Raw genomic sequence first — 57671 nt, 5'->3', positions numbered from 1 at the left:
AAATAGCCAAGGCTCGTTAAAAAATCCAAAATACTCGCAACAAATGAACTCACCTTTAATCACCTTACTCATTCTTTAATAATTTTACACTACTACTATATTCCAACCATCAGTATAAAAGGAAACTATGAACTCACTATGAACAGCTTACTTCCCTGTTGACTGCCGGTACCTTTTCCGCAGCTCATGCGTATGCAGATCTGCTAGGCGGACCGGAATCGGAAGCTTACTTTCTTTTGAAATAAAATGCATCATAAGCTGATACGACATGTCCAAATCAATATAGTTTCCGCACGACAGAAAAATAGGCTTTACCCCTTTGGCTGTCCTTACTACTCTACCATAAACTTCATCATCAATCACAATATCTTCATAAGCGCCCTCTGTATCTTCAGGCATAACGTAATCATGTCCCTTGATCTTTAAATAGCTTTTCCCAATTCCAACGGTAGGTTTATTGAGAAAAAACGAAGCATGTGTGGCTACTCCCATGTGCTCGTAGTGCAAATATCCGTTGCCATCAAATAAAAACACGTCGGGCTCTATTTGAAGTTTTTTAGCCGCTTCAAGAATTAAAGGCAGCTCTCGAAAAGCTAGGAATCCAGGAAGATAAGGAACAGTTACTTCTCCTACACTGTGCACTTTTTCTACAACGTTTTTCGTCTGATAATCAACCACTACAATGCTGCAAGCTCCGTAAGATATGCCGTTTTCTTCCCAATACGCAACATCAACACCAGCACAGTTATGTATATGCGTCATTTTGACGCCTGATGTTAAATCAATTTGTGCTTTTAGCTTTTGCTGAAGCGTCCGGCACTCCTCTTTTGTTTGCATCGTAAACGTATGTATGTACTGAATATCCATGTTCCATTCCTTTCATTGACTGACTCACCTATTATACAACTATTTTCTAAGAAATTCCTATTCTTTTTTTCACACCTTTTATTATAGCGCTGTTTCCTTAACGTTTGATTAAAATTCCTATTCGTTTACGCATTTTTTGTAAACATCACCATGAAAAAATCCCTATTTTTCTTTACGAAATGTCAACGCTTTCTACACACTTTCTCTATATCAGCATCACATTTTTTCGTTATGCTGTTTCTATACCAACGCATAGGAGAGAAACGTGATGAAAAAATATTTAGCTGTTCTAAGCGCCGTCGCCTTATTATGCTGTTCGATTGCTTCTTCTGCTTTTGCACGCACGGAAGAAAAACTCACAAATATCGCGCACCGAGGAGCCTCTGCTTACGCACCTGAAAATACAATGGCTGCTTTTCACCAAGCGCTAGAAATGAATGCGGATTACATTGAACTTGACGTGCAGCAAAGCAAAGACGGTGTACTCGTTATTATGCATGACCGTACCGTAGACCGAACGACAAACGGAAGCGGACACATTCGAGAGTTAACGTACGCGGAGCTTCAGCGCTTGGATGCAGGAAGCTGGAAAGACAATTCATTTGCGAATGAAAAAATTCCAACTCTTTCACAAGTGTTAGATGAATTTCAAGGAAAAATCGGTATATTAATAGAGTTAAAAGCGCCGGAACTTTATCCTGGAATTGAAAAAAAAGTAGCTTTTGAAATCAACAAGCGACAGCTCGATCACGTTATCATTCAGTCTTTTAACGTTTCATCCATGAAAAAAATGCATGAGCTTCTCCCAAACGTTCCTATAGGCATACTAACTTCTTCAGAGCGAGATACAAACCCAAACTCAATCCGGCAATTTGCTGACTTTGCCACTTACTTTAACCCTTCCTATGATATCCTAACGCCTGCTCTTATCCACCAAGTTCATTCTGCCGGAATGAAAATATCGCCGTGGTCTGGAACCAAGCGGCTTCCCGCTTCATTTTTGTGGAAAACAAAAAGTGACGGAGTGATTACGAATTATCCTGATGAAGTGAATTGGGTGCAAACATCAAGTACTATCGGACAACAGCTCGAAAAAGGCAGCGCCCGCCGAGTAATTACACTTGCCGTCACAATGTGGCCATAGTTCCTGTAATCTTTTACTAGTAACCTCGTCTTCCTTACTGCCTTTTTAACGCTTCAATACGTTTAATTTCATTGAAATACTGAAAGTTCCCTTTAAAACATCTCTCCATCGTTTTAAAAAACTGCTCCGCTCCTCCTAACACCATCATAAAAAAGTCTTGTTTCGGAAGCACTGCTTTTACGGGAGGAGATGTATGCAAGGTATACAGTATAAACTGTTCAGAAGCCGATTTTAAGGTTAATGCTAACGCTTGATCTGGAAAATTCATCTCTCCATACCCGGTCTCTTTTAAACTCTCCATTGCATTCAACAAATAAAGCCACATCCCATCTATAACGTCCCATGCAGATGCATCAAGAAGCGGCTCACCGTAGTATTCGAGCTTAATAGCTCCTTCAAGGCAAGTAAAATCAAGCTGATTACCGTAACGAATGAGTTCTGCTTCATTTGATATCTCGATAAAATAGGTAGATTCCTTTTCATATAGAGATGATAAATCGGTAATCAAAATATCTGGACGCTTAATGAATGTTTGAACACGAAACAACGTTATCCCTCCATGCTCTGTTTACTTTCACAGCTCAAATAAATTTTCTCCGTCCTTATTTACCCAATACTTTTCTATTTCTGGAATCAAACCTGTAAAGTCTTCATACGTTCCTTCCCAATCGCTTGGAACATATTCTTCAAATGAAGCCGGTTCAGGAAACATGGAATAGAACGCCTTTTGATCAAAATCCACTAAAAACGAAGGGCTAAAGTCTAATACGTCTTCTTCACCTTTGCTTTCTATTTTATTTTCAAACAGCTTTAAAAGAGTAGCTCCATCTGCTTTATATGACTCTATACGTTTTAAAAAAAGCTCAGCATTTTCACTGCTGAGAACCTCGATTCCTTTTCGTTCAGGTTCAATATATTCATCAACCGCTGAATCACCTTCATTTTCAAAAGCTTGTGTAAACTTTACATAATCCAGATACCATAGCTCTCGATCGGTTACATACCATTGAAACTGCTTTTTATATACCACTCCGACAATTACGTTTTCAGCATATATAGGTTCTAGCATGAGATGGACCTCCTTGCTTTTATTAGCTTTGTGACCTGTTATATACGATTTTATTAGTCTTCAAGCACTCTCTTTTGTACTTTTCCATTCAGCTTTCGCTTTAAATATTCAGCAATTTCTGTTTGTCCAAATTCCTTAGCATATCGGTACGCATCCATATCCTCGATATTCTCTCCGGTATATTGAACGGAAATATCTATACCTTGATCAACTAGATGTTCAACTACTTCTTTATGACCACCGTAAATTGCTGCGAACAATGGATTTCTTTTTGCCGAGCTTACATCTAATTCTGCTCCAGATTGGATTAAGTACTGTACTATTTCTACATGCCCCTCACCTGCTGCCACTCGTAAGGGAGAAGCATCAAATATATCCCCTTTTATATTTACATCGATTCCTTTATGCACTAGATACTCTACTATTTCCATCTGTCCTTTTTTTGCTGCTATATGCAACCAGCTACCAAATGGAGTCATGGTATGTAGAATTTCTGTATTACTACCTATTAATTCTTTGACTGAGTTAATGTCACCACGTTTAATTGCATTTCTTATTGCTTTATTGACGCTGTTTTTCTCCAAATCATATCCCCCTTAATGTAGTCGCCCATTATTGCCGTGTTTTAATATAGACATCTCCCTCAATAATTTAGCTGTTTCTACCGTTTTTGCTTTTAAATAGTTGTGATCAATTAAAATCACTGTCGTATTTGTAGTTCTTTTAACACTTTTGTTCGCAAATCATTCATTGTTTTCCTATTCGTATCATCATTTAATAAAGAAGTTAATCTTTCTATGTAACTATCCGCATTCTCTATACATCTTTCAAAACCATTTACTGTCCACCTTCTGCTTTAAATATTCAGCAATTTCTATTTGTCCTCGTTCAATCGCAAATATGTAAGCATCCATTTCTTTCATGTTTTCACCAGAGTATGTAATCGATATATTAATATGATTCTCAACTAACAGTTTAACCATCTCAAAATGACCGTTATATATGGCAGCAAACAGCGGATTTCTATCTGGTTCACTGATATCAAGTTCAATATTATGGTTAATAAGATACTTAGCAATATCTATATGTCCTTTTGCAGCCGCTCTTTCTAAGGCATTGGTAGAAAAAGTTCCTTCTTGTGCATTAACATCTATTCCAGCACGAATAAGGTACTGGACGATTTCTAAATGACCATGAGCTGTTGCTATATGTAGCCATGTGCCAAAAGGTGTGACCCATGTTAACATTTCTGGCTCTTTCTCAAGTAAGTCTCTCACCTTATTTAAGTGACCACCTTTTATAGCACCTCTAATAGCTTTTGTCATTTGAGTTATTTCCATTTTTCATTTTCCCTCTACTTTCTACCTTATAGAATTCTCTCCAAAATATATCGCCTCTCTGCTTGGTGTGACGCACTGTAGTGTGGAGAGCTTATGCTCTATAGCAAGGCTCGATTCGTGGCTCCTTTATGTACTCCTACTAGTCTTCCTTACTATGATTTTGTTTGATTTTATGTAAAAGAGCCATCACTTTTTCTTTATCATGGGCATGATCTTCCATATATACGCGGCAAATTTTGTGCAAGTAAGTTAAAAACGTTTCATAATCGACAATAACACTTTTGCCAGTGTCACCCGTACCGTCTAGAAATTCAATTCCGGTTTCAACATAACCCTCTTCCCACGGCTCTAAGTCACCTGAAAATGTACAAATGTGGTACTCATTTCCATAACCAGTTTCCTCTGAAAAATAGTGTAAGACTTTTAAAAATTTTTGATCTGATAAAGCGCTATAAAAACTTATCATGGGAGACAACGTACAATCTATATCATGAAATAATTCTACGATCTTCTTCATTCGTATCCCCTTTTTATAATTAATTGAATCAACATTTACTATTTGATCACGACTACTTCTATGAGAGCCTCAAAAAATCAACAATTATTTTCATGCCCTACTTTAGCTGCGGGTTAATGAAGCATAGCTGAAAATTCTTTGAATGTATCTGCAACAGGATACGTGGTCGGCTCAAGCTCAGCAGAATTTTCATGATCCCAGACACAAACGCTAGGATTATCTCTTGAATTTCTATAATCTAAACACACAAAATCTCCTGCAAATAACATTGCGATTGGTAATAAAGTTACTCCCAATAAATCTCCATCATCTGTAAGCCGATCCTCTAATTGAGTCCACGTTACATCAATGTCAAACGTACCAGCTTCATTGTTCTCTGGGGCTTCAAGAATACATAAAAACCTTATTAATGCATAGCTATGACTCTTCACTTTAAAAGCTTTTGTTTCTGGAGAAGCCCCGTTATTTCTTTTTATCATTTGTTTATAGTCTGGAGGTAATTTCACTCTCCAAAGCGTTTCCTTTTCAGCTAGTAAATTATCCAATGGTAAGGGATAAATGATTGAATCTTTTTTTATTTCCATTGAATGTACTCCTTCTCTGTAGTATTCTTTTATTCCCTAGGGAGTGAAATATGTATATTTAACATAATGAACTACACTATAAGCTGTTCATTTTTTATCTATCTTTTACAGCCTCGAGATACCTCTTTAGATGCTTTTCCCCTAGCTTGCTCTTTGGCAAGATACCAAGGTATTCATATTTCCATATTGTCTTCCTAGCATGGGAATCTGCGGCTGAAAGATCATCATAATTAAATTGAATAGTAAACGTTTCTTTGTGATTAAAAATTAAAGTGAAGCTGGTCCATGGCTTTTGGTTCTCATCTTGGGTAAACACTTTCCACAATTCTTGGATGCAGTCTAATAATTTGTTCCATTGTTTAACATAGTCTTCTTCATTTAAAGCAAAAATTTCAGGAATGTCATGACTGTATATAATTTCATCACTGTTATTAGGATAATAATAGAAGTACGCTGTTTGGGCACCATCAACAACTTCACCATAAAGATAAACTTTAGAACACGCTTCCGGAATGGTCTCTATTACGATATTGGCTATGTCTTGATATAGCTTATTCACTTTTTCTTCGTTCATCTAACATTCCTCCTGCTGCCTTGTTAAATTGCCTAAGAAGCCCTAGCAAAATACTAAAGCCTATTATGTTTCACCTCTTCAAACCACTCATTAGCACTATAACTAGCGGTTTTAACATCATCATTTATATAAACCAACTCGTAATTGTATTCCGCTGTAAAGTGGCCGCTCTTCACATCATAAATTAGTTTCATCTCCGTTGGCATGTCTCTGTTATTTTCTTTACACAGCGCTTCAATTTTTTCAATATCTTCATTTAAAATATCTAATACCATAAATCCTCTTTTCGGAGATACATCATATCTTTTGTCCTCATCCTCTAAGGCGTCATTCACTTGATGAGACTTTACATATTGATTGTTAATAAGATAAAAAAACTTACTAGCGATAATGTTTCCTTCACACGAAGCATAGATATACACTTTGTCGGCTCTATCGTTAATATATTCCATACAAATTGATATCATATCAGCTTGGAGTTCACTGAATCGCTCTTCAAATTCTTTCATATGATGTTGCACCTCGCTTATAAACTTTTAATTCTACGCTTGTAAAATGTTCTCCTGATGCAATTCTTTTAGGGTTAATTTAGTATCTTCATGAGATGGGAATTTAAGCACAAATACTGGATTTATGCTAAATTGGATTATTGGGATACTCATTTAAATACTTATTAATTAACGCCTTGCTTTCGCTATCATCTGGTTCTGCTTCTAAATATTTATATTCCCAAATCACTAACTGGTCATCAAAGCTGTAATCTGTGTCAAACCAATTTGTATAATCATAATGCACCTTTAATTTGCCATCGCTATTAACAGATAGTGTAAAAGAGTACCAAAGTTCTTGCTGATTATCTTTAAAAACGCTTCTTAATCTATTACTTAACTCAAATAAAGCTCGATCCTTCATTTTATAAAATTCTTTATCAATATCGTATTCATAAGGAATTTCTAAACTATATTTATAGTTACTTTCATTATCAAGGGTATTATAAAAAAAGTAAGTGCCTCCTCCAGTTTCTGATATTTGAGCATAAAAATAAAACTTTCCCCATTCTTCTGGTATCATTTTATTCACTGTTTCAGCTATTTCTTTATGTAATTGCTTCATTTCATTTTCCACTTTTAGCAACCTCCGATACATTTGACCTTAATGAAACACCAACAAAAACGGTCTCACCTGCCACTCTTTTCATGACTTCAGTTCGTTCAAATTCTATACCTACCATTCTTCCAGATTTAGCTGCTTGATATTGATATTTAGCTTCTTTTATGTATTTTAGACTTAGACCTAACTCTTTTCTCTTTTTATAATGCATCAATTAACCTAAGTTTAGTTACTAATTCATTATATTTTAAAAATATCAACCGCATCTCCTGGAGATTTATTAATAAGGAGTTCAGGAATGTTTGGATTACTCTTCTTTAATTTATATTTTTGAATGTTTGTTAATTCAGGATTGAAAGAAATAGCCTGAGATGTAAACTCTAAGTTTATGAGTTTGTTGTAAACTTCCCCTAAAAATTTTTTCCAATTTTCCAAAGGAGAATTTAAAACCTCACCAGGATCTTCTAACATACGATACCCTTCTGCATAATGAAACATCAGTAAACCTGTTCCAAAATCACAAGCTGCATTTTCTAGAATAACTGTTGGCACTTCAAATCCACTATTCCAGTTATAATTTGCAGCAGAGTAATGAAGCAATAGAGAGTTATTAGTATTCAATAAATAACTTATTATATAATCCTTATCTGTGCTATTAAGTAACTGTTGAAGAAAATGAATATCGTCCTTATCCATAAGTTCTTGCCTCCTTTTTAAAAAACTCAAATGCTATAACTTATTGATTATTGCTGTTAAAATTTTCTTCATATCTTTTCATTTTCATCATTTGTTCTTTATCTTTTTCATCCGCTAATTCTCTACTTAAATATTTGTACTCGAAAATCCCGCATCTTCACTTTGTGCTTACTGCTTCCTTTATTTGTATAGCCTTAATAATTATTTAAATAGGATTATTTGGATATTCTTTTAAATACTGATCTATTAAACTTTTAGTTTTTTCATCCGCCGGTGCTTCATCTAAATATTTATACTTCCAAATCTTTTTCTGTGCTACAAATCCGTAATCTGTATTCAACCAATCTGTATAATCAAATGATACAGAGAACTTCCCTGTTTGCTCTAACATTAGCGTAAAAGAATACCATAGTTCCTGGTTATTTTCTTTAAAGATTTCCCTGAGCTGTTCACTAAGATCAAAAAGCTTATCTTCTTCATTATTAAATTCTAGTTCCGATATGTTAAATTGTTTTGGTATATCTAGACTATACGTGTAGCTATTATCTCTAATTGATTTATAAAAAAAGTAAACTCGTCCCCCTGATTCATCAATCTGTGCATAAAAATAAAATCTTTTCCATTCTTCTGGAATCATATTATTAACCGTTTCTGCTATTTCTTGATACAATTCCTGTAACTGGCTTTCCATTTGCATAAAATTTATCCTCCTGACTGGTTTTCAAGTGTTACTATCCCTAGTTCTTCACCTTCAATTTGATACTCTATTCTAAATTTGATAGGGCGTATCGAATGCCCTCTTTAACAGGAAAATCTTTTTACCGATACTTTTTTAGAAAAGCTTCCTTCAAAGCATTTGCCCAACCTTTATCTTTCTCCATATAAACCAAATTCCATTAGAACAATTGTTATCTATTTTACCTGCACTAATGTTGTTCCTCAACACATCGCGTCTGGTTATGTATTCTTCCAAGCCATTTATGATGACAATATCGTAGATGCCTTTTTCGGCTTGCTCCAAGACTTTGAAGGATTTGGAAGATTCAATATTGATTAAAGTAAAAAACCTTGAAAGGCTTTAGCCAATCAAGGTCTAATTTACAAATGACTTTCTTTTACTTCTTCGAACCAACAATCAAAAATATCATCTGGCAATAGTTCGTCATCATTTGTATAAATTAAGTCATATCTATAGTTTGCTTTTAAACTATTTTTCTTAACATCATAAAAAAGTTTCATTTCGGTCGGCATATCCCTATCGAATTCTTCACATTTCTTATGAATAAGTTTCAAGTCATCATTACCAATTTTCAAAGCCGCCTTCTGTCTTTCTCTTGAAACGTCATAAACTAGATTGTCTTGACCATCTAATTTGGCTGTAGCCTCATTTAGTTGATGTTTATGGACTAGCTTTCCATTAATTCTAAAGAAAAAGTCAAAAACATACATTTTAGACTCATGTGAACAATAGATATAAATTTCATCTGCTTTATTTTCAACATACTCTAAACAAATAGCCACCATGTCTGTTTGTAACTCTGAAAAATAATCTTCAAATACCTTCATATAATATAACCACCTCTAATTTTCTATACTTGTAAAACTCATACGTCCCTGTATTTCATATTCTATATCAAAGCTACTTGGTCTTACATTATTACCCTCGTAATTTATTTTAACGTTAACTGAAACATGTTTTCCTTTTTCTATTGCTTTAGCCCATTTATTCTCTAACTTCTTGTATTTACTTAAATTCACATCACTTGCTTGCGATACGAGGTTATCTAGATCTGGCGAGCCTCCAAATCTATCACCAGCTAAATGTCCAGCATGGTCACCTGTTTCTTTTCCTGGCGTGTTTGATTTATGTGGTAATCTACTATCTCTCTCTGTTAATCTTAAGTCTCCTGCGTCAAACTCTTTGAGTCTTCCCGTGTTGTCTGTCTCATATAAATACTCATATTCTCCTGTTTTATACTTAACATTTGGTTTTAAAGCACCTTCCGTAGTCATATGACTTCCATCTCTAATAATACCTTCTGCAACATTAGCTGTTTTATTAGCCGTACCTTTTTGAAATTCCCGTTCACTCACACTCTCTACTTTTGCAGGCTTATCAACCCTCCGAACTGTCTCTACCTTAACCGAATCACCCAACTTCTCCACATCACGCTTGGACATAAATCTTCCGCCAGCTCCGCGATAGCGATTATGAACTGGATCATATTTCACCTTCGTTACCATCTGCATCGTCTGCTGCTTCACATTCTGCAAGGTCTCCCTCACGGTCTGCTGGGCAAGTGCTGGACCAGCCGGCACAAGATCTGGCATGAGTCTTGGCATACTGCTGTCTAGGATGTTGTTATACGTTTTATGTAGCGACTGTGTCCAAGAGGCCGGTGCATTTTTGACGCTTTGGTAGGCTTGCTTTGTGACGTTGGCAACGGCGCTTGTGCGAAGCGTGTTGCGCATGTTGTTGAGCTTTTCGGTTCCTTTGGTCGCAAGGCTTAGGCCTTTAGCTAATCAGACTAAGCTTCAATTGAAACAATTAAAAATGAAAACCCTTTGAAATTATATACCCTCAGATAAAAGAAAGCACTTGTTGCCTAAAGTAGACAATCAAGTGCTTTAAGTTCGTTTATTTTGTAGTAACGGTATGAAATCTTATATATGTTCTGACAATTTCTATGTCAACACTTACAAGTTTTTTTATTGTCATCCTTTTATTCATCGCCTAATAAATTTCATCTCTCTTAAGCTCGTGCTTTGCTTCTAGTCCTATTATCGCGCGTAATAGTCTATGATGAGACAACCAACAGGAGTTTTGAATGTCAAGTAAGTATTTTTTCATCTAGACACAAATACTTTATAAGACAACAAGAGCAAGTGTTATTTAAAACGCTATTAAGTGCTCTTTCAATACATAATAGCGTTTTCTATAATTCTAAACTGCAAACATTCTTCTCCAATTTGATAATTATCATTCTAAAAAATTCATAAAATGATAGTGTGAAAATTAACTTTGTATTTGTAATTCCTTTAAAACTTCTGTCCGCAAATCACTCGCTATATCCCTATTCTTATGGTCATCCAATAAAGAATTTATTCTCTGGATATAACTATCTGAATTCTCTATACACATTTCAAAACAATCCATAAAATGGTCTACCAATGTCTCATCAACTAAAGCGATTGGTTCTGGATAATATTTAACTCCTTCTCTTTCAAACGCTTTTCTGCTAGTATAAGCAACTGCATCAATAACACAGTTCCAAGCTATTACATCCGTTTCATTATCCGACATCTCTTGCACTATTGTTATACCGTTTTCCTCATTGTCTAATAATTCATAAAGAATATCTCCTATATTTTCTTTATTCTCTAGCCACTCCCAGCATTTATATAGAACTTCTTGAGCTAAAATTTGATCTTCTTTTTGAGAAAAGACCGACAAAGCTTTTTCTGAAAGTCCCAGAAAAAATATCACTTTACCGTCTTCTGTTAAATTATTAAATTCAGTATTAGCCATAATTAACCTCCAACTAATCAATATACTTTCCATTTTTAATCATTAGATTAAGCCTACCAGTTACTTTAATGCTTTCATTAATTTCCGATGTTACTTCGATTTTTAAATTAGGATATTTTAAACTTAATTGCTTTAACACACCCGGCGGTACTTTATCGTTTGCTAACCCTTGATAACACTTCCTACATACACCTGAAGGATTCGATTGATGTAGTTTTAATGTTCCTGCTACATCTTCTGGTTTTATACCTGCCTTTATTACTGCTGAATCTAATTCATTTAGAACTCCTTCCTCTGCATGTCTAGTGAACAATGGGTTATTTCCTGGAGCTTTAATATTTCTGTTAGGCATTATTTCATCTAAATCAGGTAACCCAGCTTCTTTGCGTACTTTCGGTGATCCGCCTTCAAAAGTTAAATTTTCTAATCCTTTTACATCCGTTTTTCCAACTGCAACTGTTTCAGTTTCTGGAACATTCCATTTTTCCCTTAGTTCATCTATATCGGTTTTACCAATATCAATCTTACTTTTATTAGCCGCACCCTTGTAAGCAACCGAAACTTTCTCAGCTTTCTGCATGACATAATTTTTTGAGTTCTGCAACGTCTCTCGAACCGTTCTTTGGCCCAAGTCTGGACCTAGAGGCGCTAATTCTGGCATGAGTCTCGGCATATTCGAATCTAGAATATTGTTATACGTTTTCTTTAAGGATTGAGTCCACGATGGAGAGCTTTTTTGAACGCTTTGGTACGCACTGCGGGCTCTGTTCGTAATAACTTCAGTACGAAGTGAATTACGCATATCACTAAGCTTCTTCGCTCCGTTTGCCACGGCATTAGCGCCTGCTTTCGCTGTTTTCCCCGCTACCTTCGTAGAAAGCGCCCCAGCTCCAGCAATTCCTAAGGCTTGCAGAAGACTTGCTTTACGCTGCTCTTCACTGATTTTATTCCCGAACATGTCGCGTCCGGTCATGTATTCTCCTAAGCCGTTTGCAGCCACAAGACCGTAGAGGCCTTTTTCGGTTTGCTCCAGGACTTTGAAGGATTTAGCGGATTTGTAGGCGTCTAAGGCGTGATCCGCTGCGCTTAGGCCTTTAGCCGTTTTGTAGATGGCTTTTCCGCCTTTTGCGGCTCTTCCTACCCAGCCGACAACCGGAATGAAGCCGGCTGCTGCCATGGCTCCTGCTGCGACGCGCTGTGAGGTAGAAAGTTTTTCACCCGTAACAGGGTCCACGCCTTCTGCTGCTCGTTTATAATCATAATATCCGCTGACCTCTCCTGTAAAGGTAGAAACCGCGTCCCACGTTTTTTCATACCACGGCTTGTTTGCTTCTTCTTCTTGCTTTTTTTCCAGCTCGTATACTTCTTCTTGCTGCTTGTTATAGTCAACATATGAAGTCGCATAGTCGTTTAGCTTTGTTTGCACTTTATACAGCTCGCTGTCGTGATAAGCTTTTTCGTCAAAGGCAAGCTGATAGACACTTCCTCCTTGACTCGTAGCAAGCTCTAAGCCGCTTACTAGCGTATCCACTACCGCATAGAAATCGTCCATTTCGCTGTATTCTTTTGACCATTCAGCGTCAAGCTGGTTCACTGCTTCAATTGTATCGGTGCGTTTTTTCTCTGCTTCTTCTATTTTATCGTTAAACTCACTCGTTGAAAACGCTGAAATAGAGACGATATCGTCAATGCCGTTTAAAATACTCTGCAGATCGTCGTGCTGCTGCGCAACCATTTCTTTAGCATTGCTGTTGGCGTTTTTTAGCTCTGTTTCTAAAAATGATTCATCTACAATCGTGCTTCCTGATAGCTTTGCTTTTTCAGCTTTAACGTGAAGCGTTGAAAAATAGCTTTGCTGCATTTTAATTAAGTTTTCCCACTGTCCGGCCGTATCAACGTGCTGCTTATAAAAAGATTTTATATTGTCAGCGCCTTTTCCTTCTAAGCTGCCTTCTAAGTCCGCTACGCCCTGCAGCGCTTTTTTCAGTTCACCCAGCTGGCTGAGTAACTCATCGTAGGCTTTTTCCCTGTCTTTTGCTATATCAAACAGTGCTTTTGCATCGTATACCTTTCCCACAGTCATCCCCCTTTGCTGCTACGAATGGATAATAGATTCGTCTTGTTCTTTTAGTAAGTCTACATTAGATTTTGTATCTTTTACGTTTTTGTTTAGTGCTTTTATATAAGTAGAAATAAGCGTTTGAATTTCTTCTTCGCGCGCTTCCCATTTCTCTGTAGTATCAAGGCTGTTTTTTCCAAGGTCAGGCATTTTGCTAATGGATAAATTTCCAATCGCTGTGCTGACTGCTTCAAGCTTTTTGATAACGTCAGCGTGATCAAGCTTAATTGTCATGAAAACAGCCCCCTTCTAATTTCACTAATCTTGTTTTCTACTGCGTCATAGGCTTCTTCACCTTTAGCTAATAAAGAATCCGCTTCTCCAATAACGGCGTTCAAGCCGCTCAAAGCTCCTTTTTCAGCTTCTAGCGCCCATATCTTTGTTTCAATTTCACGAATGTATCCATCGTAATCACCGTCTAAAATGCCTTTTATGTTGTCGTAGGCTGCCGTACGTTTTTCGTCAAAATCATCCGATAACGTACCCGTCCATTTGTCTCCCAGCTCAGGCTTTTTGATGTGTTCAATTTCTTTTAATGAAACAGCTTGTTCATGCTCAATTTTACTTTTAGCCGTTCTTAGCTTAGAAATTTTCCCTTCTACATCTGAGACTCTTCCAGATACTTCACCCAGCAGTCCGTCTAATACGCTTCCTAACCCCATATCGTTCCTCCTGTTCCGCACATTTCGAGTTTAATCCAATAATTATAAGTATAAAATTTGTCTCATTATAGCTAAATAGGAAAAAACTCTCTTTTTTATGCTTCTAGTTTCATGAATTGAGATAAAAATGAAAAATAAGAGAAAAAAGACTCATGTCTAAATACGTTATCCAACCATATACCGTTATCTAAAACAAAGAATAAGTAGAATAAAACCATTCCTTTGTACCCATACCCATTTTTTCCCACAAATTAAAGCTTTTTGCATAAAAAGACCAGCTTCACTTCGTTTTTTCACACAGCAAAAAACCTCTGCACATCCTGCAGAGGTTTTGTTTTATACTTGAACCGGCGTTGGTTCTTCAGCTGTTTGTTCGTGCTGTATAAGTCCGTAGTTTTCCCATGCTCGGCTTTTCCAGCGGAAAAACATAATAACTGCGCGCGTCCATTCATCGGCTGCGATGGCAAGCCAAATGCCAGCGAGCCCCATGTCTAAATGGAAAACGAAGAAATAACCGAGTGGCAAGCTCATCATGACCATCGACATCGCACCAATTAACACCGGATATTTGGCATCTCCCGCTGCCCGCAGCGAGTTAATCAGCACAATGTTCATCGTTCTTCCCGTTTCAAGCACAATGCTCAGAAGCAGCACCGTCGCCCCAAGCTCAATGATATGCGGATTGTCTGTAAACACGCTGATCAGCTGTGTTCTGAATGTCATCACAAGAACAACCATCATCATCGTTACGGCACTGGCCCATTTGACGCTTTTCCATACGCGATGGTACGCTTCATCTTTTTCGTTTCCGCCTACTAAACGGCCGACAATAATCGCTGTACCCATTCCAATTGCAATGGCAAATAAGTAAATGAACATTGAAATATTCATCGCGTACTGTCTCGCAGCAAGTGATTCTGCTCCTAGGTAGGTTGCATAGTATAAAAAGACAATTTGACAGCCTTGATACATCACTTGTTCAAAAGCCGACGGAATACCAATTTTTAAAATTTTACCGATATATTCTTTTGAAAGCGTAATGTAGTATTGAAATTTCACTCTATATTCCATCACTTGATACAGCAGCCAAAAGAACACAATAAGGGCAACAAATCGGCTGAACGCAGATGAAATTGCTGCTCCTTGCACGCCCATTTCCGGAAAGCCGAACTTCCCGAAGATTAAAGCATAGTTTCCTGCAATATGAAAAATGTTCATTCCAAGTGAAACAAACATTGCCTGCTTCGTAAAGCCATGTACGCGAATAATCGCTGCAAGAGAGTTAATAATCGCTTGAAGAAAAATAGCTCCTCCAACGATGGATAAATAGCTTTGTGCATACATCAGCACGTCACCTTGTAAGTTCATCGCTTCCATCATATGTCTTGAAAACAAAAGAAAACCCGCGCTAATGACTAGCCCGACTCCTAAATTTAACGTAACGGCCAAAGCAGAAATCTTTGACGCTTCTATATACCGTTTTGATCCTAAATACTGAGAGACAACAATTGCCGCCCCGTTACCAATGACCTCTAACACCAAAATCGCAATGTGAAGGTATTGATTGGCTGCTCCGACTCCTGATACGGCATCATCCGACAGCGCACTTAGCATAAAGGTATCAGCAATCCCCATTAACATAAAAAGAAACACTTCTAAAAAGATCGGCCACGTTAAGAAAAACAAATTCAGCTTTTCTTTTGGCCCTTTTTTTGTTTCGACCGCGGTCATCCCATCACCTTCTTTACCGATATCCAATTTCAAACAAGAAGTATCTTACCACACATTTCCTTTGTATACATCCCCTTTTTAGCACATTTTTTATTTTATTTGTTTAGGCATAAAAAAAGCCGCTCCCTTAGAGGAAGCAGCTTTTTTTCCGTTATTAAATTGAAATTTTCACTTCTGCGTTCATACCTGGAAGAACTTTATCTGATGCGTCATCAATTGAAATTTTCACCGGTACTTTTTGCGTTACTTTTGTATAGTTTCCTGTATTTTGAGCAGGAAGCATAGAAGACACTGAGTTTGTTGCGCGGCCGATTGCTTCAACATGGCCTTTAAAGACTTTACCTGAGTCTCCGTCCACTGTAATGTCGACGCTGTCTCCTTCTTCTAAGTCACCTAGGTCTGTTTCTTTAATGTTTGCATTGATATAGATTTTAGATAAATCAGCTGTTTGTGCTAACACATCGCCAGCTTTTACTAATTGATTTTGAGATGCGTTGTTTTTAATAATTGTTCCGTCAATCATAGACGTTACGTCTGTTGATTTTTCGCCTTCTTTTAAGCTTCCAACAGAATCACCTTGAGAAACGCTATCTCCTTCTTTTACATTCCATTCGCTTAACTGACCGTTAGCTGAAGCGATGACTTGTGAAAGCGGTGCTTCTACCTGCGCTTCATCTGTTTTAACGTAATTTGCTTTTTCGTAGAAATAATATCCACCAAAGCCTACTAGTAATAAAATCACAATGATTCCAACAATGTTAGTAACCAATAAACGACTTTTACTCATCGGAATTCCTTCTTTCTATAGTTAGTATATTATACAGAGGTTTCTTCTGTTTGAGGTGCCGGCAGCATTTTTCTTTCTTCTTGCGGCTCAGCTTCTTCTTGAACCTCTTCTTTTTGAACAAGAATTCTATTTTCACCGCTCCACGCTTTACTTAGTGAAGCAATGAGCATAATTACGCCTAAAATACCAAGCATGAAAAATAAGTTATGATACGCATGTAAAATCGACGCTTTTTTAGCGCCTGCTACAACAGCCGTCACGGCCGATGTTTTTGCGTCTGCTTGACTCATTCCCATACCCATATAGCGTTTGATCATTTCAGATAACTGCAGCTTCACCTGAGGATCTACTGAGCTAATTTGACCTCGAAAATCTTCATAATAAATCGCATTTTGTCGAACAACAAACCACCCAATCACAGGTGCTACAATCGCTCCTAATAAATTTCGAATGGAGTGCAGTGAAATGGAACGCATCGAAGCTTGATGTAAATCTCCGGCTAGTGCCGCTCCTAGCGCGCCGGATACCAGTGCCATACTAACACCCATACCAAAGAGCATAATGTGAACATATAAACTTACTAGTGATGTATCGGCTGATACGTTCACCCAGCTAAATCCTACAATGACAATAAGAAGTGATCCAATTGCTCCAAGGTAACCTGGACCAAATTTGTCATATAAGAATGTCGTTGCAAACGCTGAAATCAGTACCCCAACAAAAAAGTATAAATAAAAATAAGAAAGCGTGGTGTACGATGCATTTTGCACATTTTGCATGACGCCATTAATACCTGCAATGGCTAGAATATACGCCATATGACCGCCAATTGCCATAATTGTACCTGCAACTGGTTTTACGGCTAGCAGCGATTTTAATGGTACTAACGGATTTTCAGCCGCTAAATCAACTAAGACAAAAATGACAACTAATCCTGCTGCAGCTAGTAAGAACGGCCACACTTGAATAGAAGCAAATCCTTCGTATCTTAGTTCATACAGTGGATACACCAATAAAATCATAATAAGACTAAGAATAAAGATACTTTTCTTATCCACTGGTCGATCTTCTTGCTGAGTTGGATCATGAGCAGGTAATACCTTATATCCAATAAACAGACAGACAAGAGAAGCTATTATTCCTAAAACAAAAACCCAGCGCCAATTATCCATGCTAAGAGATACAGCACCTAAAAAGGCTCCAATCGCCGTTGAACCGAACAGTCCGCCGATTGCTAACACTAAAAAGAAGTTTCGGATTTTATTCGGAAACGAGATCAGCGCAGCTGGAATAATGGTTAAAAACAGCATTCCTGAACTTAAGCCTTGAATCAGACGACCAAGGGATAAAAACGCAACGTTTTCTGAAAAAACATTGATAATTGAACCCGCTAAAAAGACCAAAACGAACGTTAAGTATGCTTTACGCACGCCATATTTTTTCGTGAGCATCGGACCAATCGGTACCCCAAGTCCAAATGCCAAGTTAGAAATAATAGATGGCAATAGTAAGCTTTGTGTACTCGCATCAAATCGATTTTGAATCAATACTTGATTGACCGTGTAAGATAAATTCAAAAAATACTGAGGACCAATTGAAAATAGCGTTAAAATCGCCATAATCAAGTATTTAGGTACGCTTAAACCTTGTTTGTCGGAGGCTACTGCTGGATTATTCTGACTCATATTTATTCCTCCTTTTATTAAATTCTTTTCATATGACTAACAATTCCTTACATATTTTATTGTACAAGTTGTATCATGCAAGTTATAGCAGCACTACATATTATACATCTTTTAAAGAAGAAATCAACTTCTTTGTTTCAACTTAAAAAGACTATTTTTCAATAGCCTTTTTGTTCATCTATATGTATTCGCTTTAACATCCATTACTGCGCCATTTTTTAAAATCGAGATTCAAGCGGGATAAGCTTTTTTCCAGTGCTAAAATCTCTTCTTCCGACCAGTCTTCCAATACTTCAGCATAGGCTTGTTTACGCTTGTTTTGTACATGCTGCAAAATATCTTTTCCTGAATCCGTCATTTCAATTAAACTAATTCGCCCGTTTTCTGGACTTGGAAAGCGGCGAACAAACTGTTTGGTTTCAAGCGCAGATACTTGCCGGCTAGCTGTAGATAAGCTCAGCTTTAAATTTTCAGCTAATGCATTAATCCCGAGCGGACTGCGCTGATCTAGCTCGCTTAACAGTAAATATTCAGAACGGTCCAAGCTTCCAAGCTTAGGACTGTGCGTCGTTGTTAGACGAACAAGCAGCGCAATTTCGTGCTCAATGGTTTGCAGCGAGTCTCGCTTCACCTTTGTCTCCCCCTTTATCTCATGAAACATTCTGTACTTTTTAATATGTTTACTATACCGCAACCGTTCGCGTGAACCAACCTTTTTTCCGTTTTTCTTCTATTATATAGAAAGATATCATAGATAGGGTACATTTAATTCTAGCATCACAGGACAGTGGTCGCTTCCCATTACATGCGGATGAATAGCAGCTTCTTGAATAACGTCTTTCATTCTCTCCGATACGATAAAATAATCAATGCGCCACCCGATATTTCGTTCTCGCACTTTGTTCATATATGACCACCAGGTATAGGATCCTTCTTGATTCGGATATAAATAGCGAAATGTATCAAGAAATCCGCTAGCAAGAAGCGTCGTCATTTTCCCTCGCTCTTCTATTGTAAAACCAGAATTTCCTCGGTTTGGCTTCGGATTACGCAAGTCAATTTCTTCATGTGCTACATTTAGGTCTCCGCATAAAACTACCGCTTTACGGCTATTTAATTTTTTTAAGTACACGAGCAGATCATCTTCCCATTGAAGCCTTTCTTCAAGCCTTGCTAAGTCTCTTTTAGAATTTGGCGTATACACATTTACTACATAGCATTGTTCGAACTCAAGCGTGATAATACGTCCTTCGTCTTCTGATTCTTTATCCACGCCGTATGAAACGGATAAAGGCTTTTGCTTTGTAAAAACAGCCGTTCCGGAATACCCTTTTTTCACGGCATAATTCCAGTACTGATAATATCCTTCTAGGTGCAAATCAATTTGGCCTTCCTGCAGCTTCGTCTCTTGAATACAAAATACATCCGCATTCACTTCTTGAAAATAATCTAAAAATCCTTTTCGCACACACGCGCGAATGCCATTTACGTTCCACGAAATCAACTTCATAAACTCTTCACGTTCTCCTCACTCGATTTATGTATCAGTGTTTAGTGTAGACAATTTCTTGCATGAGTTCAAATAATTTAAAGCGTATACTTTTCTTTTCAAGGTATTCCTGATATTTCTTCTTATTTTATTTTCTGTATCTCAAACACTAGATACAAGAGGTGAAATATAATGTCAACAAACCACACGTATGAAAATAACGAAGAAGTTTCTGCTGTTTCTAAAAAAGAAGAGCATCCTACTAAAGAATGCGAAACACAGAATCAAACGGCGCTTACTAAAGAAGATTTTTCTTTAAATGATTCTGCCATTAAGCACTTTAGCAGGTAATTCATAAAAATAAAAACGCGTTAACTGGTAGCAAGACTCGCTGTCTCAAGCTCTTGCTATCCATTTCTTAAACATAAGGTGGTCCTATGCTAAAAACCATTCAAATGATAGAAGCCATTAAAAAACATTCTATGCCTTTTGCTGATGTCGATGACTTACTGCCCCTTATTAACACAGCAAGCCGCGCTCAATACGTACTTCTCGGAGAAGCCTCTCACGGCACATCTGAATTTTACGAAATTCGAGCAGCTATTACGAAAGAATTAATTCAGCATCATGATTTTTCCTTTATAGCAGTGGAAGGAGACTGGCCTTCGTGTTTTGAAGTTAATCGCTATATTAAAGGATATACAACTCAATACGCGAATGCCGAAGATGTCTTAAGATCTTTTAGCCGCTGGCCTTCATGGATGTGGGCCAATCAAGAAATAAATGATTTGATTGAATGGCTTCGTGATTATAACAACAACTTGCCAGCACATCAGCCAAAAGTAGGTTTTTACGGCTTAGATGTATACAGCCTGTGGGAATCGATGGAAGCTATTATTGAGTACTTAGAAAACAACCACGCGCCTGATGCAAAGAAAGCGAAAAAAGCCTTTGAATGCTTTGAACCTTTTCATCGCGAAGCACAGATGTACGGAATTTCTTCTGCCCTTTACGGAAAGAACTGCATGGTAGAAATCTTAGAGCTTTTACAAACCATTCAGCAAAAAAAAGATACCTATACTCATGAGCCTGAGGCTGCGCTTAGTATGCAGGTAAATGCGCTGGTAGCAAGCAATGCTGAAGCTTATTATCATACGATGATTACCAACGACAATGAATCGTGGAATATTCGCGATCGTCATATGGTAGAAGCTTTAAAATATATTCAAGCTTACTACAAAGATAGCGCTAAAGGAATTGTATGGGAGCATAACACTCACATCGGAGATGCAAGAGCAACGGACATGAAAAGCAGCGGCATGGTGAATGTAGGTCAGCTTACCCGTGAAGAATACGGACAGAAGCATGTTTACGCCGTCGGATTCGGAACTCATCACGGCACGGTCATTGCTTCTGATAGCTGGGGTAATCGTCATCAGGAATTAACCGTTCCTCCAGCTATAGAAGGAAGCTGGGAAGATGCCATTCACCGAGCAGGTGCTTTTGATCAATATCTCATGTTCACAGAGGAAAACCGAACATTTTTTCATTCAACGATAGGCCACCGCGCCATTGGTGTTGTCTACGACCCAGAGATTGAACAATACGGAAATTATGTTCCTTCTCGCTTGTCAAAACGATATGATGCTTTTATTTATGTAGAAAAAACACACGCCTTATCACCACTCATCCTTTAATGAAATAAGCGGACTTCCAACGAAGTCCGCTTATTTTTATTGCAAAAAGCTACGAATCGTATCTGTCACAAGTTCATGATCTTCTTCTTGCGACATGCCTGATACAGTAATGGTTCCAATTACGCCAACGTTTTTAACCGAAACCGGAAATGACCCGCCTACCGCTTCGAATTCCTGAGGATTCGCTGCATAAAACTGCGCGTAAGAACGATCTTTTAACTCGCAGTACAGCTTCATATAATACGAGCTGTGATGGTGGCGAAGAACGGTATTTGATTTTCGTTTAATCCATTCTTCATGGTCGGGAATGGCCCCTTCCATCGCATGTTGAAAGAGAGTTTGACCATTTCGTTTTATGCTTACTGTAACGGCTTTCCCCTTATTTTTTGCTTCATTAATAATTGCTGTTCCTATCTGTAACGCTTGGTCATTTGTAAATTGATGAAAGATCAGTTCTTTTTCCTGCTGAACTACTTTTTCAAGCAGTTTCTCTGCCGAATGATTACTCACTGTTTCTCGCTCCTTAGTTAAAATAAACCGCTCGTTTTTCTTTGCTGCTTTCAAATGCCGCTTCGATAACTTTAACTACGTCACGAGCTTCTTCTGCTGAAACCGGAAGCTCTTCTCCTCGAAGCAGGCTGTCGGCAATTTTTTGATAATACGTCACATAAGAACCGTGCAGTGTTTGAATTTCTTTCGTTTCGCCTTCGCCAGTTGTCAGCTTCCCGTAGTGTTCAGGGCTGTCGGCTCCCCACATATCGTCCACAGGCTTCTTACCGGCTCTTAGCATATCTTCTTGGCCGTCAATGCCGTATTTAATATAGCTTGCTTTTGTTCCGTGAACTTGAAAGCGCGGCCCGTTGCTTGGCACAATGGCACTTGAATGTAAAATAACGCGAAGAGAACCGTATCCAAGCACTACGTGGAAGTAATCATCCGTACGTGCATGATCTCGCTGACCAAATACATCAGCTTGAACAAATTCAGGCATTCCAAAAAGGTGTAAGGCTTGGTCTATTAAATGAGAGCCTAAATCGTAAAGCGCTCCTGACCCAGGTCCTTCATTTTCTCTCCAGCGGTCTCGAACAGCTGGACGATAGCGGTCAAAATGCGCTTCATACATTTTAACGTCGCCTAATTTCCCTTCTTCAATCAGCTGTTTCACCGTCAAATAATCATTATCCCATCTGCGGTTATGATAGACGCTTAGTTGAACATCTTGTTCTTTTGCTAATTGAATTAATTCATTTGCTTCTTTTTCTGATACAACCATTGGCTTTTCAACAATTACATGCTTGCCTGCGCGTAGTGCGTCTTTCACCATTTCATAGTGCATGCCGCTAGGCGTTGTAATAATAACTAAATCAATGCTGTCATCTTCTAGAAGTTCAGATAGAGTGCTCACTACTTCAACATCTTCTAAGTCACTCTTTACTTTTTCAGAATTTGAGCTCATTACTTTTGAAATATGAAATTCGTCTAACACGCTTAAAAGCGGCGTGTGAAAGACCGTTGCTGAAAATCCGTACCCTACTAATCCTACTTTTATTTTCTTCATTGTGTTTCCTCTCCTTTATCAAAATCTGTTACGATAAGCCGCACTTGATTTTGTTCTATTTTTTCTTTTACATCCGCTTCTGGCTCTTTATTTGTGATTAAGATATCAATATCGCTCATATCACATACTCGATGTAAAAATTCACGTTCAAACTTCGTATGATCCGCAAGCATAATAACTTGTCTTGCACATTGAATCATCTTTCTTTTTAAAAATGCTTCTTCTTCACTTGGAGATGTAATACCATCTGCACCAACCCCGCACGTACCTAAAAACAGCTGATCTACTTTGTATTCCTGCAACGTAGAAATCGTTCTTGGCCCGGTGACGTTACGGTTTTTCCCGTTAAACTTTCCCGGCAGCAAAAACGTATCACACGCTGTATATTGATCGAGCAAATCCACATTATCAATGGAATTCGTAATAACGGTTACATGCTTTACATCCATATACTTCGCCATTAGCGAGATGGTAGAAGACGTATCTAAAAGCACGTCATACCCCTCCGACATTAACAAAGCTGCTTCTTTAGCAATTTGTTCTTTGGCTTTGGTAGGCGTCCGTTCACTGTAATCAATGATATGACTTGACGATAGCGTCGCTCCGCCTTTAACTCTCATAACCTCGCCGTTTTCTTCAAGCTTGACTAAATCACGCCTCGCCGTATCTTTTGAAACGGTAAACATATCGCAAATTTCGTCTAACGTAATCGTACGGTGTGTATGAAGGTATTCAACAATCGCACTCATGCGCTGTTCTTGATACATTGAAATACCCTCCTTTTTTACTTTGATATGAGCTAATTGTAGCGCAAAGAAAAACTAAAAACCACTAAAAAACTTAAAAAGCTTAATTATTTTAAGTTTTTAACTTAAATTATAAAAGATTTTTTTAACAAATTCGAAAAAAATCATAAAAGTGTACAAACGCTTTCTGGAAATAACTATCTTATTTTGGATAATACTCCTTTTATATCTGATACCCTTTCACGCTTTTCACTAATCTCTTACGGTTCAGACTTCTAGCAAACGTATAGGCAAAAAAAGCGGGAATCGTAAAGATTCCCGCTTTTTCGTTACATCTTATGTTCAAGCGCCTTGAAGTTTTCTTGAAATTGCGCTAAGCGAACAAGTCCTTCTTCACGAAGGCGTTTGTTTTCTTCTTCGATTGCTTTTGTTTCCTGCATTCCTTTCATAATAATATTCCACGTTTGTTCCATCGTTTCTACTTTTACGCTAGGAGCACCGGACATTTTGGCAATTTTAACGCTTTGCTGTGAAATGTTTTCTGCATTGCGAATGAGCAGCTCATTTGTGCGTTTGTCTAATTCGTTCATAGACTCCGCTACTAAATTTTGACGTTTTGCTGCGATTGCGTTAATGAGTCCATTTTTAAAAATAGGAATCGTTGTAATAAACGCAGAATTGATTTTGCCGATCAGCTTTGTATTTCCTCGCTGCAGCATACGGATTTGAGGAGCGGATTGATAAGATACTTGTTTTGCCATTTCTAAATCATATAATCGCTGCTCCATCAGCTCAACCGCATTTTTTAAGGTTTGAAGCTCCATTGCCGCCAGCTGATTTCCACTCGACGCTCTTTCTTCAAGCACCTTTACCTCTTGTTTTAACTCTTCTACTTTCACTTCGCCCGCTACAATGTATTTTTCAAGCTCCATATAATACTGATAGTTTTGCTCGTAAAGCTGTTCAAGCGTCGTGGTTGAATGCTTCATTTCAGTTTCATATTTTGTAATCTCTACATATACTTTATCAATTTCAGAGCCCATTGTTTCATATTTTTGAAACAGCTTATCCACTATTTTTTGACCGCGTTTAAAAAGCTTAGAGAAAAACCCTTTATCTTCAACAAAATCCTTTGCATCAAATTTATCCATAATCTTTCCAAGCTGCTTTAATAATTGACTTGACTCTTCCATGCTAGACGATTTAATTGTACTAAGCACTTTTCCGGAAAACGAGGAAATTTCATTGGCTGTTTCTTTCCCATACTCAAGTAAAGCTAGCTGATTTTTATAATCAATTTGTTCTGCTAAGCGACGTACTTCCGGCTCTTCTCGCAGTTTTGCTTTTACTTCATTAGGCTTTGTTTCTAAAACTTCTTCGGCTTCGTTTACATCTAAAGACTGTAATTCGTTTGTTCCCATTTAAAAACCCTTCTTTCTTTAAAAGATTCGTTTTAACCATTTTTGAATGAGCGACGGCTCTTTGAATTCTTCATTAAAGCTAATATCTTCTAGCCAATGTATATCGAAATATTTTTCTTCGACAAACGCTTCTATATCTATTTGACCGGTCGGATTAAAAAGAACAATATCAACGCCAAATTCATTTAACAGAAGCAGTAAAGCTGCATCTTCACGCGTAAACGTTTCATGTTCATTTCCGTGATAGATAATGAGCCGAGGGACGTGCTGCGTATAATCAAATTTTTGAAGCATGCGAAGCACGTTGTTTGGAAGCTTCAAAGACTGATTAAACAAGTACATTTGATGCTGATACGCATCTTCATGATCCAACCGAAGGAGCTTTGAATGTGCACAGTATCTGGAAATAGCTGCAGCTAGCCCTTGCTGAAGCCCGATAGGCAGTTCTTTATAGCGCCACCAGTTGCTTTCAATCATTTTATCAGGACTGAGCGTCCCATCACTTCCGAGAGCGCCTTGGTAGTGAAAGTGATTATTTCCTTCTATTTTTTTAGCAAAAGGAACAGAATCAACAGTCAGAGCTAACTCATTTTCTGTTTGCATGAGCTCATGCACTTTACTCCAGTACTCTTTTCGGTTTTTTGAAATGCCAAGCACTTTTGAAAACAGAACCGGCACGTGTACATATGGCTTTGACACTTCAAAATTAGGACGAATAAACGCCCGTTCTCTCATTAATAAAAAAATCTCATCATACGTCGTTTTAAGAGTAACTGAAGTTGGAAAATACGAACGAAATTGCCACGGTTTATACAGCATAGACTCCTCTGAATGAAGCACTTGCTCAATTTCTTGAGAAGCTCGAAATGCTACCGTACCTTTTCGAACCGGCTTATCCGTTGGAAAAGGTAAAAGCGAGCTAGTAGAAGGAAACGTATAAACCGTTGTTAAATGTTGATTCTTATCTACTTCTTTTAAATGATCCTTTCCCTCTGGATGAAAGGTAAGGACGTCAAAACCTAGTAAAATCAAATAATAGAGAAAATACTGCTCGCTTTTATTCGCATCTCCATACCACATGATGCGAGGCGCGTGTTCAGGAAATGCTTGATCGACCATCCAAGACTTCACATGATTCCACTGCCACTTTATTAAATCGATTAATACGCGTTGAAAATGCCCGTCCATAAAGCCCTCTGCGTGCTGTTCTTTAAAACACGTTAAGGTTTCAATAAATTTTTCGCGTATTCTTCTATGTATAGCGGGATTTTCTGACTTCACGATCAGCTTTTTTCCTTCTAAAAAAGCAAACAGTCGATTGACAGAAAGGCCGCGTTCTTCTTGATTAATTTTAAGAATCGTTTGTACTTCTTTTAATCTATCATTTGAAATGGACTTATCAAGCTTATCGTGCAGGACAAGGATCGATGATGATGAATGCGCAAGTTCATAAAGAAAAGATGCGTACTCGTCCGCATCAAGATGGGTGCCTACATATCTTCCCGCCACTTGTTTGTAGGAAATTTGCTGCTCATTTTGTATAAAGTCACCTCGCAGAGAAACATCTTGAGAAAAAAGAGAAGTTCCATTTTGCTCGTTAAGATTAATGATATGAGGATCAATTAGTTTACTCACGCCTTACAGCTCCTTTCTTTTCAGACATATACATGCTAAAAAGAAAGGGTACTCGTTAAAGCACCCTTTCTTTTTCATTTATTCCGTGCCTTTTTTATACGGATAATCCGTAGTTGCGGCAAAGGTCGGCCAAGCCACCGGAAAATCCGCTGCCAATGGCATTAAACTTCCAGTCGTTTCCGTGCTTGTATAGCTCGCATACAACGACAGCTGTTTCGATTGAAAAATCTTCACCTAAATCATATCGCAGTACTTCTTCATTTGTTTCAGCATCAATCAGACGAACAAACGCGTTGGATACTTGTCCAAAGTTTTGTCCGCGAGCATCTGCGTCGTGAATCGTGACGCTAATTCCGATTTTTTCAACGTGGTCAGGAAGAAGGGAAAAATCAACGGCTATTTGCTCATCGTCTCCATCTCCTGCACCCGTACGGTTGTCACCGTTATGCTCCACAGCGCCATTTGGACTTTTTAAATTGTTGTAAAAAACAAACTCCTCGTCATTTACAACCTGACTTGATTTATTGGCTAAAAATGCACATGCATCTAAATCGAAATCCTGAGATCCGGCATATTTGTTTGTATCCCATCCAAGGCCTACTATTACTTTTGTTAATCCTGGGTTGGTTTTCGTTAGGTCAATGCGCTGACCTTTTGATAAAGAAATTGACATAAAAACATCCTCCGTACGTTTTCTTACTTTAATGATTAGGCGTTTAAACCAAAGTCGTTTACAAGTGCCGCTAGGCCGCCTTGATAACCGCTGCCAATAGCATTAAACTTCCATTCTCCGCCGTGTCGGTACAGCTCTCCTACTACAACGGCTGTTTCGATCGAGAAGTCTTCACCTAAATCATAGCGAATTAACTCTTCGTCATTTGTTGCATTTAAAATACGAACGTAGGCATTGCTTACTTGGCCAAAGTTTTGACCGCGCGCTTCCGCTTCATGAATCGTAATGGTGAACGCGATACGTTCAATAGATTGAGGCACATTTTTCAAATCTACTTGAACCTGCTCATCGTCTCCTTCACCTACGCCTGTACGGTTATCTCCTGTATGCTCAACCGCTCCGTTTGCACCCGTCGTATTGTTGTAAAAAATAAAATCAGATTCTGAAGCGCATTTTCCCGCTCCGTTTAATAAAAAGACAGATGAATCTAAATCAAAATCGTTTCCACCGTCATACTTATTTACATCCCATCCAAGACCTACTACTACGTTTGTTAATCCTGGATTCGTTTTTGTTAAATCTACTTTTTGTCCTTTTGAAAGATTAATAGCCATTTCGTTTCCCTCTTTTCAAGTTGTTTATTTTGTATATTTATTTGCAATTTCTCCTAATCCAGTATCTCTCGTTGCATCTCCAGTTGCTGAAAACTTCCATTCATTCCCGTCTCGGTAAATTTCACCTGCAAATAAAGCGGTTGCTCCTGAATGGTCTTCAGATAGATTAAAGTAGACAAGCTCTTCGTTTTTAGCGCTGTCTACAACGCGAATAAACGCATTTTTAATCATACCGAAATCTTGGTTTCGCTCAACACACTGATAGATGTTGACCACAAACACAAGTTTATGTACGTTTCCAGGAACCTTTTTTAAATCAACAAAAATTTGTTCATCGTCTCCTTCACCTGCTCCGGTAAGGTTATCGCCTGAATGCTTAACGCTCCCGCAGTTACTGTGACGATTTCCAAAATACACAACGGCTGAGTTACTTACAAGCTTATCGTTTGAATTTAGCATAAGAACAGATGCATCACAGTCAATACTTGGTCCGTTTCCTCCGAAACCAAAAAAGCTGCGTTTTTTTACAGGATCCCATCCTAATCCAACTGTAATAGAAGATAGGCCTTCTCTTCCTTTTGTTAAATCAACTTTCTGCCCTTTTTGTAGATTAATAGCCACTTTTATTTACTCCTTTACTGTAACGAATATATTCTATTTCAGATTCTCTATAGCTCTATATCATAGCGCAGATAAATGAAAAAATAGTGAAATTTTTATACCACTTTTAACGTTTACGTAAATCTTCTTTCCATGGAAAGAATACCACAATTTGGTGATTGTTTCAAAAATTAAGCGGTCTGTTGTGACATAAATTAATTGATTTAAAGTTTGAAAGTGAAGATAATCTACTAAAAAAGACTGTCTCTAAACCGGAAATCCGAGTTATGAGACAGTCTTTTTTGGCTTATTGAGCTATTTTTAAAGTAGGTTCTTGCTGTTCAGCTGTTTTAGCAGCTGCCACGTTTTGAATACGGCCTTCAGCTTTGTATTCAAATGGGCTGTTAAGGGTTTTAATATAGTTTACCGTTGCTTGTAAATCTTCTGGTCCCACTTCCATACCTGACGAAAGTGCACCAATACCGTATTTTTCGTTTCCGTACATATAGTTATTGACTACTACCGTGTATTCTTTTTCTTTGTCAATTTTACTTCCATCTGGAAGCGTGATATCTACTACTTTATTCGTACTACTGTCCCACTTATAGTTAAAGCCTGCAATATGGAAATCTAGTCCGGATGATGTAATTTGATTGTTTAACACCGTTTCTAAATCTGCTCCGCTTAGCTTTACTTTATTTAAGACGTTGCCAAACGGCTGAATCGCAAACAAATCACCGTATGTTACGTCACCTGAATCAAGCTGTGAACGAACGCCTCCGCCATTCATTAAAGCAAAGTCAGCGTTCATTTCTGCTTTCATGCCGTCAGCAATTAAGTTTCCAAGCGCGATATCCCCTGTTGCTCCGCTAGAAGGATAGCCTTTTGCCAAATCTGTAGATGACTTCCCAACCACTTCTGCTTTAATAGGCGCTGCTAAATCTTCGTACTTTTTCATAATGCTTGAAACTTCAGGATCTGGCGTATAGTCTTTTTGGTATACGGTTACAATTTTTGCATCTTTTTTCACGATGTCACCCGTGTTGTCGATTTCAACGTCTACGTCAGAAAACGCTGAGCCGTATGAATAAGCTTGAACAATTAGTTTGTTATCTACTACTTTGTTGTTGTATACGTGATTGTGAGCTGAAAAGATAACGTCAACTTCATCGTCAACTTTTTTAGCAATATCCGCTGCATCAAACTCGGTAGAAGTTCCATTTTGATTAGATGGATTATGAGCAAGTACTACAATGGCTTTAATACCTTGCTTTTTCAACTCTGCCGTATATTTATCAATCGCTTTTGCTTCGTCCGTAATTTTTAAGTTTTCATTTCCTTTACGAACGATCATGCTTGGCGTTTCTTGTGTCACAACGCCGATAAAGCCGATCTTCTTGCCGCCTACTTCTTTTATTGCGTAAGGCTTCGTAATTAATTCATTAGTTGAAGTGTCATAAGCATTTGCCGCTACAACCGGGAAATTCATGCCGTCGTATCCTTTTGTGCCTTTTGGATGGTCTCCGCCTTCAATCATACGGTGAAGCTCAGCAATGCCTTCATCAAACTCATGATTTCCAAGCGTACCTACATCAAATCCAAGTGATTCCATCACTTCAACCGTTGGCTCATCTTGAAACAGCGCTGAAACTAACGGGCTTCCCCCAATCATATCTCCAGCATGAACTAAAAGCGTATTCGGATTTTCAGCTTCTTGTTTACGAATAGCTGCTGCTGTATATTTCATATTTCCAGCTAAAAGCGCTTGGCCATTTGAATTGATTTTTGTATCTGTATCGAGCTGACCGTGCAGGTCGTTCATGCCTAACAGCTGAACCTTTGTATTATCTTTTGATTCGCCGTTTAAATTAATTTTGTAAATGCCGAATCCTTTGTCATCCGTTTTATTTGTATACGTAATGTTGCTTCCTTCAGTTAAATAGCTTTCTCCGCGCGGTGAGCTTGTGAACGTCACGTTAGCCGTTCTGTTAATTGGTGCAATGGACCAGTTATCGTCAGCTGTTGGCGTAATTTCTTTTTGCTCGGTGATGTAGTCCATTAGAATTTGACGGTTTTCATCCGCTGAATCCACCACGAGCTCGCTTCCTTTTAGACCAGGGAAGTTTCCGCCTCCGCCAGCTCGGTAGTTATTTGTCACAACGATAAACTCTTGGTTCGGATCAACCGGCTTGCCGTTATACGTTAAGTTAACAACGCGGCTTGAATCTCCGTGAATCACGTTTCCATTCACATCGTATTTTGCTGGTTTTGTGACGTCGATTTGGTATTGAACGCCGTCAATTACGTCGAAGTTATAAACAGGGAAGCTTGGGTTTAATAATTCCTGCTCTTCTGTTTTGTTCAGTGTAATTTGATTAAATTTACCGGCAGACATATCAATCCAGTCTTTTACAACAGAACCTTTTACTTTAACCGCTTTTAACGTGTTGTCATAGAGATACAGGTCGCCAGCGCTTCGGATCGTTAAGTCACCTTTTTTAATTTCCGTATATTCATCAACGCCGTTTCTTCCTGCTTTAAAAGGCGCTCCCACTGATAAAATCGGAAGGTCTTTATATTCCGGCTTGTTTTGAGAAACGTATTTTTCTACGTAATCTTTTTGTGCGTTTGTCACAACTTGAATAGACGGGTCATCTTGCACAAGAGAAAAATAGCTGTGGATATCATCGGTCGTTTTACCGATTGGTGTGTTCACGTATTTAACCGTTGCATCGTGATCTTTTTGAACCGCTTTAATAACACCTTTATCCGGTTCTACCGTACTTTGCGTAACCGTTTTCCCTGACGCGTCTTTTACGTCTTTATACGTTTCACGCGTGGACGATTGAGAGCTTACTACTTTCCATTTTCCTTTTTCTTCTTTTAACGTTAAGTCAATTAAGCCAAGTGATCCTCCGCCGTAACCTGCTTGAACAGCGGGAACGCCGTTGATCGTTCCTTTTGCATTATCAACGCCAGGAAGAGGCTTTTTATCTGCTCCAAGGAACAAACCGTCTAGCGCAGCTTCCGTTTTAGCAGGGAAGACTTTATGCGTGTGTGAAAACGTAATAGCGTCAATGCCTTTTACTTCACTTAATGAGTAAATGACATCTTCCGTGTTTTGCTTGTTGCTGCTAAATCCAGAGTGAGCCATTGCAACAACTACGTCTGCACCTTTTTTCTTCATTTCCGGAATATATTTGTTGGCTGTTTCTACAATACCTTTTGTAATGACTTTTCCATCAAGGTTTGCTTTATCCCAATCGTTAATTTGAGGAGGCACAAAGCCAATGAAACCAACTTTAATCGTTCGTTTCTTTCCATTTTCATCGACGACTTTTTTATTCATAATTTTATAAGGCGTAAATTTATTTTTATCATTTTTCGGGTTGTTGTCATGATCATCAACGTAGACATTGGCATTTATGTAAGGGAAATTTGCATCGTTGTACGCTTCTGTTAAGAAGTCTAATCCATAGTTGAACTCATGATTTCCAAGCGTTGCAATATCGTAATCCAGCTGATTCATTGCTTTAAATACAGGATGAACTTCACCTTTTTTCAGCGGGTTAATCTTGGCTTTATACGTGCCTAGAGGCGTTCCTTGAATGAGGTCTCCGTTATCTACTAATAAGCTGTTTTTTACTTCTTTTCGAGCATTTTTGATTAAGGTAGCGGTTTTAGCTAAACCTACTTTTTCATAAGGGGCGTCTTTGAAATAATCATAGTTTAATAGATTCGTATGAACGTCGGTTGTTTCCATCAGGCGTATGTTCACAAGCGCATCTTTTTTATTGTGGCCTTGATGCTTGCTTTGCTGTGAGCTTTGTCCAGGATGACGTTCTTCCGCTCCTGCCTGTGTAGTTAAAAGAGGCATAGATAATAGAGAAAGTGCCAGTGATGTGGATAGGATTTTCTTCGTTTTACTGCGAGTATTCTTTTTCATCTACCATTCACCTTTCAAGTAAGTTATCATCGCTATAAATCTAGCAACTGTTCAAAAATAGTATAGCAGAAAAGATTTATAAAGGATGTGAATTTTTTGATTTTTTAGTAAACCATTTGTATGCGTTTTATTAACTTTTTGTAAACGGAAAAATTTTTTTTAGTTTCTCTCTTCAAAACCAAGGACTATAGTTTTTATTAATTGGATGAACCCTCCTTTTAAAATGAGTCTTATTACCTAATACATCAACGTTCCCACGCCCTCTTTTCATTCAAAAAAAATTTATTTCAAGCGGTGTGTATATATGTACTATACATAGGATATGAAAAGCAGACATTAAGTTTGTCACAGCTTCTAACAAAATTTCGTAGATATAAAAAAGAAAGAGGAGGTTTTTGTCTTCTAATAAATAGATATATTTATATAATTTTACATTTACAACAGGGAAACGAGGTTGAGTCATAAGACATACCTACATGAAACCTACGTTCACCTACAAATAAAAAAATCCGAACGAAGTTGATTCTCCATCAAGAATCTTGATTCATCGTTCGGATGTTCTTTAGTTAACATACTTTTTTCTCAGCCGCGTTTTCTTACTGACCTAATTCTTTAATTTGTTTCATAATACTTGATACATCTTGAATTGATTGAAACAATTCACTGTTTTTTAGCGCTTCCGGATTGAAGCTGCCATTCTTTATATTGGCTTCATACGCTTCAATTCCACTAATGATTTTTTCGTTTTGTTGCACAAGCTGATCGTGCACATCAGAAGCGATGTCAGGAGCTTTTGTTTGATTAAATTCTTCAGCTTTCCCTTTCATTTCCTGCAGCTTTTGCTCTAGCTTCTTTATTGCCTCGTCGTCATTAACAGCTTTTTCCGCCAGAGGCGGTATTTCTTCAGCAAACTTTTGTGCTTCACTCACGTAATCTTTCGCATCGTTTGCGTAGTTCAGCGTACTGCTTGTATCTTCAAGAAAAGAACAGCCGCCGACCATAAAAAGAACAGCAGTTGATATGACTAGCATCCACTTTTTCACTTAGCACTCAACCTTTCTTATTTTCTTTTCTGCTATCTTCTTTTCGATTTTCGTTTCTTTAACTCTTTCATAATAATGGGTACAGCTTTTTTTATTCCTTTTTTTACAGCGGGGCTTTTTAACAGTCTCGATAGTTTTGACATTTTTAAGCTCCTCTCTCATTTTGAAATAACAAAAAACACCTTTACCACATGTGGTAAAGGTGTTTGTATCCAGACCTTTACCAATGGCAACATTGGCAAAGGTCTCGCTAACAATTTGCATTGTCAATAAAGCCGGAGATAATAATCTCGAAATGACGACTTTACTGCAAGAGCTACTCCCCTTTGAGCAAAACAGCATTTTTTGTTAACACAATCATAACGCACGTTCCTGATTATCGTCAACTTATACGGAATTAGTACACGTCTTTTTTGGTAAATACCAGAAACGACACGAGCAGCCCGGCAAGTCCCCAAATGGTTAAAACACCCAAGGAAAACCCTAATGTCATTCCTTCAGTCGGAGGAGCTGTTCCTTGCAGATAAGAAGTTAAATTTAAATTAACCATAAACAAATACTTAGCCGAATGCCATGAAGAAACCATGCTGCTTAAAATTGTACCTGCAATCAAACAAGCAAGCATCACACCCATACCCGCAGCTGTACTTTTAATTAAAACAGACAGCATAAAAGCAAGCGTTCCAACGACAAGTGAGACAAACCAAGCAAGACCAAACTCCATTAAAATATATCTCCACTGCGAAATTAAATGAACGTCCGCTGTATTTAAGTCATTTCCCTGCACGCTAAATCCCGTAAGAATCGGGGCTGTCCAGCCTTTAAATCCAAATACAACGCCAGAAATGAGGTACGACAAAACGCCAAACATTAAAATTAAAAACGAGACGGACATGACGAGCGTGATATATTTACTAAGCAGGATTTTCCACCGTTTCACAGGCCTCGTCAACAATACCTTGATGGATCCCAAGCTGTACTCTGAAGACACTAAATCCGCTGCAATAATCATAATCATCAGCGGCAGCAAAAGCTGAATGGCGTTTTCAATGAACCCTCGCACAAACGTTGGTGCCCCTGGTTCCGAAGGATTGATATCATTATCTAAATAATACTGTTGCTGCGCCACGCGAATTTCAAGCTGCTTGCGCCAATCATCTGAAATTTGGCTTCCGCTCAGCCGGTTTTGCGTATCGATAATTTCTTGCTGCAGCGTACTGCGCCAATCGGTCGTTCCTAGTTTTTCTTGAAGGCGCTGTGTTTCGCGAAGCTGAGCGTAGGTGAACATAGAAATCAAAACGCCCATAATAAGGGTAACGATTAACAGGCGCTTTTTTCGAACGAGCTTGATCATTTCATTTTGAACCAAACTAATCAATCGATTCGCCTCCTGTCATTTCGATAAATAAATCTTCAAGAGTTGGAAGCTTTCGATTCATTTCTTTTACCGTTACTCCTGCTTGAATGAGCTGTTTGTTCCACTCTCCCACTTCAGCTTCTTCATAAAACGTAGTGACGTACTCCCCCTGCACTTGCACAAAGTCCGTCACTTGTTTTAAAACGTCTATTCCTGCAGGCTGCGGATCTAGCTTCCACAGTAAGCGCTCTTGCTGAGTTAACAGGGTCTTCACCGATTCTGTGTGAATAACTTCTCCTTTTGCGATAATCGCTACTCGGTCACACATTAGCTGAATCTCGCTCAGTAAATGACTCGATACTAAGACGCTTAGACCTTCACTTTCAGCTAAAAAGCGAATAAATTTACGCATATCCCGAATTCCAGAAGGGTCTAGTCCGTTCGTTGGCTCGTCTAAAATAAGCACTTTTGGTTTTCCGAGAAGCGCTTGCGCAATTCCTAAACGCTGCCTCATACCTAACGAATACGTGCGAACTAAATCGTGGATACGCTCTTGCAAGCCAACTAATTCCACCACTTCATGAATGCGTTCTTCTGTCATAGAAGGAATCATGCGTGAAAAGTGCTGCAGATTTTCCCAGCCGCTTAAGTATGGATACAGCTCAGGATTTTCAACAATACAGCCGATATGCTCCATCGCTTTTGTAAACTGCTTCGATACGCTGTATCCACAAATATAAATGGAACCAGCCGTCGGGCGAATCAAGCCGACAAGCATTCGAATCGTTGTCGTTTTACCGGCTCCATTGGGTCCTAAAAAGCCGAACACTTCGCCTCTTTTTAGTTCAAAATCAATATTTTTGATAATTTCTCGTTTTCCTATTACTTTTTTCAGTCCTTTTACTGAAAGCGTTACTTCACTCATATCATTCCCTCCCTTACCACGTAATAAGCGATGCTACACGTTCTGCGATCAGCTTGTAGCCTTTTGCATTAGGATGAAACTTATCAGTATATAAGTAGTCATCTACCTTTAGCTGAAACAAATCAAAGGTCGGAACAAAAACAGTTTGCTTATAATTAGCACTTAATTCACTGCTTTTGTAATTCCATTCTCGTACAATAGCCGTTGTCGTTTTTGCATCTTGCAGGTTACTAAACGGATTATATAAACCAATTAAAAAAATCGTCGCGTCTTTATTTGCCGACCGGATGCTTTTTAAGATGCTGTCTACGTTTTTTAAATAGTCATTTTCTAGCTTTTGAATATTGTTTTTATTTAAGTTTTGCAGCGTTTGTCCGCCTTGAAATAAGTCATTTCCTCCAATGGTGATCAGCACGGTATCTGCCGACTTAACCTGCCGCTGAATTTCCTGCTGCTTTACTTGACTTGCCAGCTGCGAAGACGTTTGACCTTTTATTCCAAAGTTGCTTAAGAGAATTTTCTTCTTCGTTTTTTCTTCAAGATTATCTTTTAAATACCCAACGTACCCTTTTCCCGCTGCGTCTCCTGTTCCCCTTGTCAGTGAATCACCTAAAGCGACAATCGTATAATTCTTTGTACTTTTGTTACTGCTGCTTGTTTCTTGCTTCGGCTTTGGCATTTCTTTTACAGTAGCTTTTGAGGCGCTAACATAATCATAAATAGACATTCCAAGCCCCGCTGCAAACAGCAGACACGAAATAATCGAAATCAAGGATACAATCCATACCCACTTTCCTTTCGCTTTCACTGGCTGCACTCCTTTTCATCTTTTTAGTTATCTTTTTTTAGAGCTTCAACTGTTTTTAGTAAAGCGGACCAGTCTAAATGACCCCAGCCATTTTCGATTCCTTGTTCATAATGACCTTTCACAAGCTCTCCTAACGGAAGCGGAGCGGACACTTTTTTGGCTGCATCAATAGCCAGGTTTACATCCTTTAGTCCAAGCTCCAGCTTGAACCCGGCCGGATCAAAGTCTCTTTTAGCAATTAAATTGCCGTAATTTTTATACACAGGAGATGCAAATAAGCTATTAACCACTTCAAGAAACTCCTCCGCTTGCATGCCATACTGTTCTACCATGACTACTGCTTCAGAAACAGCTTCTAACATCGATACTAATAAAAAATTATTGCCAAGCTTAGCTACATTTGATAAGTAAGGCTCGTCTCCTACAGTGAAAATAGTTTGACCAATCGCTTCAAACAGCGGCCAAACGTGCTCTCTTGCTTCTTTATTACCTGCAACTATTACTTTGAGAGCCGCGGCTGCTGCTGCGTCGGGTCGACCTAAAACAGTCGCTGCAACAAAATGCTGTCCTGATGCAGCATGTGCGCTTGTTAATTTTTCCGATAAATCTACGCTAATAGTACTCACAGAGACGTGAATACCACCTTCTTGAAGGCCTGCAAGTACACCGGCTTCTGAAAGCGTTACTTCTTCTAAAGCCTCATCATTTGAAAGAATCGTAAAGACAAGATTCGCTTCTTGTGCTGCTTGAGCAGGTGTCTCCACAACCTTTGCTCCTTTTTTCACAAGACTTTCCGCCTTCGAAGCAGTGCGGTTATAAATAACAAGTTCATGACCCGCCTTTATCATATTTTCCGCCATCGGTAATCCCATATTTCCTAAACCAATTAAACCCACCTTCATCTTTACCACTCCATTTCAGCACTCAGTATGTACGTTTCTTATGCTTGTCGTCTATCTTTAGAAAAAGCATATTTTCATTATTATATAACTACAGTAAAAGCGAATACAAAGAATAGCCTTTCTATAATGTTCAAAATGTGACATTTTTTAGACATGATTTATAAAAAACTTGTCTAAAAAATACGAATGGTTTTTAAATAAAGCGCTTGCAAACATAGGAAATTTCTGCTAAGATGTAAGAGAATTATTTTTGTTCGGTGGGGATGTATGAGTATTGTCACTTTTCGTCTTTAGATTTGAGCAAGAATAGTACCACAATGTGCGAGTCCGCACGAGGAGGCAACAATTATGGAACAAGGTAAAGTAAAATGGTTTAACGCAGAAAAAGGTTTTGGATTCATCGAGCGCGAAGGTGGAGACGATGTATTCGTACACTTCTCAGCAATCCAAAGCGAAGGCTTCAAATCTTTAGACGAAGGTCAAGCTGTAACATTTGACGTAGAACAAGGTCAACGCGGACCTCAAGCTGCTAACGTTCAAAAAGCATAAGAAACACAACATATCAGAAACAGATCCTTTAAAGGATCTGTTTTTTTGTGTACAAACATAAAAAAAGCCCCGTTTTTCAACAGGGCCAGTCGGTACAAATACAGAAGTAAAGTTAATGGTACTCTTAGTATAGCACAAGATCATAACAATCTATACGAAATAATAAAATAAAACTTTCATCCGGCACGTTTACCTATGATTATAGCTATTCCAGACTCTCTAGGGCGCTCGCAAATCGTTTGATTCCTTCTCGAATGACCTCTTCTTCCCCTCTGCCAAACGTAAAGCGAATAGCTCCGCTTTGAGAACTCAGCACGCTTCCTGGTACAAAAGCCACTCCTCTTTTAAGCGATTCTTCCAATAGACGATAGTCATCGACCGGCTGATTCACTTTGCACCATAAGTGAATCCCGCCTTGAGGCGAATCGAAAGATACTTTTGATCCGAGCAATTCGTTCAGACTCGACGACAGGGCATACTCTTGCTTTTTGAGCTCTTGTCTAAGCTTTTCAATATGCGAAGAAAACGTAGGAGAATCTAAGAATTGATAAGCAATCCACTGCGGAAAGATGCTGTGGCCAAAGTCAATTTGCTGCTTAGCGTCTGCCAGGCGCTGAATCACTTGCTCTGGCCCCACTATCCAGCCAATGCGAAGGCCCGATGCCACAATTTTAGAAAGCGAGCTGATATAGAGGACATTTCCGTTCTCGTCCATCGATTTCAGCGTTTGATGTACATTTCCGTCAAATGCCGTGAGTGAATAAGGATCATCTTCAATAAGCGGAATGCCGTATTCTGAAGAAAGCTCTAAAAACCGCTTTCGACGCGCTTCTGATAACACAATACCGGTCGGGTTTTGATAATACGGATTTAAAAAAACCATACGAATGCGATGCTTTTTATGTAATTCTACTAAGTCGTCCGGGTTGGCTCCATTTTTATCTACAGGCAGCAAAAACGTTCGTAAACCTGCTGATTGAAAAAGCGGCAGTGAATAGCTATAGGACGGATCTTCAATCGCTACTGCATCTCCTGGTTTTAACAAACACTGAACAATCAAATGAAGTGCTTGCTGTGCACCTGATGTGATTAAAATGGAATTAGCATCGGTGGAGATTTTCCGGTACTCATGAACATGAGCAGCAATAGCGTCACGCAGACGTTCATTGCCGTGAGGATGATCATAGCCTAAATGCTCATTAAACGGCATGCCCGCTAATATTCGCTGAAAATCTTCACTTGGAAATAAGCTAGGCGCTAATTCTCCGCTCGCTAAGTTTACAAAGTCTGTTCGCAAAGCTTCGCTTCTTATTCGCTGTACGAGCGGTAAATTAGGCAAAAACGAACCGTCTTCTACATATCTTCCCCAGTTTGGAATACGTTTACGGGAAATTCCCCAGATGCTCGAACTAACTCGCGTGCCGCTTCCTTTTTTACGTTCTACGATTCCAAGTGCCTGCAGTTCTTCATAAGCAGCTACTACCGTGCTTCTGTTCACGTTTAGCTCAGCAGCAAGCGTTCGTTCTGATGGCAGCATAGAATCCGGCGGAAACGCTCCCGATGAAATACAGCTTTCAATATATTCTGCAATTTGTTTATAAATCGCTTTTTTGCTAGCGCGATCTGGTCTCCAGTTCATGCGGCGTCAGTCCTTACATTTAAACTTTCTTATTAGTAGTTTATCCTTTATCTCTCTTATCTTAAAGCAGTTTTATAAAAAAAGACCATCCAATTTGGTGTTTTTTTTCTCATCCACTTTATAAAATAAATAATATCACCTCTTTTTACTTGCCGACATTTAAGTTTACATAATAATTTTATAGTTAATCAAATTACCTTCACCATTCCAACAAAAAAATCCAAACGAGGTTGATTCTCTATTAAGAGTCTCGATTCATCGTTTGGATCTTTACTAAAGTACTTTTGTCACAGCCTATTTTTTATAGAGGCGGTAAATCTAGCTTGCCTTCTTGAAATAATTCTTTCACCATATGCTTGGCATAACCCGTTGCTTGTCCTAGCGTAATCTTAGCTGGCATAGGCGCTTCGTTTGCATCAACGATTACATCGATAATACACGGCTTGTTTTGCCTAACAGCACTTTCAAAAGCCGGCAGCAGCTCTTCTTCTTTTTCTACTCGGTAGCCAACACCTCCGCAAATATCTGCATACCTGGCAAAGTTCGGATTTGTTAAGTCTGTTCCGAATTCAGCATTTCCCATTACTTCTTGTTCAAATTTAATCATACCGATTTTATGGTTATTAAATAGCACCACAACTAGCGGAAGATTGTATTTAACAGCTGTAATAAAATCTGCCATCGTCATCGCAAAGCCGCCGTCTCCACAGACCGCAAACACCTGCTTCTCGGGATAAGCGATTTTTCCAGCAAGTGCGCCCGGCAGCCCGCATCCAAGAGTCGCTAGCCAGCTTGAAATCACAAACTGCTGATTTGTCATACGAAAATGACGCGCCATCCATACTGTGACGTTTCCTACATCTACGGACAAGACCGCGTTATCAGCCGCTACGTGCTGAAGCGCTCGAATCACTCGCTGTGGCTTGATAGGTAGACTTTCTTTTGCTTCTTGGGTATCAAGCTGACTCCACCACTTTTTCATACGTTCTTGACTTTGCTCTAAAAACTGGCGATGTTCTGAGCGGCCAACGTTTTCTAAGAACCACTGAATGGTTGTTTTTGCTTCTCCTGCAAGCCCTGCATCTACAGGATATCTTTTACCAATTTGTGCGGGATCAATATCAATATGAATCGTTTTCGCATGGTCTGGCAAAAATCCTGTAAACGGATAGGACGTTCCAATCATGATGAGCGTATCCGCTTCTTGCATCGCTTCATACGCTGGCTTTGTACCGATTAATCCAAGTCCTCCGAGACAATATGGATGTTCATCCGGTATTGCGCCTTTTCCAGGAAGCGTAAGAACAATAGGTGCTGCGATCTTTTCGGCAAACGCAAGCAGCTCTTCTCTCATTTCATGTGTGCCTCGACCGGCTAAAATAACCGGACTTTCTGCTTTACCAATCAAATCTTTTGCTTTTTCAAGGTCTTCTCTGTGAGGAAAGACGTCTTGTTTAACGATTATGCTTGATGTTTCTCGTGCCTCTGATCCGACTTCAAAACGAGGGATATCATCGGGAATGGTTAACACAGCCACACCTTTTTTAGCATAAGCTGTTCGAATCGCTTGATTGACAACAGTGGGAAGCTGTTCAGCGGACATGATTCGCTGGTTATATACAGCCACGTCATCGAACATTCGCTCTAAATTAATTTCTTGAAACGCATCGCTTCCGATAAGATCAGACTCCACTTGCCCCGTAAGTGCTAAAACGGGAGCTTTGTCTAACTTTGCATCATACAAACCATTCAATAAATGAATCGCTCCCGGTCCGGCAATAGCCGTGCATACACCGATTTTACCCGTTAGCTTTGCATATGCAGCCGCTGCGAGAGCTCCCGCTTCTTCATGCCTCACTTGAATAAATTTAATTTTGTCCTGGGCTTTGCGAAGCGGTTCAATAATTGAATTAATGGAGTCTCCTGGCATTCCGTAAATATGATCAACGCCCCATTCAATTAACAGTTCAATCAGTTTTTCCCCTGCTTTTTGTTTAAACATATGACTGACCCCTTTCTTCTTATATATAGAGATAGTGTGACCTGATACGCTCTTTCTTACTTATTTTCACTCGTATAATTTTCGTTTTCTTTCATTAAATGAATGATCGTCTTCGTTAAATTTTCTTCATTCCTTGCAATTATCATTAACTTTTGCTATTCTATAAGAAGAATTATTTTTGTTCGGCAACAATCGATAGGTGAATACTTTCGTCTTAAAGATTTTGATCATGAGCAAGGATAGTAATACAATGTGTGCATAGCACACGAGGAGGCAACATTCATGGAAAAAGGTACAGTAAAATGGTTTAACGCAGAAAAAGGTTTCGGATTTATCGAGCGCGAAAACGGCGACGATGTATTCGTACATTTCTCAGCAATCCAAAGCGAAGGATTCAAATCTTTAGACGAAGGTCAAGCTGTAACATTCGACGTTGAAGAAGGTCAACGCGGACCTCAAGCTGCTAACGTTCAAAAAGCATAAGTAGAAAAAGACTCTGATTTCAGAGTCTTTTTTTTATGTAGAACCACGCATAAAACCTTTTTAACGCGCAGTTTGTACACGTTATTATAAATAATAAACTAAAAAAGTCTCTTCATCCCGAAGAGACCTTTTGTGGAAGAAATAGTTGAAGAAATAAAGTGTGGATGTTGCGTCGTCATCATTTTTTAATAATTAGCACCAGCCGCCGCCGAAGCAAGAAGCGCCGATGATGATTAATAAGATGAAAAGTACAATGATTAAAGCGAAACCGCCGCCGCAGCCACCGCCGCCATAACCACAACCGTATCCGTAACCTCCGTAGTATCCCATGTGTTTCACCTCCATTTGCTATACTTTAAGATATGTGGATTTAGTTAAATTGCTCCTAATAATTCCATAGAACTTTTGGAAATGTTTGTCATAAACTAAAAATACTGCGTTTTTCAAACATGCCCCACAAAGAGATAAAACCTTTGATTTTATGGGCATTTACTCCTCTTTTCTTTATCTTTTAAAAATGTAATCGCTCCCTTTTTCATGAATGTACACCGTGCTGAATACCTTTAGTTATGTACACTCACACAGGAGGGATTTTATATGTTAACACTCGAAATTTCAAAGCAAATCGTTAAAAACGTCTACCCTATTGTCTTATCAAATCGCAGTAAAATCTTTCAAGAGGAAGTGAGCGTCGCCGCTTTGCAAGACTACTTTGGTCTTGATCATGCCTTTAGCGTGTATGCAGCTGCCACCATTATTTATCAGCTAGAAGCCGACGGGTATGTATCCAAACCTCTGAAGCGCAATGAATACAAGCGAATTTTGCTCAAATAAAAACAAGCATCCCCGCAAGGATGCTTGTCTTATTTATAGCTATACCTGTCGAATAACTGCTCGACTCTTTTGTGGTAATCAGCAAGGTAGTCAGAAAGCTCAGTTTTACTCAATTTATTTGCCTGTTCCTCAAATAGTGACAGCAGCGAAATTTTAATCATTGCCATTTCCGTTTCCGAGCGATTTTCATTTCGCAAATCTTTTCTTAAATTCCACAGGCTTTGCTCCATTTCATGCTTTAATTGTTCTAGTGAGTGTGGTTCTTCGAATCCGGCACGAATGTCTTTTTTAAATCCACTCATCTTATCACTCCTCGCATTTGCACCTGCTAGATAGTATCTAATGTATACTATACCATAAATAACTATACGAGGCTTAAGCATGCCTTTTAAGCAATTGGCCACAAAATAAAAAACATCTCGTTGGATGTCTTTAACGTTACCTTTTATCTTACTTCGTCTTCTTCACCTTTTACATATTTAAAAAATGAATCAATCATTTCATTTAAAAAATCATTGCGATCTTCAAAATTCATAATTTCTAAAAATTCCACAATATCCTTATCTAAACTAATAGAAGCGGGAACATAAGCAGCCGCTTCCCTTCTTTGCGGGAATGGAATCACATTATCTTTCTTCTTCATAAAACACCGTCCTTTTTCTGTGCTTTACTAGTGTAAGCTTTCAAGGAACGATTTGCAAGTCCCTCTGATGTAAAATTTTATATAAACATTCTTCTGAAAAGACAGGGTATAATCTTTAGCTGCTCAAGTAGGCCCATTTGACATTAGCTTTTTCATGTTCTGGCGTCATATTAATAATTCGCCGCTGTTTTCTCTTTTCCTTTTGGCATCTTTTAGAAAATTTAAACACAAATATTTTAAAAGAGGTTTTTATTTCCTTCGTATAGGCTAAAGAAAGGAAACAACATTTTTATATGGAGGGGTTCCAAATGATTGCATTAACTGGAAAAGTTGCGCTTGTGACGGGAGCGGCGTCTGGAATTGGACGCGCTTCAGCCATTACACTAGCTGAACAAGGAGCGCGCGTTGCTCTTTTAGATTTAGAGGAAGAAAAATTACATGAAGTAAAAGAGACCATCATGTCGAGCGGCGGAGAGTGTATAGCCATTAAAACAGACGTATCTGACTCTGAAAGTATAAGAGAGAGTATCGAAACGATCCGCAGCTTATGGAGTCAATTACATATTGTTTCTATTAACGCAGGCATCAACGGTACGTTCTCTTCTATTGAAGAACTATCACCAGAAGATTGGACAAAAACGATTGATACAAATTTAACAAGCACTTTTTTAACTGTGAAGCATTCTATTCCTTATTTGAAAGCTCAGGGAGGAAGCATTATTATTACTAGCTCAATTAACGGCAACCGTACATTTTCAAATATCGGCATGAGCGCATACAGTTCCTCAAAGGCTGGCCAAATGGCGTTCGGCAAAATGGCAGCCCTTGAACTTTCTACATACGGAATACGGGTAAACGTCATTTGTCCAGGAGCAGTTGATACAAATATTGAAAGCAATACATTCCGTCAAGAAGACAAATTAAAAGAAGTGGCGATTCCAATTGAATATCCAAATGGCAATCAGCCGCTTGCTAAGCGCTCAGCTAAGCCCGAAGAAGTAGCGGAGTTAATCTTCTTTTTAGCTTCTGACGCGTCCAAACATATTACCGGAAGTGAAATGTTTATCGACGGCGGAGAATCACTGCTGTAACGTACAAGCCCCTGCGTCAACGTCAGGGGCTTGTTTTTTTACTTTTATGAACAACATCTACTCCGCCCGAAGCAGATATAATGCTGCCTGTAATCATATCTGAGTTTTCATCACAAAGAAACTCAATAATACGCGCAATGTCTTCTCCTGTCCCTGATCGACCGACAGGCGTTTCCTTGTCTTCTAGTAATCTTGCTTTTATAATGTCACTTTCTTTCATGTCCCCTACAATATCTCCGGGACAGACCATATTGACCGTAATCCCGTATTCGGCTACTTCTAGAGCAAGCGATTTGGTCAGAGAAGCTAGTCCTGACTTAGCGGCACTAAAAGCCGCGCGATACATCCATCCAGGGGTGTGCTCTACATCTTGAAAACCGTATGTAATAATTCTTCCAAACTGCTGCTTTTTCATAGTTGGAACAACCGCTTTTACAAAATGAAAAACGGAGCTTAAATTTCCTTCCAGCATTTCATACCATTCACTGTCTGTGTATTCTATTAATTTTTTTCTTTCAAATACATACGGACCTGCATTATTAATTAAAACATCAATACGTCCAAATCGCTCCATAGCCTGCGCAACGACGTGTTCAATATCTGCTTTATTCGTTATATCCCCTTCTACAAACTGTACGTTGTCTTTATATTGATGCCATTCTTCTTGCAGTTCTCGCACTTTATTTTTATCACTCCGAAAATGGACGGTAACGGAATACTGCTTTTTTAAAAAATTTTCTGTTACCTTCTTGCCAATACCTTTATGACCCGCTGTAATCAATGCATGTTTCATCTACCTTCACCTCTTTCACTCTACTTATCTACTATATATATTAGACAGCTCCTTAGTTTATCCTTTACTAACAGAAAAAAGCCCTTGACTAAAGGGCCTTTCTTTTACGGTCTTAACAAAATTTTCCCTGTACTTTTCCGGCTTTCAAGCAGCTCATGCGCTTTTGCTCCGTCTTTTAAATCGAACACCACGGGATCAGTTAACACAAGCTGATCTTTACTGATCCACTCAAACAGCTGCTGTGAACGTACTTTACGTTCTTCATAAGATACGAGCACGTTCCATAAGTCTCCACCTGTAAGCGTTTTAGAGGTGTCCATCAGCATACGCGGGTCGACCGGGGCCGGATCGCCTCCTGCCATTCCGTAAAATACCACGGTTCCGCCTGTTTTTACGGCTTCAAAGCTTTTTTCTAGTGTAACTCCTACAGATTCATAGGCAACATCTGCGCCTCGCTTCGTTACTTCTTTCACTTGTTCCACCCAGTTATCTTCGTATAAAAAGACATAGTCAGCACCTGCTTGAGCCGCTGCTTTTGCTTTTTCAGAAGATGACGTTAAGCCAATGACTTGTCCGCCTAATAGCTTGGCAATTTGAACTAAAAGCTGACCTACACCTCCAGCAGCTGCGTGAACAAGTACATAATCGCCGGGCTGAATGCTGTAGCTGTCTTGTGTTAAATAGTGAGCCGTTAACCCTTGTAAAAGCACAGAAGCAGCTGCGTCAAACGAAATATCGTCAGGTACGGCAATGATTTTATCTTGTGGCACGGCCACAAGCTCTGCATTTGCAAAAGGGACGTCAGCAAACGCAATACGGTCTCCTACGTTAACGTGACTTACTTCTGCTCCTACTTCTTCTACCACACCTGCTCCTTCATATCCTAAAATATACGGAGGTGTACCCGTTAAGTGGTAGTTCCCTTTTCTTCGGTACACATCAGCAAAATTAAGTCCAATTGCTTTTGTTCTTACTAATACGTCTGTTGGACCAATAGAGGGGTTCGGTATATCTTGATAGTGGAGAACGTCAGGTCCTCCAAATCTTTCAAACACTAATGCTTTCATATATAAGTTACCTCGTTTTCTTTATGTATTCCCTTTCATCGTAATTCAAAGAGATAACAAACACAAGTTTCTGACTCAAGGGAAAAACGCTTTGTCTCCTAAGGAGATAAAGCGTTCTTTTACTTTGTTTGCTCTACAACTTCTCGCATCGTTCCATTTTTTTGATAAGACATATGAAAAGAAAAGGCTTTTTCAAGAACGTGCGGTGTTTGTCCGCCTCGCGTGAGCGCTTCTTCGTAATACGCCATAAGCTGGTCGCGGTACATTGGATGTGCACAATTTTCAATGATTCGTTTTGCTCGTTCTCTTGGAGCGAGTCCGCGCAGGTCTGCGTATCCTTGCTCTGTTACAATCACATCCACATCGTGTTCCGTATGATCAACGTGTGAAACAAACGGCACTATACTTGAAATATCGCCGTTTTTGGCAATAGATTTTGTTACAAAAATACCGAGACGCGCATTTCGGGCAAAATCTCCTGAGCCTCCGATTCCGTTCATCATTTTTGTTCCCATCACATGCGTGGAATTGACGTTTCCGTAAATGTCTAGCTCTAGGGCAGTGTTAATAGAAATCAGTCCTAAGCGACGAATGATTTCTGGATGGTTTGAAATTTCCTGCGGGCGAAGAATGAGCTTATCTCGATAGGCTTCAAAATTAGAGAAAACTTGTTTCATTTTATCCGCTGAAAGCGTAATTGAGCAGCAGGAAGCAAACGTAACTTTTCCTGCGTCAAATAAATCAAACACGGCGTCTTGCAATACTTCTGAATACACTTCTAAATCATGAAACTCTGAATCTAACAAACCGTGGAAAACGGCATTTGCCACAGATCCAATTCCAGATTGTAAAGGAGCAAGCGATTCAGTTAATCGCCCTTCTTTAATTTCTTCACGTAAAAATGAAATCAGATTTTGAGCCATCACAACCGTTTCTTCGTCAGGTGCTACAATCGTAGACGGTGAATCTAGCTGATTTGTAAACACAATACCCTTTACTTTATCTAAATCAATTGGTATGCCTAATGAACCAATACGATCATCAGATTTTTTCAAAGGAATTGCATCTCTTTGTCCTTGAACGCCCGGATCATATAGGTCATGAATGCCTTCTAACAGCTCTGGCTGCGCTGTGTTAATTTCAATAATAATAGATTTTGCATGCTCGGCAAACACCATCGAATTGCCGATTGAGGTTGTTGGAATCATTATTCCGTCATCCGTAATAGAAACCGCTTCCAAAATAGCGAAATCTATTGAATCTAACACGCCTGAACGCACCCATTCAGAAGTATGCGATAAATGCTGGTCAATAAACTGAAATTCACCTTCATTAATTTTTTTACGCATGGTTGGGTCCGCTTGAAACGGCAGGCGCTTGTTTAACATGCCTTTTTCTGCAAATAGCTTATCCACATCTGATCCAAGTGAAGCACCGGTATACACGCTTACTTTTATCGGTTCTGTTTCTGCTCGTTTCGCTAGCGCAAACGGGACAGCTTTGACATCCCCCGCGCGTGTAAAACCGCTTAGACCAAGAGTCATTCCATCTTGAATCCAAGACGCTGCTTCTTCAGCAGAGACAACTCGATTCTTTAGTGCTTCATCCTTAATTCGACTGCAAACGTTTTCCATTCTGTTCACTCCTTGTTTTTGCTCTTTTTTACCATTTTACTGTAAAGCGAGCGTACACAAGAGTTTTTGGAATGAAATGGACAAAAATAGCGATAAAACAGCATATTTGATGATAATTAAGCAAAATGACGGTTAAAACCCAAGGAGTTTTCGAAAATAGCTGGCGTACGACTGACTGACCGGAATTTTTTCTCCGTTGTTCATCACTAATAAAAAAGTTGAATGTGTATCAGGATAAATTTCTTGAATTTGCGTCACATTGACGATAAAAGAACGATGACAGCGCACAAACTCTTCTTTTGGAAGCACATAATCAAATTCATTTAACGTGTATTTATGCGTACCCGTATACTTCTGTGCGTACACATATGTTTTTCGGTCACGCGCTTCTACGTAGATAATTTTTGAGAAAGGAACCGGTATCCATCCCTCGTTCACCTTTAACGTCACAACTGACTTTCCGCTCGTTAACGCGGGAAAAATCGCCGTCACGCACCCTTGAACCTCTCCTTCATCTAAAAAAGGCACGGCCATGCCATAGTAAGGTGTGCCGAATACGTCTCGGTGAATAAATTCCGACACTTTTTGCTTTCGTTCTAATGCTTTATATGTAATCGTTCCTTTTTTTATTTGATCTCCAGGGCTGATTTTTAAGTTAATTCGTTTGCTTGCTCGGTAATACACGTACGTTTCTAGATCTGAAACGGCAATCGACGCTTCATCGGAGAACAATTCACTGATGACATCTAATAATGCGGATGCTTTAAACGGTTTCATCTTTTCACCTTCTTTTGTCTAGTTAAACACGCTGCTTCTTTATTGTAGCGCAAAAGCAAAAGCGATTGGGAGACAAGCATGGAATTTATCCTTTTAACTGCATAAAATTTCTATTTTTTCACAACATAAAACAATGAAATGAAGGAAGGGTGAAATGTATGGGCTATGCTGAATCGACGTTTCGAATCGCCTGTTCATTTTTTGTGCTGCTTCTTTTAACGCGGCTCATGGGAAAAACAGAAATCAGCCAGCTAAATGTGTTTACATTCATTACGGCGATTACGATTGGTAATATCGCTTCTTCCCTCTCCACTGATAAGCGAGTAGAGATTGATAAAGGAGTGTATTCTCTGCTAGGATGGACATTTTTAACGATCGCTATGGGCTATCTTGGAATGAAATCGAAAAAAGCGCGGCATCTTATTACCGGTGAGCCTAAAATTGTGATTAAGCAAGGGAAAGTGATGGAAAAGGCGTTAAAACAAGTCCGGCTAGATATTGAATCTCTTTTAGGCATGCTGAGGCAGCAAAATGTATTTTCCATAAAAGATGTAGAATACGCCATATTAGAAATCAACGGAAACCTTTCCGTTATGCAAAAACAAGATAAAAAGCCGAACTCGTGGTCAAAAACGCTTTTATTCCCCACTTCAACAGGCGTTATTTACGATGGAAAAGCGAATGAAGATGCCTTGAAGGACCTGCATGTAGATAATAATTGGCTGCATAAACAGCTAGAAAAAGCGGGAGTCAACTCAATTGATGACGTCTTTTACGCTGAGGTTCAGTCCGACGGATCGCTTTACATTGACTATAAAAAAGACAAATTTAACTCATAAAAAAAATCCGTACCAAAAGGCACGGATTTTTTATTAGCTTGCTTTTTTTACACGATTTGTAATGGTATCTTCTTTTGGTGATGTTTTACGAATAAAGAAGGCTAAAACAAACGCGATCACACTTAAAATCGTTGCAATCATAAACGCATCGTTAATACCCATTGCCGTACCTTGATTCACAGCTTCAGCCATACTGCCTTTATCTGTCGGCAAAATTTGCTGATTCGTGACGATGTTTTTCACGTGTTTTTCACCTTGATTCATCATAATAGATACAAAGAACGCCATTCCTACAGCTCCAGCAACCATTCGAAGCGTATTAACCATCGCTGTGCCGTATTTATTTAAGCTAAGCGCAAGCTCATTTAATCCTGCTGTAAAGATTGGCATCATGAGCAGCGACATACCAAACATACGAACAGTATAAACAATCATTACATACATAAATGTTGTTGTTGTTTCAAGTTTTGTTAGTTCATATGTTGTTACAACGGTAATCGCTAAACCAATAACAGCAAGCCATCTTGCGCCAAACTTATCAAACAGACGTCCTGTAATCGGAGACATAATCCCCATTACAATTCCCCCTGGCAGTAACAGCAAGCCTGAAAGAAACGGTGAAAAACCGCGTACGTTTTGCATATAAATCGGCATTAAAATCATACCTGAAAACATTGCCATTGTCACAATCACGTTAATGATTGTTGTTAATGTGAACATACGGTAACGGAAAATACGGAATTCAAGAAGCGGCTGATCGATTTTTAACTGACGGAAAATAAAGAACAGAATTGAAATACCGCCTACAATGAACATGGCTAATACTTCAGTGCTGGTCCAGCCCTTTGTACCGCCCGTAGCGAACGCATAAAGCAAGCCGCCAAATCCAATTGTTGACAAAATAACGCCAAGCACATCTAGCTTAGGTCGGCTTGTTTCTGTCACGTTTTTCACTAAAATAATAGCCGCAATTACGTTAATAAGTGCAATTGGAAACATCATAAAGAATAAAACGCGCCATGAGTAGTGCTCAACTATTAAACCAGAAAGCGTCGGCCCTACTGCCGGTGCGAAGTTCATCGCTACACCAAAAATCCCCATCGCAAAACCGCGTCGGTCAGGCGGGAATAATGTAAAGATAACGTTGGTAATTAACGGAAATAAAATCCCTGCTCCTGCTGCTTGCACGACGCGTCCCACTAAAATAACGGAAAATGTCGGTGCAATACCGCAAAGCAGTGTTCCTACTGTAAACAGACTCATTGCTGTAATATACAGCTGCCTTGTAGTAAATCGATTCATTAAAAATGCTGTAATCGGAATAACAATTCCGTTTACTAACATAAAGATGGTTGTTAACCAGTTGCCCGTAGCCGCCGTTACATGGAAATGATCCATCATTTGCGGAAGCGCAATGTTAATCAGCGTTTGATTTAAAAAAGCGACGAGCGCTCCCATTATCATTACGCCAAAAATAGACCGAGTTCGGGCTTGATCGGACTGTTGTGTTTGTGTATTCATTTTAACAAGACCTTTCCCTTTAAAATTATCTGTATGTAAATCTTCAGATGACAAACAGGTTAAGAATATATTTTATGTGTTCATTCTATTAATTTATGTCACGAATATTTAATGAACTTAATTATATACCGGATAAATATATCCGTTTCCGAAATATTTGTCAACAAATATGATCATTTTCGTAAAACTTTTCCATCAGTATATATAAAGTAGCATGCCCTTTAATGAAGAAAAAAATGAGAGCCCTTCAACGAAGGCTCTCATTCCCTTAAGAAATACTTATTTTAAGATTTGAACTTTTACTGTTTTTCTTCCCCATTTTAACGCTTCTTTTTGAGAAGGAAGAAGAACGTCAATTTTATTTCCTTTAATCGCACCGCCCGTATCAGCTGCGATTGCCGTGCCATAACCTTCTACGTATACTTTTGAACCAAGCTTAATCACTTTTGGATCGACAGAAATCACTTTTTGATTTGGATTCTTTTTCAAGTCAATTCCAATCGCTGTTTTTCCGCTGCAGCCTTTGCAGTTCGCTGTGTACGCTGTTGCTGTTACTTTAAATTCTTTCACAACGTTTGAAGACTTCGCAGGCGCTGCTTTAGCAGGCGTGCTTGATTTTACTTGAGATACTTTTAATACTTGTTTCGGATGAATGCTGTCTGACTTTAAGTTATTCCACTGTTTCAGCTGACTAACCGATACTTTATATGTCTTTGCAATTTTGTATAGCGAATCTCCGCTTTTTACTGTATATGTATTTGTTGCAGCTGATGCACCACTTGCCACTCCGAACAGTGACATTAGAACTAAACTGAACGTAATCATTGCCTTTTTCATGTAATTGATTTCCCCTTTATCTACCAATACATAAAAAATAACACATGAATATTACAGTTATATTTCAGTATCATGTCAATAGTTTGATAGTTTAGTTACAGTAAAAATAAAGATTCTTCCTTTTAAACTAGTAAATTAATCACCTTTACTCTTCAAAAACATACATATTTAGGTATATGACGGTGCTTTTACACACATTTACACTGGATTATTTCATTTGTAACATTTCACTGGTTCTAGAGGCTTATACTTTGTTTTATATTGGTTATTTAGAACATAGTTTATTTAAAATTAATAAATGCGTTAAAGGAGCTTAATATACATCACTTTTTACACCGCTGTTGATTTCCGTGCAAGACTTCGCTTTCGGCGGGTGGCCGATGAGCCTCCTTGTCGCTTGCGCTCCTGCGGGGTCTCATCTATTCCACTATTTCCTCAGGAATCTTCGTCTTGCTCTCCAATTAACTGCTAGAAACGCATACATACATGATCGCCATAACAATAAAAAAATCCGAACGAGTTGGATTCTCCATCAAGAATCTCAATTCATCGTTCGGATCTTTCTTCAACTAAAATACTTTTATCATAGCCTTTTTATTTGAAATTAAAATGCCTGCATTCCTTGTTAATATGGCTGCCACTGAAGCATTTTAGCTGCCTCGAACCTTTTTTCTACATTGGGCCAGTAAACTATTTTCCACCAATTATCAACGTACGGATCACGTTCATTTTTGTACTGCAAATAATAGGCGTGTTCCCATACGTCTAATACGAGCAGCGGAATCGTATCCCACTGCGTGAGAAGCTGATGGCGCTCAGCTTGCAAGACTTCAAGCTTTCGCGAACGCGGCGACCATACTAAGATAGCCCAGCCCACACCTTCCACTTTTTTTGCAGCTTGAGAAAAATGCATCATAAATTTCTCATAGCTGCCAAAGTCTTTTTGAAGCTGCTGCAGCAGCTGTCGTTTCGGCCTCCCTCCTCCTTCTGGACTCATAATTTCCCAAAAGATTGTATGCAAGTAATGACCTGAGCCATGAAAAGAAGCTTCCCGTTCCCAATGTTTTATGAGGTCAAAATTGTTTGTGTTACGGGCTTGCTGCAGCATGAGCTCTGCTTTATTTAATCCATCTACATAGCTTTGATGATGCTTGCTGTGATGAAGACGCATAATTTCCCGGTTAATATACGGTTCAAGAGCTGAATAGCTATATCCAAGCGGCGGCAGCTCGTGCTGTCCTGGCGCTATCGATTCTCGCTCCCTGCCGTCGTCTCCAAGCCGCTCTTTTAAAACTTTATCAATATGCCGCACTGCATTATTGATTTCTTCTAACGTATATTCGTTGACATCTTCTTCGCTTAAATATTCAAGAACGTCTTCTTGCGTGCGCGTTATATATGACGTTATATCTACTTCTATAATGGCTTCTTCAAATACAGGATCACATACTTGTTCAAGCCAGGTCTGAACTTCCATCAAGTATCTTTTTCTCTCATCTTGATCGGCCATACTTTCCCTCCTTACACCTCATCTTCACTATCATATTCAAAAGAAGAAGCAACATAACTTCCTACTTGTATCTATTGAGTTAGAAAATTCGACATAAAAAAGGCAAGAGTTCCTTTAAGCTTGAACTCTTGCCTTTTTTATTATATCTTCTTTGCCATATTTACATAATCAATCGTTTCTTGCTTGCTAACAGCCGCGTGCTTCAGCTTTGGATTATAATAGAGCTCGACTTTTATATTATTGATTTCACAGTCATCTGGCATATCCTGCAAATCCATTAAAAATGGCAGCAAGTGATTGTTCATATCGTATTCAAACGCCCCGTTTTGCAAGTAATACACCTTCGGCACATAGTTAATATGGCGAAAAAACTTCACTACGTTAATTCGCTCACCGTATAAGGCCATCACTTCATCTTCTGTCAAGTTCGGATAAGATAAATTAAACACTTGCCGAACCGGCGTTTTCAGCCACTTGGTCAAGCAAGTCTGCGGATTGTTGACAAGCGCTTTTGCTCCTTTCATGTACCCCGCTAAAAACATCGACATAAAGCCGCCGCCCGATGATCCGTAAAATAGCACATTAGACGAACTCACCTGTACTTTTTTCATGAACTTTTCAATTACAACCGCAATGTCTTTTAAATAAAAACGATCGCTTGTCCCTTGTCCCCACGCAAGCGACACTTTTCCTAAATAAAGCGTGGGGTCGTTGTAATAAATAATGGAATCTTGGAATTCATTCATCCACGAATGGCGCTGAAAATATGGAGGGCCTGCAGGCATTTCCTGACTTGCCCCTCCTCCTGAACCAAACACAAGCAAATGAGAAGACTCTTTTTTTAATCTCACTAAAAACTCAAACAGCACTCCGTTCCACTCAACCGCGACTAAAACGGGCTTATTAAACGGCAGCTGAAGTTCGTCCAGCTTCTCATACGTACTAGTTATTTTTTCATATTGATCAAGCAACAGCTCTGCAACCCACTTTCCTTAAAATGATCCGTCGTATGCGTCTGACATTGATCATGGCTCTGTAAAAAAAGAACCTGTTACAGTATATGAAAATCAGTGGACAAATGATTGTACACCTTATCAAAAAGAGGCCCTTACCTATATATCCTTCTAGGCTTCTGTCACGAAATACAACGCTTCACATACGATACAGCATCATAAAAATTCAAGGATCGGAGCTGAAGACCCTTGTCAACGTCTTATATGGATTACAATAACCCAAACGTACAATACTTTTCCGATTTGAACAAAAACAGACTTAATACGCGCAATGATGAAAACTATATTAACCGGCTAGGAAGAGATGTGCTAAATACTCTTGGAAACGTATCGTTACTCGATATTTACTTAAGCAAAAGCCGCGTGGTCGAACCGCACTATCATCAAAATGCCGCTGAGCTTGTTTACTGCATTTCAGGCTCAGCCGTCGTTTCATTAATCAATCCGTTTAACAACGAAGTCACAAATATTCCAATTACTCCCGGTCAAGTAGCCAATATCCCTCAAGGCTGGTGGCACTGGGAGATTGCGTCTGAAGACAATACGCATTTACTTGCCATTTTTGACGCCCCTTACCCGGAATACATTTTTGGATCGGACATTTTAAATAAGACGCCTATTGAAGTCCTTGCTCACACGTACTGCTTAGATCCGGAGCAACTAAAGAAAACGCTGGCTCCGTTAAAAAATCAAACCATCGTGATTGGACCAACAGGCGAATGCGGAGAAAAAGAACACTATAAAAAGGAAAAACAAGTTGGCCCAGCCTACTATCATACGTCTCCTTATATGTATCCTCCGCCTCAGAATCCCTACTATCACCCTCAAAGCCCCTATCACTATCGGTACTGGTAGAAACAAAAAAACCGCTGCCAACGCAACGGTTTTTTGTTGAATACATAACATTATTAGTCTGTATATGTACTATGAAAGGCTGCTTCAATATATGCAACTTGGAAATGATAATGTCCAATTAAATATTTCACAATATCCACTTGATCAATTTTGCCAGGCTTATCGACCATCGCTTCTTTCACCATTTTTTCAAATGTACCTTGATCAAACTGTTCTTCATGAACAACAATTGTCTCAGAGTACGTTTCATCTTGTCCTTCTGAAATGCGGTAGTAATACAATTTTTTCACCTCAATTTATCTTAAATATATGTATACCCCTAACTAATAACCTTCAAACATTTTTTCAACGTTCTTTTTCCGCTTTACGATAAGCCGCGGCTTTTACTTTTACAAGCAGCCTTGTAAACCAGTATGCTACTAGCGTTATTCCTATATCAATAAGAAAAATATAAAACAAACTCATTCCTTTTCCTGAATCAATAAACCCAAAATAGTCTTCAAGAGGCGCCAATCCAAATGAAAAAACAGCGCTCAACAGAATGGTATACAGATAGAAGCTCTTTTGATGATTCGTGCAATATTGATAAAGCAGGAGAAAACCTACTGGCAAAATAGAAGCTGTAATATTCGTTGCGTTTGGAAGCTGCGGCGTTAAGAAAAATGTGTGTGTTAAATAACCGGTTCTTCCCAGTGCAATATCCGTATATGCCCAAAGCACATGCACCGTATACCCAAAGAAAAACACCTCAAAGATCCGTGTTCGGTCTGCGGTAAAATACAACAACACAAGAGGAAGAACGAGCGAAGCAAGTACCACCCAAAACTGCCAGTTCCCAAAATCTGAATACTGATGCCAATACGAAGATAATAACTCCTGCAGCTTATCGCTTTGTTCATGTATGTTTCCCCAGTATTGTTTATAGCTCACTGAAGTACCCTCCTAGATAGAATCTCTGCTTATGTATGTACAAATAAGCTCCATTTTATACAGAGATTTATACAGAGAAACATGAGAAGTGGCCATTTATTGCTTGCGATCACCCAAATAGGTCACCGGAAGCTCACGTTCAATTACGTCTTCCGCTTTCCGATTAACAACATACGCTTTTGCTGTAGGTCTTGAGCTAAGTGATGCAGACAGCTTTTCGTCTTTAAAATGCAGCGCGACTCCGTCATCTACAGCGTAACCTTCTTTCATTTCCCCGCTTGCAATTAATTCATGATACGAGGGTCTTCGATTGCTTTCTCCGTCATAGTGAGGACAGTTGCTCCCCGTTAAAAACCCTAAACAATTTAGTTTAGACAGTTTGTTGTTCATTGAATCAGTGACACCTTCTTCAAACCAGCAAAGTGAACCTGCGCTTATTCCTGCCAAAATAATTCCTTTTTTATAAGCCGCTTTTAAAATCGTATCCAGTCCCCATTCTTTCCATAAAAGAAGCATATTCCTTGTATTACCGCCTCCTACATACAAAATATCCTGCTGCAGCACATATGCTTTTAAATTCATAAAGTTTTGAGAAAACAGCGATAAATGAGCCGGTTTGCATTCCAACTTCCCAAACGCTTCATAAAACCTTTCTATATAATTATCCGCATCTCCGCTTGCTGTAGGGATAAAGCAGATCTTCGGTACGTTCGTATGGGCTTGTGAAAGTATGTATTGATCCAGCAGCAAGTTATCCGGCTCCATTGAAAAGCCTCCGCCGCCCATGGCTATAATTTGTCTCATTTCAATTCTCCCTTTCAAAAAA

The 57671-nt window shown here is 38.9% G+C and carries 64 protein-coding genes (1 of these 64 only partly in view); 9 read left to right on the top strand and 55 right to left on the bottom strand.

All coding sequences use genetic code 11. From position 1 onward, the window contains the following. Positions 1–53, bottom strand: partial view of an undecaprenyl phosphate transporter UptA gene (gene uptA, locus AC0KUU_RS06970; RefSeq protein ID WP_013057365.1) — the 5' portion only. 541 nt of this gene lie to the left of the window's left edge; the window shows 53 of its 594 coding nt (coding positions 1–53); it begins with the start codon at positions 51–53; its stop codon lies off the left edge, out of view. 94 nt (positions 54–147) lie between these two features. Continuing rightward, the gene (locus tag AC0KUU_RS06965) at positions 148–867 is read right to left on the bottom strand and encodes an endonuclease V (protein WP_050690174.1); all 720 of its coding nucleotides are present in this window, start codon (positions 865–867) and stop codon (positions 148–150) included. 268 nt (positions 868–1135) lie between these two features. On the opposite strand from AC0KUU_RS06965, the gene AC0KUU_RS06960 reads away from it, so the two are divergent. Continuing rightward, positions 1136–2011 (top strand): glycerophosphodiester phosphodiesterase, encoded by an 876-nt coding sequence (locus AC0KUU_RS06960; RefSeq protein WP_162214370.1) that lies wholly within the window; start codon positions 1136–1138, stop codon positions 2009–2011. Positions 2012–2045: 34 nt separating this feature from the next. Here the strand turns inward: AC0KUU_RS06960 and AC0KUU_RS06955 are convergent, their stop codons facing one another. From AC0KUU_RS06955 to AC0KUU_RS06845, 23 genes are all read right to left on the bottom strand, one after another. Further along, positions 2046–2558, bottom strand: coding sequence for a hypothetical protein (locus AC0KUU_RS06955; protein ID WP_098333061.1), 513 nt, complete (start codon positions 2556–2558; stop codon positions 2046–2048). A gap of 27 nt (positions 2559–2585) precedes the next feature. Next, positions 2586–3080, bottom strand: a complete 495-nt coding sequence (locus tag AC0KUU_RS06950) for a hypothetical protein (protein ID WP_322552110.1) — start codon at positions 3078–3080, stop codon at positions 2586–2588. Between the two features lie 53 nt (positions 3081–3133). Then, complete coding sequence (locus tag AC0KUU_RS06945; RefSeq protein ID WP_162214373.1) at positions 3134–3664, bottom strand: ankyrin repeat domain-containing protein; 531 nt, start codon at positions 3662–3664, stop codon at positions 3134–3136. A gap of 243 nt (positions 3665–3907) precedes the next feature. After that, positions 3908–4420 (bottom strand): ankyrin repeat domain-containing protein, encoded by a 513-nt coding sequence (locus AC0KUU_RS06940; RefSeq protein WP_162214374.1) that lies wholly within the window; start codon positions 4418–4420, stop codon positions 3908–3910. A gap of 139 nt (positions 4421–4559) precedes the next feature. Further along, positions 4560–4937: a ribonuclease toxin immunity protein CdiI gene (gene cdiI / locus AC0KUU_RS06935; RefSeq protein WP_322552111.1), complete on the bottom strand. Its 378-nt coding sequence runs from the start codon at positions 4935–4937 to the stop codon at positions 4560–4562. A gap of 113 nt (positions 4938–5050) precedes the next feature. Continuing rightward, positions 5051–5521, bottom strand: a complete 471-nt coding sequence (locus AC0KUU_RS06930; protein ID WP_322552112.1) for an SMI1/KNR4 family protein — start codon at positions 5519–5521, stop codon at positions 5051–5053. Between the two features lie 94 nt (positions 5522–5615). Next, positions 5616–6095 carry an antitoxin YezG family protein gene (locus AC0KUU_RS06925; protein ID WP_116516031.1) on the bottom strand — a complete coding sequence of 160 codons (480 nt, stop codon included), beginning with the start codon at positions 6093–6095 and terminating at the stop codon, positions 5616–5618. A 53-nt stretch (positions 6096–6148) separates the two neighbouring features. Next, positions 6149–6604, bottom strand: a complete 456-nt coding sequence (locus AC0KUU_RS06920; RefSeq protein WP_322552113.1) for a DUF600 family protein — start codon at positions 6602–6604, stop codon at positions 6149–6151. 127 nt (positions 6605–6731) lie between these two features. Then, on the bottom strand, positions 6732–7220 hold the full coding sequence (locus AC0KUU_RS06915) for an immunity protein YezG family protein (protein ID WP_182006702.1): 489 nt from the start codon (positions 7218–7220) through the stop codon (positions 6732–6734). Next, positions 7210–7416, bottom strand: coding sequence for a hypothetical protein (locus AC0KUU_RS06910; RefSeq protein ID WP_098589907.1), 207 nt, complete (start codon positions 7414–7416; stop codon positions 7210–7212). The genes AC0KUU_RS06915 and AC0KUU_RS06910 overlap by 11 nt, the downstream gene beginning before the upstream one ends. 29 nt (positions 7417–7445) lie before the next feature. Continuing rightward, complete coding sequence (locus tag AC0KUU_RS06905; RefSeq protein ID WP_322552114.1) at positions 7446–7901, bottom strand: DUF4274 domain-containing protein; 456 nt, start codon at positions 7899–7901, stop codon at positions 7446–7448. 205 nt (positions 7902–8106) lie between these two features. Further along, complete coding sequence (locus AC0KUU_RS06900) at positions 8107–8592, bottom strand: antitoxin YezG family protein (protein WP_025751641.1); 486 nt, start codon at positions 8590–8592, stop codon at positions 8107–8109. A 407-nt stretch (positions 8593–8999) separates the two neighbouring features. Beyond that, complete coding sequence (locus AC0KUU_RS06895; RefSeq protein ID WP_162214379.1) at positions 9000–9467, bottom strand: DUF600 domain-containing protein; 468 nt, start codon at positions 9465–9467, stop codon at positions 9000–9002. Between the two features lie 15 nt (positions 9468–9482). Next, a complete protein-coding gene (locus AC0KUU_RS06890; protein WP_340597209.1) occupies positions 9483–10373 on the bottom strand; it encodes a DNA/RNA non-specific endonuclease in 891 nt (296 codons plus the stop codon). Positions 10374–10917: 544 nt separating this feature from the next. Beyond that, entirely contained in the window at positions 10918–11430 is a 513-nt protein-coding gene (locus AC0KUU_RS06885) for an Imm6 family immunity protein (protein WP_162214380.1), read from the bottom strand. A 13-nt stretch (positions 11431–11443) separates the two neighbouring features. Further along, positions 11444–13507 carry a ribonuclease YeeF family protein gene (locus AC0KUU_RS06880; RefSeq protein WP_322552115.1) on the bottom strand — a complete coding sequence of 688 codons (2064 nt, stop codon included), beginning with the start codon at positions 13505–13507 and terminating at the stop codon, positions 11444–11446. An 18-nt stretch (positions 13508–13525) separates the two neighbouring features. After that, complete coding sequence (locus AC0KUU_RS06875) at positions 13526–13783, bottom strand: YwqI/YxiC family protein (protein WP_013083474.1); 258 nt, start codon at positions 13781–13783, stop codon at positions 13526–13528. Beyond that, on the bottom strand, positions 13780–14211 hold the full coding sequence (locus tag AC0KUU_RS06870; protein ID WP_013057382.1) for a YwqH-like family protein: 432 nt from the start codon (positions 14209–14211) through the stop codon (positions 13780–13782). The genes AC0KUU_RS06875 and AC0KUU_RS06870 overlap by 4 nt, the downstream gene beginning before the upstream one ends. Positions 14212–14547: 336 nt before the next feature. Continuing rightward, entirely contained in the window at positions 14548–15942 is a 1395-nt protein-coding gene (locus tag AC0KUU_RS06865; RefSeq protein ID WP_098333053.1) for an MATE family efflux transporter, read from the bottom strand. A gap of 154 nt (positions 15943–16096) precedes the next feature. Further along, complete coding sequence (locus AC0KUU_RS06860) at positions 16097–16729, bottom strand: HlyD family secretion protein (RefSeq protein ID WP_025751627.1); 633 nt, start codon at positions 16727–16729, stop codon at positions 16097–16099. A gap of 29 nt (positions 16730–16758) precedes the next feature. Continuing rightward, positions 16759–18414: an MFS transporter gene (locus tag AC0KUU_RS06855; RefSeq protein ID WP_098999558.1), complete on the bottom strand. Its 1656-nt coding sequence runs from the start codon at positions 18412–18414 to the stop codon at positions 16759–16761. A gap of 193 nt (positions 18415–18607) precedes the next feature. Next, on the bottom strand, positions 18608–19045 hold the full coding sequence (locus tag AC0KUU_RS06850; RefSeq protein WP_043982995.1) for a MarR family winged helix-turn-helix transcriptional regulator: 438 nt from the start codon (positions 19043–19045) through the stop codon (positions 18608–18610). A 117-nt stretch (positions 19046–19162) separates the two neighbouring features. Continuing rightward, positions 19163–19924, bottom strand: coding sequence for an exodeoxyribonuclease III (locus AC0KUU_RS06845; RefSeq protein ID WP_322552116.1), 762 nt, complete (start codon positions 19922–19924; stop codon positions 19163–19165). Positions 19925–20095: 171 nt separating this feature from the next. Between AC0KUU_RS06845 and AC0KUU_RS06840 the strand changes: the two genes are divergently transcribed. Next, positions 20096–20254 carry a hypothetical protein gene (locus tag AC0KUU_RS06840; protein ID WP_165802510.1) on the top strand — a complete coding sequence of 53 codons (159 nt, stop codon included), beginning with the start codon at positions 20096–20098 and terminating at the stop codon, positions 20252–20254. A gap of 86 nt (positions 20255–20340) precedes the next feature. After that, the gene (locus tag AC0KUU_RS06835; protein WP_043982998.1) at positions 20341–21600 is read left to right on the top strand and encodes an erythromycin esterase family protein; all 1260 of its coding nucleotides are present in this window, start codon (positions 20341–20343) and stop codon (positions 21598–21600) included. A gap of 36 nt (positions 21601–21636) precedes the next feature. Here AC0KUU_RS06835 and AC0KUU_RS06830 read toward each other — a convergent pair whose 3' ends face one another. The 14 genes from AC0KUU_RS06830 to AC0KUU_RS06765 all read right to left on the bottom strand — a co-directional run bounded on the left by AC0KUU_RS06830 (position 21637) and on the right by AC0KUU_RS06765 (position 37828). Next, positions 21637–22110: a heme-degrading domain-containing protein gene (locus tag AC0KUU_RS06830; RefSeq protein WP_043983000.1), complete on the bottom strand. Its 474-nt coding sequence runs from the start codon at positions 22108–22110 to the stop codon at positions 21637–21639. A 13-nt stretch (positions 22111–22123) separates the two neighbouring features. After that, positions 22124–23158, bottom strand: a complete 1035-nt coding sequence (locus AC0KUU_RS06825; protein WP_322552117.1) for an oxidoreductase — start codon at positions 23156–23158, stop codon at positions 22124–22126. Then, positions 23155–23925 (bottom strand): DeoR/GlpR family DNA-binding transcription regulator, encoded by a 771-nt coding sequence (locus tag AC0KUU_RS06820; protein WP_043983002.1) that lies wholly within the window; start codon positions 23923–23925, stop codon positions 23155–23157. The genes AC0KUU_RS06825 and AC0KUU_RS06820 overlap by 4 nt, the downstream gene beginning before the upstream one ends. Before the next feature lie 308 nt (positions 23926–24233). Further along, on the bottom strand, positions 24234–25325 hold the full coding sequence (locus AC0KUU_RS06815; RefSeq protein WP_043983004.1) for a toxic anion resistance protein: 1092 nt from the start codon (positions 25323–25325) through the stop codon (positions 24234–24236). 18 nt (positions 25326–25343) lie between these two features. Then, positions 25344–26960: a YceG family protein gene (locus AC0KUU_RS06810; RefSeq protein ID WP_165575055.1), complete on the bottom strand. Its 1617-nt coding sequence runs from the start codon at positions 26958–26960 to the stop codon at positions 25344–25346. A 94-nt stretch (positions 26961–27054) separates the two neighbouring features. Continuing rightward, a complete protein-coding gene (locus AC0KUU_RS06805; protein WP_043983009.1) occupies positions 27055–27633 on the bottom strand; it encodes a TerD family protein in 579 nt (192 codons plus the stop codon). Positions 27634–27668: 35 nt separating this feature from the next. After that, positions 27669–28247, bottom strand: coding sequence for a TerD family protein (locus AC0KUU_RS06800; RefSeq protein ID WP_013057396.1), 579 nt, complete (start codon positions 28245–28247; stop codon positions 27669–27671). A gap of 24 nt (positions 28248–28271) precedes the next feature. Continuing rightward, positions 28272–28868, bottom strand: coding sequence for a TerD family protein (locus AC0KUU_RS06795; protein ID WP_165575052.1), 597 nt, complete (start codon positions 28866–28868; stop codon positions 28272–28274). Between the two features lie 286 nt (positions 28869–29154). Continuing rightward, positions 29155–32793, bottom strand: coding sequence for a multifunctional 2',3'-cyclic-nucleotide 2'-phosphodiesterase/3'-nucleotidase/5'-nucleotidase (locus AC0KUU_RS06790; RefSeq protein WP_322552118.1), 3639 nt, complete (start codon positions 32791–32793; stop codon positions 29155–29157). Between the two features lie 596 nt (positions 32794–33389). Next, the gene (locus AC0KUU_RS06785) at positions 33390–33836 is read right to left on the bottom strand and encodes a DUF6376 family protein (protein WP_052500362.1); all 447 of its coding nucleotides are present in this window, start codon (positions 33834–33836) and stop codon (positions 33390–33392) included. 397 nt (positions 33837–34233) lie between these two features. After that, positions 34234–35214, bottom strand: coding sequence for an ABC transporter permease (locus AC0KUU_RS06780; RefSeq protein WP_013057401.1), 981 nt, complete (start codon positions 35212–35214; stop codon positions 34234–34236). Further along, entirely contained in the window at positions 35207–36118 is a 912-nt protein-coding gene (locus AC0KUU_RS06775; protein WP_043983017.1) for an ABC transporter ATP-binding protein, read from the bottom strand. Before AC0KUU_RS06775 ends, AC0KUU_RS06780 begins: the two co-directional genes overlap by 8 nt. A 13-nt stretch (positions 36119–36131) precedes the next feature. Beyond that, the gene (locus AC0KUU_RS06770; protein ID WP_028408234.1) at positions 36132–36926 is read right to left on the bottom strand and encodes an SGNH/GDSL hydrolase family protein; all 795 of its coding nucleotides are present in this window, start codon (positions 36924–36926) and stop codon (positions 36132–36134) included. 23 nt (positions 36927–36949) lie between these two features. Continuing rightward, the gene (locus tag AC0KUU_RS06765) at positions 36950–37828 is read right to left on the bottom strand and encodes an NAD(P)-dependent oxidoreductase (protein WP_043983019.1); all 879 of its coding nucleotides are present in this window, start codon (positions 37826–37828) and stop codon (positions 36950–36952) included. A gap of 348 nt (positions 37829–38176) precedes the next feature. Between AC0KUU_RS06765 and AC0KUU_RS06760 the strand changes: the two genes are divergently transcribed. Further along, a complete protein-coding gene (locus AC0KUU_RS06760) occupies positions 38177–38377 on the top strand; it encodes a cold-shock protein (RefSeq protein ID WP_013057405.1) in 201 nt (66 codons plus the stop codon). Positions 38378–38582: 205 nt separating this feature from the next. Here AC0KUU_RS06760 and pdxR read toward each other — a convergent pair whose 3' ends face one another. Both pdxR and AC0KUU_RS06750 read right to left on the bottom strand, forming a co-directional pair. Then, positions 38583–40016 (bottom strand): MocR-like pyridoxine biosynthesis transcription factor PdxR, encoded by a 1434-nt coding sequence (pdxR, locus tag AC0KUU_RS06755; protein ID WP_013057406.1) that lies wholly within the window; start codon positions 40014–40016, stop codon positions 38583–38585. 301 nt (positions 40017–40317) lie between these two features. Continuing rightward, a complete protein-coding gene (locus AC0KUU_RS06750) occupies positions 40318–42018 on the bottom strand; it encodes a pyruvate oxidase (RefSeq protein ID WP_025751607.1) in 1701 nt (566 codons plus the stop codon). Positions 42019–42300: 282 nt separating this feature from the next. Here AC0KUU_RS06750 and AC0KUU_RS06745 point away from each other — a divergent pair, with 282 nt between their 5' ends. Further along, the gene (locus tag AC0KUU_RS06745) at positions 42301–42501 is read left to right on the top strand and encodes a cold-shock protein (RefSeq protein WP_013057408.1); all 201 of its coding nucleotides are present in this window, start codon (positions 42301–42303) and stop codon (positions 42499–42501) included. A 192-nt stretch (positions 42502–42693) separates the two neighbouring features. Here AC0KUU_RS06745 and yjcZ read toward each other — a convergent pair whose 3' ends face one another. Next, a complete protein-coding gene (gene yjcZ, locus AC0KUU_RS06740; protein WP_013057409.1) occupies positions 42694–42831 on the bottom strand; it encodes a sporulation protein YjcZ in 138 nt (45 codons plus the stop codon). 267 nt (positions 42832–43098) lie between these two features. On the opposite strand from yjcZ, the gene AC0KUU_RS06735 reads away from it, so the two are divergent. Then, a complete protein-coding gene (locus AC0KUU_RS06735; protein WP_013057410.1) occupies positions 43099–43335 on the top strand; it encodes a hypothetical protein in 237 nt (78 codons plus the stop codon). 29 nt (positions 43336–43364) lie between these two features. Here AC0KUU_RS06735 and AC0KUU_RS06730 read toward each other — a convergent pair whose 3' ends face one another. Beyond that, positions 43365–43637 (bottom strand): hypothetical protein, encoded by a 273-nt coding sequence (locus tag AC0KUU_RS06730; RefSeq protein WP_043983023.1) that lies wholly within the window; start codon positions 43635–43637, stop codon positions 43365–43367. 143 nt (positions 43638–43780) lie between these two features. Beyond that, complete coding sequence (locus AC0KUU_RS06725) at positions 43781–43978, bottom strand: hypothetical protein (protein WP_014459743.1); 198 nt, start codon at positions 43976–43978, stop codon at positions 43781–43783. Positions 43979–44286: 308 nt separating this feature from the next. On the opposite strand from AC0KUU_RS06725, the gene AC0KUU_RS06720 reads away from it, so the two are divergent. Beyond that, positions 44287–45069 carry an SDR family oxidoreductase gene (locus tag AC0KUU_RS06720; RefSeq protein WP_322552120.1) on the top strand — a complete coding sequence of 261 codons (783 nt, stop codon included), beginning with the start codon at positions 44287–44289 and terminating at the stop codon, positions 45067–45069. Between the two features lie 22 nt (positions 45070–45091). On the opposite strand, the gene AC0KUU_RS06715 is transcribed toward AC0KUU_RS06720, so the two are convergent. The 4 genes from AC0KUU_RS06715 to AC0KUU_RS06700 form a co-directional block, all read right to left on the bottom strand. After that, positions 45092–45862 carry an SDR family oxidoreductase gene (locus tag AC0KUU_RS06715; RefSeq protein ID WP_322552121.1) on the bottom strand — a complete coding sequence of 257 codons (771 nt, stop codon included), beginning with the start codon at positions 45860–45862 and terminating at the stop codon, positions 45092–45094. A 104-nt stretch (positions 45863–45966) separates the two neighbouring features. Further along, positions 45967–46929 carry a quinone oxidoreductase family protein gene (locus tag AC0KUU_RS06710; RefSeq protein ID WP_043983029.1) on the bottom strand — a complete coding sequence of 321 codons (963 nt, stop codon included), beginning with the start codon at positions 46927–46929 and terminating at the stop codon, positions 45967–45969. Between the two features lie 119 nt (positions 46930–47048). Continuing rightward, a complete protein-coding gene (locus AC0KUU_RS06705; protein WP_322552122.1) occupies positions 47049–48563 on the bottom strand; it encodes an acetyl-CoA hydrolase/transferase family protein in 1515 nt (504 codons plus the stop codon). A gap of 132 nt (positions 48564–48695) precedes the next feature. After that, entirely contained in the window at positions 48696–49340 is a 645-nt protein-coding gene (locus AC0KUU_RS06700) for a LytTR family DNA-binding domain-containing protein (RefSeq protein WP_050690645.1), read from the bottom strand. Between the two features lie 158 nt (positions 49341–49498). Here AC0KUU_RS06700 and AC0KUU_RS06695 point away from each other — a divergent pair, with 158 nt between their 5' ends. Continuing rightward, positions 49499–50179 carry a DUF421 domain-containing protein gene (locus tag AC0KUU_RS06695; RefSeq protein ID WP_028408225.1) on the top strand — a complete coding sequence of 227 codons (681 nt, stop codon included), beginning with the start codon at positions 49499–49501 and terminating at the stop codon, positions 50177–50179. 33 nt (positions 50180–50212) lie between these two features. Here the strand turns inward: AC0KUU_RS06695 and AC0KUU_RS06690 are convergent, their stop codons facing one another. The 4 genes from AC0KUU_RS06690 to AC0KUU_RS06675 all read right to left on the bottom strand — a co-directional run bounded on the left by AC0KUU_RS06690 (position 50213) and on the right by AC0KUU_RS06675 (position 55018). After that, positions 50213–51700, bottom strand: a complete 1488-nt coding sequence (locus AC0KUU_RS06690; RefSeq protein ID WP_043983032.1) for a DHA2 family efflux MFS transporter permease subunit — start codon at positions 51698–51700, stop codon at positions 50213–50215. A gap of 279 nt (positions 51701–51979) precedes the next feature. Further along, entirely contained in the window at positions 51980–52537 is a 558-nt protein-coding gene (locus AC0KUU_RS06685) for a 3D domain-containing protein (RefSeq protein ID WP_162214390.1), read from the bottom strand. A gap of 625 nt (positions 52538–53162) precedes the next feature. Beyond that, positions 53163–54047, bottom strand: coding sequence for a superoxide dismutase (locus AC0KUU_RS06680; protein WP_322552123.1), 885 nt, complete (start codon positions 54045–54047; stop codon positions 53163–53165). A 140-nt stretch (positions 54048–54187) separates the two neighbouring features. After that, entirely contained in the window at positions 54188–55018 is an 831-nt protein-coding gene (locus tag AC0KUU_RS06675; protein WP_043983033.1) for a hypothetical protein, read from the bottom strand. A gap of 231 nt (positions 55019–55249) precedes the next feature. Between AC0KUU_RS06675 and AC0KUU_RS06670 the strand changes: the two genes are divergently transcribed. Continuing rightward, positions 55250–55915, top strand: coding sequence for a cupin domain-containing protein (locus AC0KUU_RS06670; protein ID WP_043983035.1), 666 nt, complete (start codon positions 55250–55252; stop codon positions 55913–55915). A gap of 53 nt (positions 55916–55968) precedes the next feature. On the opposite strand, the gene AC0KUU_RS06665 is transcribed toward AC0KUU_RS06670, so the two are convergent. The 3 genes from AC0KUU_RS06665 to AC0KUU_RS06655 form a co-directional block, all read right to left on the bottom strand. Further along, positions 55969–56205 (bottom strand): hypothetical protein, encoded by a 237-nt coding sequence (locus AC0KUU_RS06665; protein ID WP_224357852.1) that lies wholly within the window; start codon positions 56203–56205, stop codon positions 55969–55971. 55 nt (positions 56206–56260) lie between these two features. Further along, positions 56261–56845, bottom strand: a complete 585-nt coding sequence (locus AC0KUU_RS06660; RefSeq protein WP_043983041.1) for a hypothetical protein — start codon at positions 56843–56845, stop codon at positions 56261–56263. 96 nt (positions 56846–56941) lie between these two features. Beyond that, the gene (locus AC0KUU_RS06655) at positions 56942–57649 is read right to left on the bottom strand and encodes a Type 1 glutamine amidotransferase-like domain-containing protein (RefSeq protein ID WP_162214391.1); all 708 of its coding nucleotides are present in this window, start codon (positions 57647–57649) and stop codon (positions 56942–56944) included. Positions 57650–57671: the final 22 nt, after the last annotated feature.

Source organism: Priestia sp. ST2 (assembly GCF_055810735.1).
The sequence above is the reverse complement of the archived record's forward strand: the minus strand, read 5'-3'. Positions and strand labels throughout refer to the sequence as shown.

Coding starts and splice junctions, on each gene's coding strand:
- cdiI (WP_322552111.1), bottom strand. CDS start 4,937: ATGAAGAAGATCGTAGAATTATTTCATGATATAGATTGTACGTTGTCT.
- AC0KUU_RS06860 (WP_025751627.1), bottom strand. CDS start 16,729: ATGAGTAAAAGTCGTTTATTGGTTACTAACATTGTTGGAATCATTGTG.
- AC0KUU_RS06765 (WP_043983019.1), bottom strand. CDS start 37,828: ATGAAGGTGGGTTTAATTGGTTTAGGAAATATGGGATTACCGATGGCG.
- AC0KUU_RS06900 (WP_025751641.1), bottom strand. CDS start 8,592: ATGGAAAGCCAGTTACAGGAATTGTATCAAGAAATAGCAGAAACGGTT.
- AC0KUU_RS06655 (WP_162214391.1), bottom strand. CDS start 57,649: ATGAGACAAATTATAGCCATGGGCGGCGGAGGCTTTTCAATGGAGCCG.
- AC0KUU_RS06705 (WP_322552122.1), bottom strand. CDS start 48,563: ATGGAAAACGTTTGCAGTCGAATTAAGGATGAAGCACTAAAGAATCGA.
- AC0KUU_RS06905 (WP_322552114.1), bottom strand. CDS start 7,901: ATGGATAAGGACGATATTCATTTTCTTCAACAGTTACTTAATAGCACA.
- AC0KUU_RS06775 (WP_043983017.1), bottom strand. CDS start 36,118: ATGAGTGAAGTAACGCTTTCAGTAAAAGGACTGAAAAAAGTAATAGGA.
- AC0KUU_RS06840 (WP_165802510.1), top strand. CDS start 20,096: ATGTCAACAAACCACACGTATGAAAATAACGAAGAAGTTTCTGCTGTT.
- AC0KUU_RS06760 (WP_013057405.1), top strand. CDS start 38,177: ATGGAACAAGGTAAAGTAAAATGGTTTAACGCAGAAAAAGGTTTTGGA.
- AC0KUU_RS06750 (WP_025751607.1), bottom strand. CDS start 42,018: ATGTTTAAACAAAAAGCAGGGGAAAAACTGATTGAACTGTTAATTGAA.
- pdxR (WP_013057406.1), bottom strand. CDS start 40,016: ATGAACTGGAGACCAGATCGCGCTAGCAAAAAAGCGATTTATAAACAA.
- AC0KUU_RS06710 (WP_043983029.1), bottom strand. CDS start 46,929: ATGAAAGCATTAGTGTTTGAAAGATTTGGAGGACCTGACGTTCTCCAC.
- AC0KUU_RS06950 (WP_322552110.1), bottom strand. CDS start 3,080: ATGCTAGAACCTATATATGCTGAAAACGTAATTGTCGGAGTGGTATAT.
- AC0KUU_RS06965 (WP_050690174.1), bottom strand. CDS start 867: ATGGATATTCAGTACATACATACGTTTACGATGCAAACAAAAGAGGAG.
- AC0KUU_RS06730 (WP_043983023.1), bottom strand. CDS start 43,637: ATGAGTGGATTTAAAAAAGACATTCGTGCCGGATTCGAAGAACCACAC.
- AC0KUU_RS06790 (WP_322552118.1), bottom strand. CDS start 32,793: ATGAAAAAGAATACTCGCAGTAAAACGAAGAAAATCCTATCCACATCA.
- AC0KUU_RS06910 (WP_098589907.1), bottom strand. CDS start 7,416: ATGCATTATAAAAAGAGAAAAGAGTTAGGTCTAAGTCTAAAATACATA.
- AC0KUU_RS06685 (WP_162214390.1), bottom strand. CDS start 52,537: ATGAAAAAGGCAATGATTACGTTCAGTTTAGTTCTAATGTCACTGTTC.
- AC0KUU_RS06695 (WP_028408225.1), top strand. CDS start 49,499: ATGGGCTATGCTGAATCGACGTTTCGAATCGCCTGTTCATTTTTTGTG.
- AC0KUU_RS06930 (WP_322552112.1), bottom strand. CDS start 5,521: ATGGAAATAAAAAAAGATTCAATCATTTATCCCTTACCATTGGATAAT.
- AC0KUU_RS06680 (WP_322552123.1), bottom strand. CDS start 54,047: ATGGCCGATCAAGATGAGAGAAAAAGATACTTGATGGAAGTTCAGACC.
- AC0KUU_RS06720 (WP_322552120.1), top strand. CDS start 44,287: ATGATTGCATTAACTGGAAAAGTTGCGCTTGTGACGGGAGCGGCGTCT.
- AC0KUU_RS06715 (WP_322552121.1), bottom strand. CDS start 45,862: ATGAAACATGCATTGATTACAGCGGGTCATAAAGGTATTGGCAAGAAG.
- AC0KUU_RS06700 (WP_050690645.1), bottom strand. CDS start 49,340: ATGAAACCGTTTAAAGCATCCGCATTATTAGATGTCATCAGTGAATTG.
- AC0KUU_RS06815 (WP_043983004.1), bottom strand. CDS start 25,325: ATGGGAACAAACGAATTACAGTCTTTAGATGTAAACGAAGCCGAAGAA.
- AC0KUU_RS06940 (WP_162214374.1), bottom strand. CDS start 4,420: ATGGAAATAACTCAAATGACAAAAGCTATTAGAGGTGCTATAAAAGGT.
- AC0KUU_RS06820 (WP_043983002.1), bottom strand. CDS start 23,925: ATGTATCAAGAACAGCGCATGAGTGCGATTGTTGAATACCTTCATACA.
- AC0KUU_RS06890 (WP_340597209.1), bottom strand. CDS start 10,373: ATGCGCAACACGCTTCGCACAAGCGCCGTTGCCAACGTCACAAAGCAA.
- AC0KUU_RS06855 (WP_098999558.1), bottom strand. CDS start 18,414: ATGAGTCAGAATAATCCAGCAGTAGCCTCCGACAAACAAGGTTTAAGC.
- AC0KUU_RS06845 (WP_322552116.1), bottom strand. CDS start 19,924: ATGAAGTTGATTTCGTGGAACGTAAATGGCATTCGCGCGTGTGTGCGA.
- AC0KUU_RS06800 (WP_013057396.1), bottom strand. CDS start 28,247: ATGGCTATTAATCTTTCAAAAGGACAAAAAGTAGATTTAACAAAAACG.
- AC0KUU_RS06885 (WP_162214380.1), bottom strand. CDS start 11,430: ATGGCTAATACTGAATTTAATAATTTAACAGAAGACGGTAAAGTGATA.
- AC0KUU_RS06875 (WP_013083474.1), bottom strand. CDS start 13,783: ATGACAATTAAGCTTGATCACGCTGACGTTATCAAAAAGCTTGAAGCA.
- AC0KUU_RS06735 (WP_013057410.1), top strand. CDS start 43,099: ATGTTAACACTCGAAATTTCAAAGCAAATCGTTAAAAACGTCTACCCT.
- AC0KUU_RS06825 (WP_322552117.1), bottom strand. CDS start 23,158: ATGAAGAAAATAAAAGTAGGATTAGTAGGGTACGGATTTTCAGCAACG.
- AC0KUU_RS06805 (WP_043983009.1), bottom strand. CDS start 27,633: ATGTCAATTTCTTTATCAAAAGGTCAGCGCATTGACCTAACGAAAACC.
- AC0KUU_RS06960 (WP_162214370.1), top strand. CDS start 1,136: ATGAAAAAATATTTAGCTGTTCTAAGCGCCGTCGCCTTATTATGCTGT.
- AC0KUU_RS06690 (WP_043983032.1), bottom strand. CDS start 51,700: ATGAATACACAAACACAACAGTCCGATCAAGCCCGAACTCGGTCTATT.
- AC0KUU_RS06870 (WP_013057382.1), bottom strand. CDS start 14,211: ATGGGGTTAGGAAGCGTATTAGACGGACTGCTGGGTGAAGTATCTGGA.
- AC0KUU_RS06925 (WP_116516031.1), bottom strand. CDS start 6,095: ATGAACGAAGAAAAAGTGAATAAGCTATATCAAGACATAGCCAATATC.
- AC0KUU_RS06725 (WP_014459743.1), bottom strand. CDS start 43,978: ATGAAGAAGAAAGATAATGTGATTCCATTCCCGCAAAGAAGGGAAGCG.
- yjcZ (WP_013057409.1), bottom strand. CDS start 42,831: ATGGGATACTACGGAGGTTACGGATACGGTTGTGGTTATGGCGGCGGT.
- AC0KUU_RS06745 (WP_013057408.1), top strand. CDS start 42,301: ATGGAAAAAGGTACAGTAAAATGGTTTAACGCAGAAAAAGGTTTCGGA.
- AC0KUU_RS06920 (WP_322552113.1), bottom strand. CDS start 6,604: ATGAAAGAATTTGAAGAGCGATTCAGTGAACTCCAAGCTGATATGATA.
- AC0KUU_RS06895 (WP_162214379.1), bottom strand. CDS start 9,467: ATGAAGGTATTTGAAGATTATTTTTCAGAGTTACAAACAGACATGGTG.
- AC0KUU_RS06835 (WP_043982998.1), top strand. CDS start 20,341: ATGCTAAAAACCATTCAAATGATAGAAGCCATTAAAAAACATTCTATG.
- AC0KUU_RS06865 (WP_098333053.1), bottom strand. CDS start 15,942: ATGACCGCGGTCGAAACAAAAAAAGGGCCAAAAGAAAAGCTGAATTTG.